The organism is Ectopseudomonas alcaliphila (assembly GCF_900101755.1).
In the GTDB taxonomy this organism is placed as follows: domain Bacteria; phylum Pseudomonadota; class Gammaproteobacteria; order Pseudomonadales; family Pseudomonadaceae; genus Aquipseudomonas; species Aquipseudomonas alcaliphila.
On sequence record NZ_FNAE01000007.1, the window covers coordinates 166921 to 223497 of the forward strand.

General features: G+C 62.0%; 48 protein-coding genes and 2 pseudogenes (1 of these 50 only partly in view). 25 read left to right on the forward strand and 25 right to left on the reverse strand.

The window, feature by feature from the left end:
• Nucleotides 1-170, reverse strand: a pseudogene (locus BLR77_RS25550) (phage infection protein); the annotation flags it as partial.
• A gap of 210 nt (nucleotides 171-380) precedes the next feature.
• Entirely contained in the window at nucleotides 381-1472 is a 1092-nt protein-coding gene (locus tag BLR77_RS19915) for an SMP-30/gluconolactonase/LRE family protein (protein ID WP_074681059.1), read from the reverse strand.
• Nucleotides 1473-1787: 315 nt separating this feature from the next.
• On the opposite strand from BLR77_RS19915, the gene BLR77_RS19920 reads away from it, so the two are divergent.
• Nucleotides 1788-2531 carry a class I SAM-dependent DNA methyltransferase gene (locus tag BLR77_RS19920; RefSeq protein ID WP_074681179.1) on the forward strand — a complete coding sequence of 248 codons (744 nt, stop codon included), beginning with the start codon at nucleotides 1788-1790 and terminating at the stop codon, nucleotides 2529-2531.
• Between the two features lie 35 nt (nucleotides 2532-2566).
• Here BLR77_RS19920 and BLR77_RS19925 read toward each other — a convergent pair whose 3' ends face one another.
• Nucleotides 2567-3268, reverse strand: a complete 702-nt coding sequence (locus tag BLR77_RS19925) for an FMN-dependent NADH-azoreductase (protein WP_074681061.1) — start codon at nucleotides 3266-3268, stop codon at nucleotides 2567-2569.
• 119 nt (nucleotides 3269-3387) lie between these two features.
• Here BLR77_RS19925 and BLR77_RS19930 point away from each other — a divergent pair, with 119 nt between their 5' ends.
• A complete protein-coding gene (locus BLR77_RS19930) occupies nucleotides 3388-4287 on the forward strand; it encodes a LysR substrate-binding domain-containing protein (RefSeq protein ID WP_074681063.1) in 900 nt (299 codons plus the stop codon).
• Nucleotides 4288-4369: 82 nt separating this feature from the next.
• On the forward strand, nucleotides 4370-4594 hold the full coding sequence (locus BLR77_RS19935; RefSeq protein WP_074681065.1) for an addiction module protein: 225 nt from the start codon (nucleotides 4370-4372) through the stop codon (nucleotides 4592-4594).
• 392 nt (nucleotides 4595-4986) lie between these two features.
• On the opposite strand, the gene BLR77_RS19945 is transcribed toward BLR77_RS19935, so the two are convergent.
• Nucleotides 4987-6378, reverse strand: a complete 1392-nt coding sequence (locus BLR77_RS19945) for an FAD-binding oxidoreductase (RefSeq protein WP_074681069.1) — start codon at nucleotides 6376-6378, stop codon at nucleotides 4987-4989.
• A 187-nt stretch (nucleotides 6379-6565) separates the two neighbouring features.
• On the opposite strand from BLR77_RS19945, the pseudogene BLR77_RS19950 reads away from it, so the two are divergent.
• The 3 genes and pseudogenes from BLR77_RS19950 to BLR77_RS25850 all read left to right on the forward strand — a co-directional run.
• A pseudogene (locus tag BLR77_RS19950) lies at nucleotides 6566-6706 on the forward strand (DUF1289 domain-containing protein); the annotation flags it as partial.
• A 67-nt stretch (nucleotides 6707-6773) separates the two neighbouring features.
• On the forward strand, nucleotides 6774-8873 hold the full coding sequence (locus BLR77_RS19955) for a TonB-dependent receptor (protein ID WP_074681071.1): 2100 nt from the start codon (nucleotides 6774-6776) through the stop codon (nucleotides 8871-8873).
• Between the two features lie 22 nt (nucleotides 8874-8895).
• Complete coding sequence (locus BLR77_RS25850) at nucleotides 8896-9030, forward strand: VOC family protein (RefSeq protein WP_274379666.1); 135 nt, start codon at nucleotides 8896-8898, stop codon at nucleotides 9028-9030.
• 62 nt (nucleotides 9031-9092) lie between these two features.
• Here BLR77_RS25850 and BLR77_RS19960 read toward each other — a convergent pair whose 3' ends face one another.
• A complete protein-coding gene (locus BLR77_RS19960) occupies nucleotides 9093-9788 on the reverse strand; it encodes a GNAT family N-acetyltransferase (RefSeq protein ID WP_074681073.1) in 696 nt (231 codons plus the stop codon).
• 104 nt (nucleotides 9789-9892) lie between these two features.
• Between BLR77_RS19960 and BLR77_RS19965 the strand changes: the two genes are divergently transcribed.
• Complete coding sequence (locus BLR77_RS19965) at nucleotides 9893-10339, forward strand: hypothetical protein (RefSeq protein WP_238380601.1); 447 nt, start codon at nucleotides 9893-9895, stop codon at nucleotides 10337-10339.
• On the forward strand, nucleotides 10323-10511 hold the full coding sequence (locus BLR77_RS19970; RefSeq protein WP_074681075.1) for a DUF1289 domain-containing protein: 189 nt from the start codon (nucleotides 10323-10325) through the stop codon (nucleotides 10509-10511). Before BLR77_RS19965 ends, BLR77_RS19970 begins: the two co-directional genes overlap by 17 nt.
• A gap of 50 nt (nucleotides 10512-10561) precedes the next feature.
• On the opposite strand, the gene BLR77_RS19975 is transcribed toward BLR77_RS19970, so the two are convergent.
• The 7 genes from BLR77_RS19975 to BLR77_RS20005 form a co-directional block, all read right to left on the reverse strand.
• Nucleotides 10562-10957, reverse strand: coding sequence for a hypothetical protein (locus BLR77_RS19975; RefSeq protein WP_074681077.1), 396 nt, complete (start codon nucleotides 10955-10957; stop codon nucleotides 10562-10564).
• 27 nt (nucleotides 10958-10984) lie between these two features.
• Nucleotides 10985-11920, reverse strand: a complete 936-nt coding sequence (locus BLR77_RS19980; protein WP_074681079.1) for a hypothetical protein — start codon at nucleotides 11918-11920, stop codon at nucleotides 10985-10987.
• 168 nt (nucleotides 11921-12088) lie between these two features.
• Nucleotides 12089-12619, reverse strand: a complete 531-nt coding sequence (locus BLR77_RS19985; protein ID WP_074681081.1) for an REP-associated tyrosine transposase — start codon at nucleotides 12617-12619, stop codon at nucleotides 12089-12091.
• Nucleotides 12620-12750: 131 nt separating this feature from the next.
• Nucleotides 12751-13317, reverse strand: coding sequence for an isochorismatase family protein (locus BLR77_RS19990; RefSeq protein ID WP_074681083.1), 567 nt, complete (start codon nucleotides 13315-13317; stop codon nucleotides 12751-12753).
• Nucleotides 13318-13936: 619 nt separating this feature from the next.
• Complete coding sequence (locus tag BLR77_RS19995) at nucleotides 13937-15262, reverse strand: hypothetical protein (protein WP_074681084.1); 1326 nt, start codon at nucleotides 15260-15262, stop codon at nucleotides 13937-13939.
• Nucleotides 15263-15373: 111 nt separating this feature from the next.
• Nucleotides 15374-16624 (reverse strand): ribonucleotide-diphosphate reductase subunit beta, encoded by a 1251-nt coding sequence (locus tag BLR77_RS20000; RefSeq protein ID WP_074681086.1) that lies wholly within the window; start codon nucleotides 16622-16624, stop codon nucleotides 15374-15376.
• Between the two features lie 420 nt (nucleotides 16625-17044).
• Nucleotides 17045-19954, reverse strand: a complete 2910-nt coding sequence (locus BLR77_RS20005) for a ribonucleoside-diphosphate reductase subunit alpha (RefSeq protein ID WP_074681088.1) — start codon at nucleotides 19952-19954, stop codon at nucleotides 17045-17047.
• Nucleotides 19955-20717: 763 nt separating this feature from the next.
• Between BLR77_RS20005 and BLR77_RS20010 the strand changes: the two genes are divergently transcribed.
• Both BLR77_RS20010 and BLR77_RS20015 read left to right on the forward strand, forming a co-directional pair.
• The gene (locus BLR77_RS20010) at nucleotides 20718-21473 is read left to right on the forward strand and encodes a winged helix-turn-helix domain-containing protein (RefSeq protein WP_074681090.1); all 756 of its coding nucleotides are present in this window, start codon (nucleotides 20718-20720) and stop codon (nucleotides 21471-21473) included.
• Nucleotides 21474-21483: 10 nt separating this feature from the next.
• Nucleotides 21484-23091: an ATP-binding protein gene (locus tag BLR77_RS20015; RefSeq protein WP_074681092.1), complete on the forward strand. Its 1608-nt coding sequence runs from the start codon at nucleotides 21484-21486 to the stop codon at nucleotides 23089-23091.
• A 120-nt stretch (nucleotides 23092-23211) separates the two neighbouring features.
• On the opposite strand, the gene BLR77_RS20020 is transcribed toward BLR77_RS20015, so the two are convergent.
• Nucleotides 23212-23916: a 4'-phosphopantetheinyl transferase family protein gene (locus tag BLR77_RS20020; RefSeq protein WP_074681094.1), complete on the reverse strand. Its 705-nt coding sequence runs from the start codon at nucleotides 23914-23916 to the stop codon at nucleotides 23212-23214.
• A 615-nt stretch (nucleotides 23917-24531) separates the two neighbouring features.
• On the opposite strand from BLR77_RS20020, the gene BLR77_RS20025 reads away from it, so the two are divergent.
• Entirely contained in the window at nucleotides 24532-26406 is a 1875-nt protein-coding gene (locus BLR77_RS20025; protein ID WP_074681096.1) for an MFS transporter, read from the forward strand.
• Nucleotides 26407-26529: 123 nt separating this feature from the next.
• Here the strand turns inward: BLR77_RS20025 and sugE are convergent, their stop codons facing one another.
• Both sugE and BLR77_RS20035 read right to left on the reverse strand, forming a co-directional pair.
• Entirely contained in the window at nucleotides 26530-26844 is a 315-nt protein-coding gene (gene sugE / locus BLR77_RS20030; RefSeq protein WP_021490124.1) for a quaternary ammonium compound efflux SMR transporter SugE, read from the reverse strand.
• A gap of 146 nt (nucleotides 26845-26990) precedes the next feature.
• A complete protein-coding gene (locus BLR77_RS20035) occupies nucleotides 26991-27938 on the reverse strand; it encodes a bile acid:sodium symporter family protein (protein WP_074681098.1) in 948 nt (315 codons plus the stop codon).
• A 233-nt stretch (nucleotides 27939-28171) separates the two neighbouring features.
• On the opposite strand from BLR77_RS20035, the gene BLR77_RS20040 reads away from it, so the two are divergent.
• Nucleotides 28172-30094: a methyl-accepting chemotaxis protein gene (locus BLR77_RS20040; RefSeq protein ID WP_074681100.1), complete on the forward strand. Its 1923-nt coding sequence runs from the start codon at nucleotides 28172-28174 to the stop codon at nucleotides 30092-30094.
• Nucleotides 30095-30302: 208 nt separating this feature from the next.
• Here the strand turns inward: BLR77_RS20040 and BLR77_RS20045 are convergent, their stop codons facing one another.
• Nucleotides 30303-31172 (reverse strand): MurR/RpiR family transcriptional regulator, encoded by an 870-nt coding sequence (locus tag BLR77_RS20045; RefSeq protein ID WP_074681102.1) that lies wholly within the window; start codon nucleotides 31170-31172, stop codon nucleotides 30303-30305.
• A 202-nt stretch (nucleotides 31173-31374) separates the two neighbouring features.
• Between BLR77_RS20045 and zwf the strand changes: the two genes are divergently transcribed.
• The 7 genes from zwf to BLR77_RS20080 all read left to right on the forward strand — a co-directional run bounded on the left by zwf (nucleotide 31375) and on the right by BLR77_RS20080 (nucleotide 38000).
• Nucleotides 31375-32844 carry a glucose-6-phosphate dehydrogenase gene (zwf, locus tag BLR77_RS20050; protein ID WP_074681104.1) on the forward strand — a complete coding sequence of 490 codons (1470 nt, stop codon included), beginning with the start codon at nucleotides 31375-31377 and terminating at the stop codon, nucleotides 32842-32844.
• A complete protein-coding gene (pgl, locus tag BLR77_RS20055) occupies nucleotides 32831-33544 on the forward strand; it encodes a 6-phosphogluconolactonase (RefSeq protein WP_074681106.1) in 714 nt (237 codons plus the stop codon). The genes zwf and pgl overlap by 14 nt, the downstream gene beginning before the upstream one ends.
• 1 nt (nucleotide 33545) lies before the next feature.
• Nucleotides 33546-34217: a bifunctional 4-hydroxy-2-oxoglutarate aldolase/2-dehydro-3-deoxy-phosphogluconate aldolase gene (locus tag BLR77_RS20060; RefSeq protein ID WP_074681108.1), complete on the forward strand. Its 672-nt coding sequence runs from the start codon at nucleotides 33546-33548 to the stop codon at nucleotides 34215-34217.
• A 152-nt stretch (nucleotides 34218-34369) separates the two neighbouring features.
• On the forward strand, nucleotides 34370-36292 hold the full coding sequence (locus tag BLR77_RS20065) for a methyl-accepting chemotaxis protein (RefSeq protein WP_074681110.1): 1923 nt from the start codon (nucleotides 34370-34372) through the stop codon (nucleotides 36290-36292).
• A 121-nt stretch (nucleotides 36293-36413) separates the two neighbouring features.
• The gene (locus tag BLR77_RS20070) at nucleotides 36414-36995 is read left to right on the forward strand and encodes an REP-associated tyrosine transposase (protein ID WP_074681112.1); all 582 of its coding nucleotides are present in this window, start codon (nucleotides 36414-36416) and stop codon (nucleotides 36993-36995) included.
• Between the two features lie 148 nt (nucleotides 36996-37143).
• The gene (locus BLR77_RS20075; RefSeq protein WP_074681114.1) at nucleotides 37144-37578 is read left to right on the forward strand and encodes a YciI family protein; all 435 of its coding nucleotides are present in this window, start codon (nucleotides 37144-37146) and stop codon (nucleotides 37576-37578) included.
• 2 nt (nucleotides 37579-37580) lie between these two features.
• The gene (locus BLR77_RS20080; RefSeq protein ID WP_074681116.1) at nucleotides 37581-38000 is read left to right on the forward strand and encodes a VOC family protein; all 420 of its coding nucleotides are present in this window, start codon (nucleotides 37581-37583) and stop codon (nucleotides 37998-38000) included.
• Nucleotides 38001-38140: 140 nt separating this feature from the next.
• Here the strand turns inward: BLR77_RS20080 and ggpS are convergent, their stop codons facing one another.
• From ggpS to phhA, 5 genes are all read right to left on the reverse strand, one after another.
• The gene (gene ggpS, locus BLR77_RS20085) at nucleotides 38141-40399 is read right to left on the reverse strand and encodes a glucosylglycerol-phosphate synthase (protein WP_074681118.1); all 2259 of its coding nucleotides are present in this window, start codon (nucleotides 40397-40399) and stop codon (nucleotides 38141-38143) included.
• Between the two features lie 145 nt (nucleotides 40400-40544).
• Nucleotides 40545-41807 carry an MFS transporter gene (locus tag BLR77_RS20090; RefSeq protein WP_074681120.1) on the reverse strand — a complete coding sequence of 421 codons (1263 nt, stop codon included), beginning with the start codon at nucleotides 41805-41807 and terminating at the stop codon, nucleotides 40545-40547.
• A gap of 204 nt (nucleotides 41808-42011) precedes the next feature.
• Entirely contained in the window at nucleotides 42012-43208 is a 1197-nt protein-coding gene (locus tag BLR77_RS20095) for an amino acid aminotransferase (protein ID WP_074681122.1), read from the reverse strand.
• Nucleotides 43205-43558, reverse strand: a complete 354-nt coding sequence (locus BLR77_RS20100; RefSeq protein ID WP_024308976.1) for a 4a-hydroxytetrahydrobiopterin dehydratase — start codon at nucleotides 43556-43558, stop codon at nucleotides 43205-43207. Before BLR77_RS20100 ends, BLR77_RS20095 begins: the two co-directional genes overlap by 4 nt.
• Nucleotides 43559-43709: 151 nt before the next feature.
• Nucleotides 43710-44495: a phenylalanine 4-monooxygenase gene (phhA, locus tag BLR77_RS20105; protein WP_074681124.1), complete on the reverse strand. Its 786-nt coding sequence runs from the start codon at nucleotides 44493-44495 to the stop codon at nucleotides 43710-43712.
• Between the two features lie 1148 nt (nucleotides 44496-45643).
• Between phhA and BLR77_RS20110 the strand changes: the two genes are divergently transcribed.
• From BLR77_RS20110 to BLR77_RS20130, 5 genes are all read left to right on the forward strand, one after another.
• Nucleotides 45644-46483, forward strand: a complete 840-nt coding sequence (locus tag BLR77_RS20110) for an alpha/beta fold hydrolase (RefSeq protein ID WP_238380602.1) — start codon at nucleotides 45644-45646, stop codon at nucleotides 46481-46483.
• Between the two features lie 52 nt (nucleotides 46484-46535).
• Nucleotides 46536-47627 (forward strand): efflux RND transporter periplasmic adaptor subunit, encoded by a 1092-nt coding sequence (locus tag BLR77_RS20115; protein ID WP_162275020.1) that lies wholly within the window; start codon nucleotides 46536-46538, stop codon nucleotides 47625-47627.
• Nucleotides 47624-48709, forward strand: a complete 1086-nt coding sequence (locus BLR77_RS20120; protein ID WP_074681131.1) for an efflux RND transporter periplasmic adaptor subunit — start codon at nucleotides 47624-47626, stop codon at nucleotides 48707-48709. Before BLR77_RS20115 ends, BLR77_RS20120 begins: the two co-directional genes overlap by 4 nt.
• On the forward strand, nucleotides 48706-51774 hold the full coding sequence (locus BLR77_RS20125) for an efflux RND transporter permease subunit (RefSeq protein WP_074681133.1): 3069 nt from the start codon (nucleotides 48706-48708) through the stop codon (nucleotides 51772-51774). Before BLR77_RS20120 ends, BLR77_RS20125 begins: the two co-directional genes overlap by 4 nt.
• Nucleotides 51775-51926: 152 nt before the next feature.
• Complete coding sequence (locus tag BLR77_RS20130) at nucleotides 51927-53480, forward strand: sigma-54-dependent transcriptional regulator (RefSeq protein ID WP_074681135.1); 1554 nt, start codon at nucleotides 51927-51929, stop codon at nucleotides 53478-53480.
• 1 nt (nucleotide 53481) lies between these two features.
• Here the strand turns inward: BLR77_RS20130 and ykgO are convergent, their stop codons facing one another.
• The 4 genes from ykgO to BLR77_RS20150 form a co-directional block, all read right to left on the reverse strand.
• Nucleotides 53482-53637: a type B 50S ribosomal protein L36 gene (ykgO, locus tag BLR77_RS20135; RefSeq protein WP_074681137.1), complete on the reverse strand. Its 156-nt coding sequence runs from the start codon at nucleotides 53635-53637 to the stop codon at nucleotides 53482-53484.
• Nucleotides 53634-53891 (reverse strand): type B 50S ribosomal protein L31, encoded by a 258-nt coding sequence (locus BLR77_RS20140; RefSeq protein ID WP_074681139.1) that lies wholly within the window; start codon nucleotides 53889-53891, stop codon nucleotides 53634-53636. The genes ykgO and BLR77_RS20140 overlap by 4 nt, the downstream gene beginning before the upstream one ends.
• A 131-nt stretch (nucleotides 53892-54022) precedes the next feature.
• On the reverse strand, nucleotides 54023-54583 hold the full coding sequence (locus BLR77_RS20145; RefSeq protein ID WP_074681141.1) for a nucleoside deaminase: 561 nt from the start codon (nucleotides 54581-54583) through the stop codon (nucleotides 54023-54025).
• Nucleotides 54584-55001: 418 nt separating this feature from the next.
• Entirely contained in the window at nucleotides 55002-55889 is an 888-nt protein-coding gene (locus BLR77_RS20150) for a LysR family transcriptional regulator (RefSeq protein ID WP_074681183.1), read from the reverse strand.
• A 200-nt stretch (nucleotides 55890-56089) separates the two neighbouring features.
• On the opposite strand from BLR77_RS20150, the gene BLR77_RS20155 reads away from it, so the two are divergent.
• Nucleotides 56090-56577, forward strand: partial view of an HTD2 family dehydratase gene (locus tag BLR77_RS20155; protein WP_074681143.1) — the 5' portion only. The gene runs 340 nt beyond the window's last position; only the first 488 of its 828 coding nucleotides appear in the window; the start codon lies at nucleotides 56090-56092; its stop codon lies off the right edge, out of view.

Consider the following 56577-nt stretch of genomic DNA (forward strand, 5'->3'; position numbering starts at 1 on the left):
CCTTCGGCAACGCGATTCTGGATCAGACGATCGGAGCCACCTTCAGCGATGCGGCTTTCGATCAGGCGGTCAGAGCCACCTTCGGCGACTACAGGTTGGGCGGAAGATGCGGCGAATACGTTGGCTGCCAGTACGGAGAAAGCGAAGCTGAGGATGAGTTGGGTTTTCATGGTGTTTTGCTCCAGCGGTGTTGTGGTTGGGTATGGAGCAGATGGTACGCACTGGATTTTTTCAGAGAACTTCATTGGCATGATGGTGAAAATCGATGCCACTGATGCTTGCTGGAATGGTCGAGATAGAGGGGTTAAAGCGTATGCGGGAGGGTTTTGTCCGACCCCGAGGCAGGGCAGGCCACGGCCGGATCGGCCGTGGCGCATGGGTTACTTGATGAAAGTGGCGCCGCGCGTGTTGACGTACAAGGAGTAGATGGAGTGGCTGCTCGCCATGAACAGGCGGTTGCCTTTGCTACCACCGAAACACAGGTTGGCACAGCGCTCCGGCAGGTAAACGTGGCCGATGGCCTTGCCCTCGGTATTGAACACGCGCACACCGTCCAGCTCTTCCGGTTTGCCCTTGGGCGAGCCGTTGCTGCCCCAGCCGCACCAGAGGTTGCCGGCCTCGTCGCATTTGATGCCGTCCAGTGCGCCGGTGGCGCCGCCGTCGATATGTTTGCGGCGCGCGCCCAGCGTGCCGTCGGCGTTCACTGCATAGGCCCAGACCAGGCGATTGGGTTTGGCACGGCCTTCGACCACGTAGAGCGTCTGCTCGTCCGGGGAGAAGCACAGGCCATTCGGGCCAGCGAGGTCGTCGATCACCTGGGTGACTTTCAACGTCTGCCCGTCGATCCGGTAAACACCGTGCGGTAGCTCGATCTGCACCTTGTGGCCTTCATATTCATTGCCGGCCTGGAAGGGCGGGTCGGTGAACCACACCGAGCCGTCGCGCTTGACCACGATATCGTTGGGCGAGTTGAAGCGTTTGCCCTCGAAGTTGTCGGCCAGCACGGTGATGCTGCCGTCAGGTTCGGTGCGGGTGATGCGCCGGCCCAAGCCCTGGTTGGTGGAGCCTTCGCAAGCGATCAGGCGACCTTCGTTGTCGCGGGTCAGGCCGTTGGAATAATTCGAGGACTCGCGGTAAACGCCCAGCGACTGGCTGATCTCGTCCCAACGCATGATGCGGTTGTTGGGAATGTCACTGACCAACAGGTAGCGACCATCGCCAACCCACACCGGGCCCTCGGCCCACCGCAGGCCGGTGGCGACCTTCTCGACGCTGGCATTGAACAGGCGCAGATCAAGAAAACTGTCGTCGAGCACTTCAACCGAGGGGTCTGGATAGCGCAGGTTCAGCGGCTCGCCTGCGTGCGCCAGATGAGGCAGCAGTGAGCCTGCCCCGGCAGCGGCCACCGAGTACGCGAGGGACTGCTTGAGAAAATGACGGCGTGAGCCGTCGAGGCGTTGTTCGTCATTCATCGTGAGGTTCCTTGTTGTTCTTGTTGATCGCGGATGCGACCTGACGAACTTATGCGATGTGTGATGACTGTGAAAGTGCCTCACTTCTCACCTGACAGCTTAACATCGCATGATCAGCTGCTAGCCCGGCTGTAGATAGGGTGCGCATCTGGTGGCGTGCGGCCGTGCTTCGGCATCGTCGTATGATGACTGGCGCGAGGCGCCTGCTTGCCCGAATTGAGTGCGGCTGATTCAGGGCATGCCACGTCAAGTCAATGCTCAGCGGCATCGGCCTGAGCTATGATGCGCGCCCTTCGAATGCGCGCCCCTGTCATCATGTCCGGCAATGCCCTCTATACCGACCTGTCGGGTTACTACGATCTGATGTGCGCGGATATCGACTACGCCGCCCAGAGCCACTGTGTGCATCGTCTGCAGCAGTTGTTCGGCAACAGCGGCAAGCGCCATCTCGATCTGGCCTGTGGCACCGGCCCGCATGTGCGCCATTTTCTCGATGCTGGTTATGCCAGCGGTGGTCTGGACATCAACCAGCCAATGCTCGACCGCGCTGCCCAGCGCTGCCCCGAGGCACGCTTTGCCCGGCAGGACATGTGTGGCTTCGAGGTCGACGAGCCGCTGGACCTGATCACCTGCTTTCTCTACTCCATCCACTACAGCGCCAGCATTGAACGGCTCAAGGCCTGTATCGCCAGCGTGCACGGCGCCCTGGCTGCTGGCGGGGTGTTCTGCTTCAACGCGGTGGACAAGCAGCACATCGACAATGCCTCGTTCGTTTCCCACCGCGCCCAGCATGCCGAAGGGCAGTTCCGCTTCAGCTCCGGCTGGTACTACCGCGGTGAAGGCGAGCAGCAGGCGCTGCGCCTGCGCATCGAACGCAGCGTCGGCGAGCAGACCGAGGTCTGGCACGACGAACATCCGATGGTCGCGGTGAACTTCGCCGAATTGCAGAGCCTGCTGGCGCCGTACTTCGACGTGCAGGTGCTGGAACACGACTATCAGCGCCTGGCGCCGTGGGATGGCCGCTCCGGCAACGCGCTGTTTGCCTGCACCAAGCGCTGACGCAACGCGGCGTCATCCACAGCCTGGTCATTGCCTCACGCCGGCTCCGCGATGCGTTCGGCTTGCAATGCACGCTGCAGCTCGGCCACCAGCGCATCGACCTTGCCCAGGGCCTGTTTGACTGACTCGGCGAGCAGTTCGCCGCCGACTTCCTGACCCTCGATGGCGATCTGGTGCACGCGGGTGATACCGATGAAGCCGAGCGCGGTGATCAGGTTCGGCTCCAGATGGTTCATATGCGCCATCTCGCCGCCCGCATCGAAACCGACACCGCCGCGCGCCGTGAGGATCACCGCATGGCGCGGCCGGTCGGCCAACTTGGGCACATAGGGATCGAGCGGGTTGCTTTCATCCACGTCCACGGTGCGACCGGGGCGCACCACCTGATCGATCCACGCCTTGAGCGCGGCGGGCATGCCGAAGTTGTACAGCGGCGTGCCGATCACCAGCACGTCGGCGGCGATCAGTTCATCCACCAGGCGATCGCTCTCGGCCAGCGTGTCGTGCATCCAGGCCTCGCGTTTCGGCTCGGGCGTGAAGGATGAGGCGATCCAGTCATGGCTGATGATCGATGGCGGGTTCTGGCCTATGTCGCGGTAGGTGACGACGTCCTGCGGGCGGTGTGCCCGCCACTGGCTGATGAAACGGTGACTGAGGTTGCGGCTGTGTGAACCGTGCGGGGCCGTGCCGGCCAGGCCGGGGCGGGCGCTGGCGTCGAGATGCAGAATATGGGTCATGATGAGTCTCCTGCGTGAATTTGAATTCATCTGTGATTAGCAGCAGACTCAGGCTAAGTTCGCCCCAGGCAGGCGACAAACGATCAATATTTTTCGCAATGGATGAGGAAAACTCAGGTATGAGCCGGCGCAGACTCCCTCCGCTTTCCGCCTTGCGCGCCTTCGAGGCGGCCGCACGCCACGAAAGCGCCAAGCAGGCCGCGGAGGAACTCTCCGTCACCGCCACGGCGATCAGCCATCAGATCCGTGCGCTGGAAGACGCCCTCGGCGTCGCGCTGTTCGTGCGCAAACCGCGTCAGCTGGAACTGACCATGGCCGGACGCGAACTGCAGCAGGTGCTGGAAAGCGCCTTCGACAGCATCGGCGCCACGGTCGAACGCCTCAGCGCGGCGCCCAGCCGGCAGGCCATCACCCTCAGCACCACGCCGGCCGTTGCCGTGCGCTGGTTGCTGTCCTGGGTGTGCATGCTGCGCGACGCCCACCCCACTATCGACCTGCGTATCCACGCCTCGCACGAGCCGGTGGCGCTCGATGGCGTTACTGCCGATATCGCTATTCGCTACGGCGATGGCCGCTGGCCTGGCCTGGTGGCCGAAAAACTCTTCGACAGCACCTTCATCCCCGCCTGCAGCCCACTGCTGGGGCTGCACGATGCCGCCGACCTGCCCAGGCATTCGCTGATTCACTTTCGTAACCAGGCAGCGATCTCCTCGCCCTTGGACTGGGCCGTCTGGCAGAAAAAGGCCCAGGTGCCGGGGCTGGATGTCGGTGCCGGGCTGGTATTCTCCGACGAGACCCACGCCGTCTCCGCTGCCGTCGGCGCACAGGGGGTGGCACTGATGAGCCGGCAACTGATCGAGGACGAGTTGAAGGAGGGGAGGCTGGTGCAGCCCTTCGGCCCGGAGCTGGAAGGCAAGCCGTTCTTTCTGGTGTACCCGGAGAGCCGCCGGAACGATCCGACCATTCTCGCGGTGCGGGAGTGGATCATGGCGGTGCCGGGTGGGTTGTGTTCGCTGTGATGACTGTCGAAGGGGGCACAGCCGTGGCACCGGCTAAGCATCCGTGCCAAGATTTACCGGCACACAAGCGAGAGCTGAAGCCATGGATCTGCAGAAGATCGAGGATGAAGCCCTGCATCTTTCCAAGAAGGAGCGGGCACAGCTGATCCAGCGCCTGGTCTTGAGTCTGGATGCCCCTTCGGAAGACGAGCTGCGATCAGACTGGTTGCTTGAAGCACGACGGCGTGCGGAAGAGCTCGATAGCGGCTCGATTCAGGCAGTGCCGGGTGACGAGGTGATGAAGAAGGCCAGAGCCCTGATTCGATGAAGTATTTTTCCACCCGGCAGCGGAAGCCGAATTTCTGGAGTCAGTGGGGTATTACGAATCGAAGGTTCCTGGATTGGGTGGGACATTGATCAACGAGTTTCAGGCCTTGGCCGTATTGATTGACGAGTCACCCTGTGCCTGGCGCGTTGAACCTGAGCCAGATATTCACAGCGTCCCCCTTCACCGTTTTTCGCTATCGATCATCTACCGGCCAAAACCTGATGGTTTCCAGGTTCTGGCCGTTGCCCATCACCGCCGCCGTCCGCAGTACTGGCTTGGCAGGCTTTGATTCCGGGCTTTCCAGATATCCCCCATGCGACTGCATGGGAGTCGCCTTGTGACATGGGTAATGCCGGGCATCGGAACTCCTGAGCGTTGAACCGCGATTTCAATCAGTGGCCAGTGGGCTCAAGGTAATAGGCATCCCACAGTTTGTTGCGGAATTTGTTGGTTGGATCGACGCGCTTTTTCAGCGCGAAGAACGCCTCGGCGCGAGGGTAGGCGGCGAGGAACTGCTCACGGCTGGCGTGGATTTGATACGGCAGGTAGTAGCTGCCCTGGTGGGCGATGGCCAGGTCGATCAGTTGCCGCGTCCAGTCGGCTACGGCGTCGCGCTCGCTGGGCGAGACGCCCTGGCGGTAGTAGATCACCAGCGCGAAGGTGTCTTCGCGGGCCCAGGCCAGCAGCGTGCCCGGGTCGGCCTTGGCATGGCGGATGGAGATATTGGCGACCTTGACCCTGTGCGCTTTGAGTACATCTTTCATCCCTGCGACAAAGCGCTCCAGCTGGGCTTCGGGGACGAAATACTCCTGCAGCACATAGCTGTAGTCGGGGCCGGAAATGGGCTGTAGCTCGCGCACATCCAGGCTGGCTTCGTGGTTGCGCCACTGCACTTGCGGGCGCTTGAGCAGCAGCGGGTCGACGAGGCTTTCGCGCATTTTCGCGCCGCCATTGCTGCTGGCAACTGCCAGCGCGGCGCGCATGGCTTTGTAGTCGCGGTCCAGCGGTACCAGGCGCTGCGTGACTGTCAGCGGTGCATCTGTGCGAAGGTAGGACACGGCACGAACGCTGTCGTAATCGTCGGTATAGAGAATGCCGTTGTGCATCACCATGTCCGGGTTGTCGACGACCTGGCTGGCGAAGAATTGCGCATATTCGCTGAGCGGCATGAGCTGCGTCTGACGCACCAGCTTGCTGTTCTCCGCCAGCGGCAAGGTCGCTTCGACGATGACGCCGAGCCCGCCATAACCGCCGATGGCGCCATAGAACAGTTCACTGTTGTGCGTGGGGCTTGCCTCCACCACCTGACCGTCGGCCAACACCAGACGCAACGAGCGAACGCCAAGCACCAGCGGCCCCTGGCCGACATAACGGCCATGGGCGTTGACGCTGAGTGCACCGCCGACGGTGAAGTTGGCGTAGGACTGCATGATCTGCGGCGACAGACCATGTGGGTCGATGTACTCCAGTATTTCGCGCCAGGTGATGCCGGCTTGCACGCGGATTTCCCTGCGCTCTGCGGAAAACGCCAACACCTTGTTGAACTGGCGCATGTCCAGTTGCAGGGCCTGCTCGGTGGCGGTCTGCCCGCCTATGCTGTAGCGCCCGCCGCCAATAGCGATGGGGCCGGAATGGTCGCGAACGGCCTCGACGATCTGCTCCAGTTCGGTAGGCGCCAGCACCTGCGCCACTTCGATGGGGTTCATGCCGGTGACGTCGTTGACGGTCTCGACGGCCTGCGCGGCCTGGCACAGAAGCAGGGTAAGGAGGAGGGCGATGCGCATGGAGCTTCCTTGTTCGCAGCGGAGAACGAATTGCTTGGGTGATAGTGCGTCGTCGCGTGTTCAGGTGGCAATCGGCAGTGGCCACTTCTGTGCTTCAGTACGGGTGACTGATGCTCTTTTTATTCGTGTGTTTCCTTGCTTCATCGTCGTTGCGCAGTGCCGACCGGCTGCTGCCCGCTGATCCGGCCAACTCAACAGCGAGCTATGCGTCAGTTGCGGGTGTTCGCGCGAGGAAGTTCGTAACTGGCGGGGCATGAAACGGCCCGAGAAGATGGACAGCGTGCAGAAAGCGGCGGCACGGGTGAAGGTGATAAAGAAATACTTCTAGGTATCAAATGAAAAGAATTATCATGCGCGCCCGTTAATCAATCGCCACTGTCTGGATGCGTGCTGAGATGTTTTCCCTTTCGCGACTAACCCCCGTTTCGCTGGGCTTTTCCCTTCTACTGACAGCCGGCTTCGCCTGCGCCGCCCCGGCTACCCTGCCTGAGACTGTGGTCTATGGCGATGTCGACGAGGAGGCCGATAACCCGCGCGTCAAGGAAGTCAGTACCGCCACCCGCACTGCCACGCCGGTGCGCTACGTGCCCCAGGCCATCGACGCACTGAAGACGAGCAATGTGCTGAACTATGGCACCAATGATCTGGGCAAGGCGCTCAGCGGCCTGCCCAACGTCAGCAGCGGGGCGGATACCCGTTTCGACAGCCTGCGCATCCGCGGCTTCGATGCCAGCAACGACTTCTACCTGGACGGCGTACGTGACGACAGCCAGTACGTGCGCGACCTGCACAACATCGAGCGCATCGAGGTGCTCAAGGGGCCGGCAGCCGTGCTCTACGGGCGTGGCAGCCAGGGCGGTATCGTCAACCGCATCAGCAAGGCGCCCGAAGCCGGGCGCCGCTCCACGCTCGAGGCACAAGGCGGTAGCGAAGACCTGCGCAGCCTGTATGCCGACCTCAGCGCCGACCCCACGGACACCATCAGCCTGCGCCTGAACATGGGCAATGAGGACAGCAACAGCTTCCGTGACGGCGTCTCCAGCCATCGCCAACTGTTCGCGCCGTCCATGAGCTGGCAACTGACGCCTGAGCTGAACTGGCTGGTGCAATACGAATACAGCCGCTTCGACCGCACCCCGGATCGCGGTATTCCCGGCGTCGGCGGGCGCCCGGCGGACGTCAAGCGCGGCACCACCTATGGCGATGATCGCGATTACATCGATGACACCACGCAATCACTGCGCTCCAGGCTCACCTACGAACTGAATGACAACTGGCAGCTGCGTCATACCGCCAGCCTGTTCAAGCTCGACAGCGACTTCGACAACACCTACCTGACCGGCTTCAACGCCGCTACCCAGCGCGTGACCCGGCAGCGTTGGCAGCAGGATCTGCGCACCCGCAACCTGTTCAACAACCTCGAGGCCGAAGGCACCGTCGACACCTTTGGCTTCGAGCATCGCCTGCTGACCGGTGTGGAAATCGGCAGCCAGCGTCGTGACCCGAAGCTCTACAGCGCGCTCGCCGTCAACCAGGGCGGCCAAGCCGTACCCGCGCTCGATCTGTACAACCCGGATCGCAGCCAGAGTCACCGGGGCGCCATGACCCTTTCCAGCAACAACCACACCGAAGTCGAAAGCCGTGGCATCTACGTGCAGGATCAACTGCGCATCAATGACCAATGGCAACTGCTGGCCGGTCTGCGTTACGACGAGTTCGAGGTGGCCACCACCAACAAGCTGCGCAACCTCAAGGAAGATCGCAACAGCTACGGCCTCAGCCCGCGCGCCGGTATCGTCTGGACGCCCCTGCAGCATCACTCCTTCTACGCCTCCTGGAGCAAGACCTTCTCCCCGGTCGGCGGTGGTTTGATCGGCATTACCCCTGGCGCCTCGGGCAATGGCAACGAACTCGAGCCCGAGCAGACCCGGCAGAAGGAAGTCGGCATCAAGAGCGACTGGCTGGACGAGCGCCTGAGCACCACCCTGGCGGTATACGAGCTGGAACTCTACAACCGCCGCACCAGCGACCCGAACGACCCGACCCTGACCATCCTCACCGGCCTGCAGCGCTCGCGCGGTATCGAACTGACTGCTACCGGCCGACTGGTCGGCAACTGGTACCTGCGCGGCGGCATCGGCCTGCAGGACGCCAGCATCGTCAAGGACAACAACGGCCTGGAAGGCAACCGCGTCAGCAACGTTGCCAAGCGCAATGGCAGCTTGTTCATCACCTGGAAGCCCGAGCTGGGCTGGTACGCCGAAACCGGCGTGACCCTGGTCGGCCAGCGCTTTGCCGACAACCAGAACACCACCGTACTGCCTGGCTATAGCGCCTGGGACGCCCTGGCCGGCTACCGCCACAAGGACTGGGACATCCGCGCGGCGCTGAACAACATCACCGACCGCACCTACTACAGCTCCGCCACCAGCGCCGGGCAGATCCAGCTTGGCGAGCCGCGTAACCTGGTGGTCAGCGCCAGCTACTCGTTCTGAGCGGGCGAGAGCCCCTGTCGGAATGCTCTATCAGCGCTGGCGGACGTTCAACGTCGATATCGAGCAACCCCTGGCCCGTGCAGTGCGCGGGCCGACCCTCGTCGCGTTCGACCCAGACGGCCGCGAACTGTGCGTGTGCATGCGCGATGTCGGCTGACCGCCGCAGGTGATGGCGCTCGGCGTTTCGTGAAGCCCCCGCGCCTGGCGTGGGGCATCGCCTCAATGCAGCGCGCGTGAAGGCAGGCGCTCGTCGACCAACTGCTGAGCCTGAAGGGCGAGCGTGTCGAGGTGCGCGTCACGCTGTTTTTCCGCCTGTTGCATGGCGCGCTGGCCGTGCTGCTTGAGCAGGTAGGCGTGAATCTGCCTGACCTCCGTGGAGGCAAACACCGGCGCCAGGTCGGCGACCGCGACCATGCCGCTGGAGCGGTAGTCGCGGCTGCTCATCACCACCAACGCACCTTGAGCGGCCAGCACCTGCAAGCCCAGGGCCTCGAACAGAGGCACCTTGTCTGCCACGCAGGCCAGCTCCAGGTGCGGGCGTCGCTCCAGCACGCGTTGCAGCAGCGCCCGACCGATACCCTTAGTGCGCTGCTCGCTGTGCACCGCCAGATAGGCGAGGGTGCAGGCGGCAGCATCGTCCGGGCTTGGTAGGTACAGGGCAAACCCCAGCACACGGGCTGGGTCTTCATCGTCCAGCGCCAGTAGCAACTGCACGGGGCCTTCGGCCTCGCCGTTCATGGTCTGCAGGTGCAGATGCAGCTCATAGCCGATCACGTACTGGTACAGCTGATACAGCGGATTGCTCGGCAGCAACGGTACCGCGCTGACATCGGCGAAGTAGTCCACCACCATCTGCTGCACCTGGCTTTTCAGGGACTCTGGCGGCGGGCTGCTGAGGTGGGAAAGGGTGAACATCGGTATATGGTGTCCGCTGGAGAATGCGTGGGCCGTGGATTGTAACCCGCGGGCGGCCTTGCTCGGGCGCCACGATCGCTCCCACGCATGGCGTGGGGGCGGTGATGCCCTGCGTCGCGGATGCCATTGTTCAACCTCGAGCCATCTGTTTCCTCTGGCCGTTGAGCGCCTCGGGTAACATGGCGGCGCAGCGAACTCAGACCCAGAAGAACCTTATGCCATCGCCGAAACGAAAATACTCAGGTATCGAGCGCGAGCTGATCCGTAGCCTGACCCTTGCCTGCGAAACGGCAAAAAGCGAAATCGTCGGCTTCCAGTGGCTGACCCATGAGGTGGACTATGAGCACTTTCCGCAGAGCCTCGTGGTGACCTGGATGTTCGACAGCGAAGCGAACAGGGCGCGCGCACTCGCCAGCCCGGACAAAGCGAGAATGTTGGAGTTGACGCAGGCCGCTTTCGATGAAGTGGGCATCAGCGTTTCCAGCATCGCTGAACACGTGGCGTTTTCGGTCGAGCAGCCGGCGAGGGGCAAGCGTGGCCAAGGACATTGAGAACCCCTGCGTATCGCTGTGTCAGCTCAACAGTGAGTTGTGCGTCAGTTGCGGGCGCACGCGTGAGGAAATCCGCAAGTGGCGGGGCATGAAGCGGCCCGAGAAGATGGCCACCGTGCAGAAGGCCGCGGCGCGGATGAAGGCGATTGCCAAGAGGAAAGGCAAAGGCTAGCGAGTAATCGGCGACTACAACGCAGGCTGGAAGACGATCTTTTCGACGCGCTACTCAACGATACGCAGGTGGTAAGTGCGCTCGGCGCGCAGCCCCACGCACTGCGTTCCATAGGTTCCCACCGACATGTGAACCTGATGAAGGCCCGCCTGGCTCGGGATTCCCGCTATCAGTGCCTGCGCCTCACGATCCTGATGCTCGATCCGCAGGCCTGCCGGCAGCGGCGTCTTGTCGCTGATATAGAAACCATGCACGGGCGTTGAAGCCTTGCTGATCTCGATGCGCTGTCTGTAAGGCATACCCACCTGGCCGTCCGGCAGGTGCTCGGGCAGGAGTAGAGGCTCCATCCTGGCGGCGCAGCCGACGAGGGTACTTCCGAGCAGCAAGGTCTCGCAGCCGGTGAGCAGAACGCAAAGCAAGACGCTCGATAGTGTTCTAAGCAGCATGGATATCCATCACACCACCCGCATCTATCAGTGGGCCTGTTCGCTGAAGAGGTAGTCCACAGCCACAAGGCGATCCAGCGAGTTGCCGTAATGAAAGGTGAATGGTCGTCCGGCAGCGATGACTCGCTCCAGGCAGACCGACTCGAACTGGCCAAGGTCGGTGGTGGTCGCACCGCCGCTATGTACGACATCACCCAGCTCACCGAAGAAGAACACCAGCTCATCGGCTTGCTTGTTACGGGCATTGGGGCTGGTGATCAGCTTGTATGTGTAGTGGCCATCAGCGACTGCCTGATCGAGATCGCTCTTTCCGATAGTCATGGACGAAGGCAGGCGGAAGCTCTGCAGCCCCAGAAGCTGATTGAGCATGCTGGTGCTGCTGCTCTCGCCGGGGAGATTTAGCTGGTAATCGATGTGCGGCAGGGGGCTTTCCAGCCCCAGCGTGACCTGGCAGCGCACCTGGCTGGACTCGTACAGGCGAATGCCTGGCTTTTCCTGCTCCTGGTAGGTCAGGCGTGGCGTATCGAAGGAGCTGATGCGGCTGGTGAATATCGGGCGCATCTTGTTGGCCTTCTCCTGCAGCATTCGCGCGGCGTCGGAGAGTGGATCACCCTCGGCCTGCTCTGGCTCCTGCTGCTTGATGTGCAGCCGCACTTGCTGCGCCTCGGTGCGGGCTTTGAGTAGATCGTTGAAATAGGTGGTCAGGCTGGCTTGCTGTTGCTGGCCCAGGGCATCCTCCGGGAAGGAGACGGCTACCACCTTGCCGCTGTCGCGCGTGCTGAGCGTCGCCTGGCTGCTGTCGATGCCTGCGTTTTTCAGGCCACCGAGGATCGCGTGCTCGTATGCGGCGTCAATTCCCCAGCCACTGGTAACGGGCTGCTCGAAATGCAGGACCAGGCGTTCTTCCTTGCAGGCGCCAAGTAATGCCAGTGAGCCGAGCAGCATGATGCGACGAACGTTCATCGGACCTCTCCTTAGGTCTGAAAATGGGCTGCGCATGATACCGCTCGTCTCACGCAGGGAAAGGGAACCGCTCCACGACTGTGGCATGGCCGCGCGAAGCGTGGAGAGGATCGAAAGCACTAGAGGAGGGTGATCAAGAAAATGGACCTTTCTCCTTTGCCGGGTAACTCACTCACCATAATCCCCCTCGGCCTGCTCCGGCACTCCACACCAATCTGCTGCATAAATGTCGGCTGCCACAGCCCGATGGAAGCTCGAATAGGGCCAATCCACCAGCCGTTCCACATGGCCGTGTTTGAGCGGGTTGTAGTGGATGTAATCGAAGTGGCGCTGGTAATCGCATTCGTCCCGAATCAGGTGCTCCCAATAGCGCCTTTGCCAGATACCACGCTCACGCCTGTTCTGCTGGTTGGCGCTCAGCACTTCGGTAGCGGGCAGGCGTTTGCTGAAAGCGAACTTGATGACCTTCCAGCGCAGGGCAAAATCTGCGTCGTCAGGCGGTAGAGTCCACAGGCAATGCATGTGCTCGGGCAGCACCACCCAGGCATCGATATGGAAGGGATGACGGGCTTTGGTTGCGCGTACCGTCTCGCGCAGCAAGTCGATTTCGCGGATCAGCAGATCGCTTGTGCGATCGCGTAGGTTGACGGTGAAGAAGTAGGTGGCGCCAGGAGCGCGGGCACGTCGGTAATTGGGCATGGCGGCTCGTCCTTGAGCGATGGCTGTATCTGAACCATGGTGGACAAGCTTCGCGTTGTCCACCCTACGCGGTGGGTAAGTCTGCGTAGGGTGGATGACGCTCTTTCATCCACCATCAGCGGTTGTCCGGGTTACTCGCTGAGTCGTGCGATCACATCGTCTGATGACATGACCTCAGCATATTCGGCGCCCAGTATGGCCAGGGTTAGCTCGTATACGGTCGAGGCTTCCCAGCGGGTTCCACCTGGCCCTGTTACTGGTACGGCGGTTGTGGCATCTGACGGGAGGATGATGCTGTAGCCGAGCGCTTTGCCTGCGCGGATGGTGGCATCCATGCTGTTATGGATCACAACGCCCGTCAGCACGATGCGATTTGCGTTCATTTCCTTCAGCGCGGCATCCAGTTGGGTGCCTATGAACGCGCAGTTTTCATTCTTGATGATGACGGCTTCTCCCTCTATCGGCGCGACTTCCTGTTTGATGCCATTCCAGGGGCCGTGAATGTAATAGCTGGAGGTGGGCGTCTTTTCATCGTGCTTTACGTGGAGTACAGGCCAGCCGTTTGATCGCCAGAATTGCAGAAGACGTTGGATGACGGCCAGGTAATCGGGATGACTTTTGTCATTCCAGACGGGCTGATCGATGGCGTCCTGAACGTCGAGGATGATCAAGGGGATTGGGCTGGGCATGTCCGGCATTTGGTGTCGTCTCCTTACGATAATGGCGCAGTGTGCTGCAGTGTTTTTCTATCAACAACCATGTCAGCTCGATAGCTTCAGCGTTGCCGGCAGGCGTAGGGTGGATGACGCTTTTTTCATCCACCATTGCGGTGGTAGCCGGGTTACTTCCCTTCGGCGTGAACTCGCCGCTTCCATGTTGTTGCCGATACCGGTTCCGCCCTTACGGCGGGTCACTTCTGGCAAACGCCCCAGAAGTAACCAAGAGGGCTTGCCCCTACCATCCGGCCCGACTTCGTCGGGTTCCCTCGCTCCATCATTGTTCCAGGGGCCCGCCGCGAAGGGCCATCCCTGGCCCATCGCGGCTCTCGCGGCATCCATGCCGCTCAACCCCTTACACAACGATTCCACTCGGCCTCCTGACGGGGCGTTTGGCGTCGCCTGCGAGATTGATGCTCTTGCCTGCCTTTGCCTTTGCCTTTGCTTTTGCTCCGCCGCCCACAAAACGTTCAAACGCCGCGATCCCCGAATCCCGGGCGCGCTTTCTCTTTGGTTACTTTCTCTTTCGCGCGAGCAAAGAGAAAGTGACTCGCCGTAAGGGCGAAACCAGTAGAGGAGGGTGACGGAGAAAATTAATCTCTCACCTTTTTGTCTCGGTGGTTGGCATGTGCTGCTCTTGTAGTTCTACTTTAGATATTTCAGATAGTTCGGATGCTTTAGATATATATGGGTAGCCGTATATCTCAAGATAGGCATCCATGAATTCTTTGCTGGTTCGGAAGTCTTTGAATAAAGGCCAAGTATGGTAAGCCTCTTCATTTATGAGCTCACCTCGTTTACCAAGGCGTATCATAAAATTTTTTGCTGCGTTTTTGTCGTTGTTTATTACTGCGTGAGCTATTCTGAAGTCGTATATGGATGAGGGCCAGTCTATTTTATTGACTACATTCTTTGCTGCGTCGGTTTGGTTGATTTGATTTAGGGCTATCGCGTAATTAATAGAGTTGATTTTACTTATTTGATCGCTGGAGTGTTTGGGAAGGCCTATTGCGAATTTGCTGAGTTTTATAGCTTCATCCCATTTTTCCATTTCTAGAAAGTCGTATATTAACCTATGTAGGTGATTGTCGGCGTCCTCTATTTCATCCGGCAAGAGCCTCCTCCAGAGGGTTTGTCCGAGCATTGTTATGACTTCAATTATCGTCCATGTTGTTGGTATAAATATGTTGGGGCCGAGCTCTACCTTTTCTCCAAGGACGGGTGTTTTTTTATGTTTGTATTCTATTGCTTGGCAGGCTTTTATATATTGCTCGCTTATGATGCCATCGCAGTGTACCAAAAGGTTCCTTTTTTGTGCGGCCTCAACAAAATTTGGCCAGCTCTTAAATTTGGTGAGGCTGACTCCAAATCTATTCTCTAAATCTTTAAATTGCTCTGAGTAGCTTTTTCTTTTTAGTGTTTCAATCTCTTTTTCGAGGGCAAGTTTTTTTACTTCGTCTATTGAGTTTGCGTCAATTAGCTCGGAGAGCTTGAATTCTCTCTGTATATTCTTGTAGAGATCATTTTTTCTGTTGAATAGCTCTGTTATTAAGTCTCCGGTGAACTTGTCGAAGATGCTGAATAGATTTATGTAAAGGCTTTTTTCAAGCGTCTCTGCTAGGTCGGAGGTGCTTAATCTATTGGCCTCCATAACGGCTTTGGATATTAGACTGGCTGCTTGTACTTCTTCTTGCTGGGTCTTGGCTAACTCAATTATGTTGTCGATTTCGTTGAAAAGCTTGTCGAGTTCGTCCGCTTTTCTATTATGATACTCCCAAGCTGCTGGTATAAACTGTTCTGCGCATTGTTGTATATCTAACACTTTGTGTACGCCATGATTAATGGCGACTGCTATCGGATGCTCTTCAGTATTGCTATTAATATCTTCAGGAGTTTCATCTGTGATGTTAATGGTTGCATCTGTCATGATGAGCCTTAAATATAAAAAAGCCCCGCACTAGGCGGGGCTTTTTATTTAGCTTCAACCCCAACATCCTTGGCAGGTGTAGGGTGAATCTACCGTGATTTCAATGAGCCATCAATCCCAGCTCAACGCCCCACCAGTCTGATACTCGATCACACGAGTCTCGAAGAAGTTCTTCTCCTTCTTCAGGTCCATGATCTCGCTCATCCACGGGAAGGGGTTGGTGGTGCCCGGGTACTCTTCCTTCAGGCCGATCTGGGTCAGGCGGCGGTTGGCGATGAATTTGAGGTAGTCCTCCATCATCGCGGCGTTCATGCCCAGTACGCCGCGCGGCATGGTGTCACGTGCGTATTCGATCTCCAGCTGGGTGCCCTGCAGGATCATCTGGGTCGCTTCGTCCTTCATCTGGGCATCCCACAGGTGCGGGTTCTCGATCTTGATCTGGTTGATCACGTCGATGCCGAAGTTCAGGTGCATGGACTCGTCACGCAGGATGTACTGGAACTGCTCGGCAGTGCCGGTCATCTTGTTGCGGCGGCCCATGGAGAGGATCTGGGTGAAGCCGCAGTAGAAGAAGATGCCTTCCAGTACGCAGTAGTAGGCGATCAGGTTGCGCAGGAACTGGCGGTCGGTTTCCGGGGTGCCGGTTTCGAACTTGGGATCGGAGATCGAGCGGGTGTACTTCAGGCCCCAGGAGGCTTTCTTCGCGACGCTCGGGATCTCGTGGTACATGTTGAAGATCTCGCCTTCATCCATGCCCAGCGATTCGATGCAGTACTGGTAAGCGTGGGTGTGGATCGCTTCCTCGAAGGCCTGGCGCAGGATGTACTGGCGGCACTCGGGGTTGGTGATCAGGCGGTACACGGCCAGGACCAGGTTGTTGGCAACCAGGCTGTCGGCGGTGGAGAAGAAGCCGAGGTTGCGCATGACGATGCGGCGCTCGTCTTCGGAGAGACCGTCGGTGCTCTTCCACAGCGCGATGTCGGCGTTCATGTTCACTTCCTGCGGCATCCAGTGGTTGGCGCAACCATCCAGATACTTCTGCCAGGCCCAGTCGTACTTGAAGGGTACGAGCTGGTTGAGGTCGGCGCGGGCGTTGATCATCTGCTTGTCGCCGACCTGTACGCGTGCGGAGGCGCCTTCGAGGTCGTCCAGGCCTTCCTGGATGTCGAGGTCGTTCAGGGCTTTCTTGGCGCGGGCCACGGCCTCGGAGTCGTTGGCGGCGACGGCGCGGGCCTGCTCGACCGAGCCGGCAGCTTCGCTGTCGAGCTTGTCGAAGTTGTTGCCGGCGCTCTGTGCGTTGGCGTTGCTTGCGGCGGCTGCTTCTGCGCCGTCTTCCTTGTCGAATTCATCCCAGCTCAGCATGGCTTGGCTCCTGCGTGAGGGCCGGCGAATAAACCGGCCTGTATGGATATACAGATAATTTGAATTATGTTCCGTTGCGTGATGCGCGCAAGGGTAAAACGGGTACCACTGGTCAGCAGGCGCTGGATTGCTGGCTGACCGTTGCCCCTCGACCCGGAGGAGGAGGGGCGGGAATTTGGTGAGGAGGGGTGGCTCGTGTTTGTCCGTGAGGTTCGCGGCTGAAGCCGCTCCTACGGAAGAGCTTTGCCCTCTCCCTAGTTCGATCAGTGTGTTGCTCTAGCTTTTTATCCAACCTTCAAGCGTGTAGCTGAGCGAGTGAGCGCTAGGCGCCTGGTAGGTCGGAGCCCCTGAGCGTACGCATGTACGTGATGGGGGCCGGCCTACCAGGCAACGACGCGGGCGCCGCTCAGATGCGCGCGCTTATTGGCACGCCTCGCAGTCGGGTTCGTCGATGGCGCACGCTTTCGGTACTGGTGCCGGGGCCGGAGCAGCCTGCTGGGCAGGCGCCTGGGCCTTGGCCGAGAAACCATCGTCACCACCAGCGGACACTGCGTTGAGCTTGCCGGTGTTGATGGTGGACTTCTCGGTGCTGGTGGCGGCCAGGGCACGGAGGTAGTAGGTGGTTTTCAGACCACGGAACCAGGCCATGCGGTAGGTCACGTCCAGCTTCTTGCCCGAGGCGCCGGCGATGTACAGGTTCAGCGACTGAGCCTGGTCGATCCACTTCTGGCGACGGCTGGCAGCGTCGACGATCCACTTGGTTTCCACTTCGAAGGCGGTGGCGTACAGGTCTTTCAGGTCCTGCGGGATGCGCTCGATCTGCTGCACGGAGCCGTCGTAGTACTTCAGGTCGTTGACCATGACCGAGTCCCACAGGCCGCGGTTTTTCAGGTCGCGCACCAGGTAGGGGTTGATCACGGTGAATTCGCCGGAGAGGTTCGATTTCACGTACAGGTTCTGGTAGGTCGGCTCGATGGACTGCGACACGCCAATGATGTTGGAGATGGTCGCGGTCGGCGCGATGGCCATGATGTTCGAGTTACGAATACCTTTCTTCACGCGCTCGCGGATCGGCGCCCAGTCCAGCGACTCGGAGAGGTCGACGTCGATGTACTTCTGGCCACGGGACTCGATCAGAATCTGCTGCGAGTCCAGCGGCAGGATGCCCTTGCTCCACAGCGAACCTTCGAAGGTGCTGTAGGCGCCGCGCTCTTCGGCCAGGTCACAGGAGGCCTGGATGGCGTAGTAGCTGATGGCTTCCATCGACTTGTCGGCGAACTCGACGGCAGCGTCGGAGCCGTAGGCGATGTGCTGCAGGTACAGGGCGTCCTGGAAGCCCATCAGGCCGAGGCCGACCGGACGGTGCTTGAAGTTGGAGTTACGTGCCTGGTCGACGCTGTAGTAGTTGATGTCGATGACGTTATCGAGCATGCGCACAGCGGTCTTCACGGTGCGGCCGAGTTTCTCGATGTCCAGCTTGCCGTCGACGATGTGGTTGACCAGGTTGACCGAGCCCAGGTTGCAGACGGCGATCTCGTCCTTGTTGGTGTTCAGGGTGATCTCGGTGCACAGGTTGGAGCTGTGCACGACGCCCACGTGCTGCTGCGGGCTGCGCAGGTTGCACGGGTCCTTGAAGGTCAGCCACGGGTGGCCGGTCTCGAACAGCATCGAGAGCATCTTGCGCCACAGGTCCTTGGCCTGGATGGTCTTGTACAGCTTGATCTTGCCGTACTCGATCAGGGCTTCGTAGTACTCGTAGCGCTCTTCGAAGGCCTTGCCGGTCAGGTCGTGCAGGTCCGGCACTTCGGACGGGCTGAACAGGGTCCACTTGCCGTCTTCGAAGACGCGCTTCATGAACAGGTCCGGAATCCAGTTGGCGGTGTTCATGTCGTGGGTACGACGACGGTCGTCACCGGTGTTCTTGCGCAGCTCGAGGAATTCCTCGATGTCCATGTGCCAGGTTTCCAGGTAGGCGCAGACCGCGCCCTTGCGCTTGCCGCCCTGGTTGACCGCGACGGCGGTGTCGTTGACCACTTTGAGGAACGGCACGACGCCCTGGGATTTGCCGTTGGTGCCCTTGATGTAGGAGCCCAGCGCGCGCACCGGGGTCCAGTCGTTGCCCAGGCCGCCGGCGAATTTGGACAGCATGGCGTTGTCGTGGATGGCGCCGTAGATGCCCGACAGGTCGTCCGGCACGGTGGTCAGGTAGCAGGAGGACAGCTGCGGACGCAGGGTACCGGCGTTGAACAGGGTCGGGGTCGACGCCATGTAGTCGAACGAGGACAGCAGGTTGTAGAACTCGATGGCGCGGTCTTCGCGGTTCTTCGGCTCTTCGATGGCCAGGCCCATGGCCACGCGCATGAAGAACACCTGCGGCAGTTCGAAGCGGATGCCGTCCTTGTGGATGAAGTAGCGGTCGTACAGGGTCTGCAGGCCCAGGTAGGTGAACTGCTGGTCACGCTCGTGGTTCAGCGCCTTGCCCAGCTTCTCCAGGTCGTACTCTTTGAGTTTCGGGTCGAGCAGCTCGAATTGCGAGCCGGCTTCGACGTAGGCCGGCAGGGCCTTGGCGTACAGCTCGGCCATCTCGTGGTGAGTGGCGCTGGCGGTGATGTTGAGGAAGCTCAGAGCCTCGGCGCGGATGTTGTCCATCAGCAGGCGGGCGGTGACGTAGCTGTAGTTCGGCTCACGCTCGACCAGGGTACGGGCGGTCATCACCAGGGCGGTATTGACGTCCTTCTCGGCTACGCCGTCGTACAGGTTCTTCAGGGTTTCGCGCTCGATCAGCGAACCATCGACCTCGGCCAGGCCTTCGCAGGCCTCCGTGATGATGGTTTGCAGGCGGCCCATGTCCAGCGGCTGCAGTTCGCCGCCAGCGGTGGTGATGCGGATGCTCGGGTGCGGCTGGGCGATGTCGCTGCCGGCATTGGCGCTCTTGCGCTTGTTGGCCTGGGCTTCGCGGTAGATCACGTAGTCGCGGGCAACTTTCTGCTCGCCGGCACGCATCAGGGCCAGTTCGACCTGGTCCTGGATTTCTTCGATGTGGATGGTGCCGCCGGACGGCATGCGGCGCTTGAAGGTGGCGGTGACCTGCTCGGTCAGGCGCGCGACGGTATCGTGGATACGCGACGAAGCGGCGGCGGTGCCGCCTTCTACTGCGAGGAAGGCCTTGGTGATGGCGACGGTGATCTTGTCATCGGTGTAGGGGACGACAGTGCCGTTGCGCTTGATCACTCGCAGTTGGCCGGGGGCGGTGGCTGCCAGATCCTGGGAGGATTCAGCGGCCTGCGGCGCCACGGCCTGCGGGTTCTCGCGAGTAGTGTCGGTATGCATGGAGATCTCCGTGTTCTGTAATTTTTGGTTGGACGTCACGATTAGAAACCGTGCCTTGTCCGCCGTTCATTCCATTAACAACTGAGCCGCACGCGGCAGCGGGGCCGGGTACGGGGTGTTGCAAGAGCGGGCAGGGTGGGCACGACTTCAATTGCCGTCCTGGCGCATAAGTCACAGCGGGGCATTACCACACCCCGCCTACTACATATAGTGGTCGACTGGCGGATAAGACCGCTGTCTGACCGGCTCACGCGCAGCGTCAAGCGTTGCGGCGTGGCTGTAACCCAGGCCAGGCCTGGGTTAGGGCAAAACGGTTGGCCGGAACATCTGGAAAACCCTGTGAAAAGGGCTTGCGCGATTCGTTCTTTTTGTGTCCGGTTTTCTGCGGTAACCCAATATCTGGTGGGTACTGCGCGATGGGGATACAAGATAGTGCGCTGTTGGAGGCATTGCAAGGCGCTAGGAAAAGAACAACCTGTGGATAAGGTGTGAGTGCCTTGTGGGTGTCAGCGGCGTAGCCCGCGTGTTCTCTGGCTCTGGCTGCTGATGACCGTTCGTCGCCCTTGAAGGAAGGATTTCAACGCATTGGCGAAGCTGTTCGGCGACGCACAGACTACCACTATATATAGTGCTTTTGGCATGTGCTGTGCTTAACGCCGTGGCCGGGGCGAGGTGCTGGTTTGCCGCTCGCGCCGAGATGCGCACAGCCCCTAGAATGCCCGCTGTGTTTGCGGCGCTTGTCGGTATGCAAAGGGGATAGGGTGTGGAACAAGAAGGGTGGCAGATTCTGATCGTCGAGGATGACCAGCGCCTGGCGCAGTTGACCCGCGAGTATCTGGAGGGCAATGGCCTGCGTGTGTCCATCGAGGCGGACGGTGCCCTTGCCGCCGCGCGGATTCTCACCGAGCAGCCGGACCTGGTGATTCTCGACCTGATGCTGCCGGGTGAGGATGGCCTGAGCATCTGCCGCAAGGTGCGCAGCGGCTACAAGGGGCCGATCCTCATGCTCACCGCGCGCACTGACGATATGGATCAGGTGCTGGGCCTGGAGATGGGCGCCGATGACTACGTGTGCAAACCCGTGCGCCCGCGTGTGCTGCTGGCGCGCATTCGCGCGCTGCTGCGCCGTCGCGAGGGTAGCGAGAGCGAGCGCGACGAGGGCCAGCCGCGGCGTCTGCAGTTCGGCGCGCTGGCCATCGACAACGCCATGCGCGAGGCCTGGCTGGGCGAGCAGGGCATCGAGCTGACCAGTGCCGAGTTCGATCTGCTCTGGCTGCTGGCGGCCAACGCCGGGCGCATCCTGTCGCGCGAGGAGATCTTCAATTCCCTGCGCGGTATCGAGTACGACGGTCAGGACCGTTCCATCGACGTGCGCATTTCGCGCATCCGTCCGAAGATCGGCGATGACCCGATGCATCCACGGATGATCAAGACGGTGCGCAGCAAGGGCTATCTGTTCGTCGCCGAGGCCGCCGAAGCGCTGCCGTTCGGTGATGCGCCGCCGCCCCTGCGCGATTGATCGTGCGGCCATGAACTCGATCTTCCTGCGCATCTACGGCGGCATGCTCGCCGCGCTGGTGCTGGTGGCGCTGCTGGGCGTCGGCACCCTGCACCTGGCCAACGAGGTGCGCGGCGATCAGTATCGCGAAGGGCTGGCGCGCGGCACCTTTCGCCTGATGGCGGACAACCTGTTGCCGATGAACGAGGTGGAGCGCAAGCGCGCCCTGGTGGTGTGGTCGCGCCTGCTCGGTATTCCGCTGGAGCTGCAGGCCTTGAGCGAGGTGGCGCTGGAAAGCAGCGAGCGCAACCGTCTGCAGCGCGGCCATGTGCTGGTGCAGCAGACCGGCCCGCATTCGGCCAAGGTCTACGGTCTGCTCGACGGCAAGCAGCCGCTGCTGCTGACCGGCGAGATCCAGCAGATCAGCGAGCAGTTGGCGCGGGCCACCAACTACCTGCTGATCGACGAACTGATCCGCTACCCGGTGGTGGAGCAGCCGCAGCGCCTGGCCGAATTGAAGGCGGCCAAGCAGTTCGGCTTCGACCTGCAGTTGGTGCGGCTGGAAGACGCCACCATCGACCTCGATCAGCGTCGCCGCATCGACGAGGGCGATACGGTGATGGCGCTGGGCAAGGGCGGCGACTCCATCTATGTGTTCTCCGGCATCGTCGATACGCCCTGGGTGCTGGAGATCGGCCCGCTGTACCAGATGAACCCCTATCCGCCGCAGTTGCTGGTGCTGATCGGTGCGCTGGGGCTGAGCCTGATCGGTTTGATCGTCTATCTGCTGGTACGCTCGCTGGAGCAGCGCCTGCGTGTACTCGAAGGGGCTGCCACGCATATCGCCAGTGGTCGCCTGGATGCGCGCGTGCCGGCTCGCGGCGCGGATTCGGTGGGGCGCCTGGCCAGCAGCTTCAACGCCATGGCCGAGCACCTGCAGACGTCCCTGAGCACCCAGCGCGAGCTGGTACGAGCGGTGTCCCACGAGCTGCGCACGCCGGTGGCGCGGTTGCGTTTCGGCCTGGAGATGATCGCCGACGCGCCGAGTGAGACTGCCCGGCGCAAGTACATGGAGGGCATGGACAGCGATATCCAGGACCTCGACAAGCTGGTCGACGAGATGCTGACCTACGCGCGTCTGGAGCAGGGTTCGCCGGCGTTGAATTTTCAGCAGGTGGAACTCAAGGCGCTGATCGATCAGGTGATCGACGAACTGGCGCCGCTGAGCAACAAGGTGCGTGTGGAGTGTGGGGCGGTACTCAGCGTGCAGGCCGACGGCGCCTGCTGGGTCGAGGCCGAGCCGCGCTACCTGCACCGGGCGCTGCAGAATCTGGTGAGCAATGCCATGCGTTACGCCGAAGGCAAAGTGCTGATCAGCTGCCAGGTCGGCTACAAGCGTTGCCGCATCGATGTCGAGGACGATGGGCCGGGCGTGCCGGAAGAAGCCTGGGAGCGCCTGTTCAGCCCCTTCCTGCGTCTGGATGACAGCCGTACACGGGCCTCCGGCGGGCATGGCCTGGGTTTGTCCATCGTGCGCCGGATCATCTACTGGCACGGCGGCCGCGCGCAGATCGGCCGCAGCGAGAGCCTCGGCGGGGCGCGTTTCAGTCTGGTGTGGCCACGGCGTCAGGGGGAGTAGGGCACGTTTGCGTGTTGGGCCCGGTGCGCATGGCGCACCCTGCCCGCGAAGCGTGGGATATCGCGGCTTTGTAGGGTGCGCCGCGCGCACCGGCTTATCCATGTACGGCGGGGCGCATGGTTACGCCGCCACGGCCACCAGGCTCAGCACCTTGTTATCGAACAGCACGAACTGGCCATCCAGCTCGGCGCCCGTGCGCCAATCGGGGTGCAGGTCGATCAGCAGGCGCAGGCGCGCGCTGTCCTGGTCGATGTCCAGCAGTTCGGCGTCATGGAAATAGAAGCGCGTCAGGGTCAGCGGGTAGAGCGCCTTGAACAGGCTTTCCTTGAGCGAGAAAGTCAGGCTGATGCGCGTGGCGCGGGTCTCTTCATCCAGAGCCTGCAGGTGTTGCAGTTCGGCGGGCGTGAGAATTTCACCCTGCAGGCGTTGGGCGCGCTCGTGGGGTAGCAGGCGTTCAACGTCCATGCCGACGGTGCGCCATCGATCTCGGGCGGCTACCAGCGCGGCAGCCCAGTTGTCGCCGTGGGTGATGGAGCCGACCACGCCACGCGGCCATTGCGGCGCGCGGTCTTCACCTACAGCCGGTACGCTGGCCTGACCGGTCACGCGGCGCAGGGCTTCGCGGGCGCACAGGCGTCCGGCCAGGTATTCGGCCTGACGCTTGGCCACGCCGCGCACCGGGGGGATATCGCAGCGAGCGAAGTCATCCTCTGCGAGCAGGGCCGGGTCGAAGCGCGTGCTGATCAGCTGCGCGCCGGCGAGCGCGTTTGGCAGCGGGTTGTGCGTGTCGAGAGGGCTGCAGCAGGCGGGGTGATGAGCGTTCATGGGCGCGATTGTGCCGCGCGGCGGACCGTGCAGTCATCCGCCGTTTACATTTCTTTGCAGGCAGTTAACAAAGCTAAACGGACGCTGGCCTCGGCTTTTGTCAGACTGCGCTGGCATTCCCCAGGGAATGCAGGTGAGGTTGTAGTCAGTGCGAGGGCACTGACGTTTTCTCCGAGTTCGAGAACGGTAGCCCGATTGGGCTGCCGTTTTTTTTCGTCTCTGATTTGCTGCTGTGGCAAGAGGCCTGGTGAGCAGTCGGTGTCTGAGGTGTCACCAGTTCGTAGGAGCCGGCTTGCCGGCGATAGCTGCGCTGATGTACGGGATCGCCGGCAAGCCGGCTCCTACAGCATCCTTTGTTTGGCGGCGCGGTACACCGAGGATTCGGCGGCATCGTGGTGCACGGCGCACCCTACGCAATGCCGAAATGCGTAGGGTGGATCACGCTTCACCGATCCACCGCTTTGGTGGATGTAAAAAGCGACATCCACCCTACACGACCCTCCCGGCCCTTCGTGTGATCGCCAAGACGTTCGCATTTGCCCTGTGGCTTTCGTGGGGGGATTTGCAGTCAAATGCCTGTGCGGGCAAATCAATCCCCCGCGAGGACCATGGACGATGACCCAACAATCGCAATTCGCCCTGCTCGGCAAGAAGCGCTTTCTGCCGTTTTTCGTGACGCAATTGCTCGGCGCCTTCAATGACAACATCTTCAAGCAGTCGCTGATTCTCGCCATCCTCTTCAAGCTCAACACCGGCGTTGACCGCGATCTGCTGGTCAATCTCTGTGCCTTGCTGTTCATCCTGCCGTTCTTTCTGTTCTCCGCCCTCGGCGGGCAGTTTGGCGAGAAGTTCGCCAAGGACGCGCTGATCCGCAGGATCAAGCTGGCCGAGGTGTTCATCATGCTCACCGGCGCCGCCGGGGTGCTGCTCGACAGTCTGCCGCTGATGCTCGCCGTGCTGTTCGCCATGGGCACCCAGTCGGCGCTGTTCGGCCCGGTGAAGTATTCGATCCTGCCGCAGCACCTCAAGGAGCAGGAGCTGGTGGGCGGTAACGCCCTGGTGGAAATGGGCACGTTTCTGGCGATTCTGGCCGGCACCATCGGCGCCGGCATCATGATGGCCAGCAGCAGTTACGCGCCCATCGTCGCCGGTTCGGTGGTGGGGGTGGCGCTGCTTGGCTATCTGGCCAGCCAGGGTATTCCGCGCGCGGCGGCGGCCATGCCGACGCTGCCGCTGGACTGGAACATCTTCCGTCAGTCCTGGGTGATCATGAAGCTCGGTCTGGGCCAGCGTAAGGCGGTGTCGCGCTCGCTGGTGGGCAACTCCTGGTTCTGGTTTCTCGGCGCGATCTACCTGACGCAGATTCCGGCTTACTCGAAGGAGTGGCTGTACGGCGACGAGAGCGTGGTGACGTTGATTCTCACCGTGTTCTCGCTGGGCATCGGCCTGGGCTCGATGCTCTGTGAACGCATGAGCGGGCACAAGGTGGAGATCGGCCTGGTGCCGTTCGGCTCCATCGGCCTGACCCTGTTCGGCATGCTGCTGTGGTGGTTCTCCGGTGGTTTCCCGCAGGGCGCCACGCCGCATGACTGGCTGGCGCTGCTGGGCTACGGCCAGGCCTGGTGGATTCTCGGCTGCATTCTCGGCATCGGTCTGTTCGGCGGCTTCTACATCGTGCCGCTGTATGCGCTGATCCAGTCGCGTACCGCCGAGCACGAGCGGGCGCGGGTGATTGCGGCCAACAACATCCTCAATGCGTTGTTCATGGTAGCCTCGGCCATCGTCGCGATCCTCTTTCTCAGCGTCGCCGGGCTGTCGATTCCGCAGCTGTTCCTGGCCATCTCGCTGATGAACATCGCGGTCAACAGCTACATCTTCAAGATCGTCCCCGAGTTCAGCATGCGCTTTCTCATCTGGCTGCTGGGGCATTCGATGTACCGGGTCGAGCACAAGGGGCTCGACGCCATCCCCGACGAGGGCGCGGCGGTATTGGTGTGCAACCACGTGTCCTTCGTCGATGCGCTGCTGATCGGTGGCGCAGTGCGCCGGCCGGTGCGCTTCGTCATGTACTACAAGATCTACGACCTGCCGGTGCTCAACTTCATCTTTCGCACCGCCGGCACCGTGCCGATTGCCGGGCGCAGTGAGGATCTGCTGATCTACGACGCCGCGTTCAAGAAGATCGCCGAGTACCTGCGCAATGGCGAGCTGGTGTGCATCTTCCCCGAAGGCAAGCTGACCGCTGATGGTGAGATCGACGAGTTCAGGTCAGGGGTCGAGCGTATTCTCGAGGAGAACCCGGTGCCGGTGATTCCCATGGCGCTGCAAGGCCTGTGGGGCAGCTTCTTCAGTCGCGATCCGCACAAGGGCATCTTCAAGCGCCTGTGGTCGCGGGTGGGCCTGGTGGCCGGTGCGCCGATTGCGCCGGAGCAGGCCAGGCGTGAGGCGTTGCAGGCGCAGGTGGCCGAGTTGCGTGGGGATTGGCGTTGACTTGAATCATGTGGGAGGGGCTTTCGGCTCGGGCATCCTGCTTCGCTCTACCTCCTGCATCCCTGCAGTTGCAGCCGCGATTCGCCGCTAAAGCGCCTCCCACGAAGCTGGATTCCGGCTTTCTCAGTGGCTCAACTTGAGTCCGATCAGCCCGCAGACGATCAGTGCCACGCTGGCCAGGCGCAGCAGCGCCATGGATTCGCCAAACAGGATGATGCCGGCGATCACCGTGCCCACGGCGCCGACGCCGGTCCAGATGGCGTAGGCGGTGCCCAGCGGCAGCTCCTTCATGGCCAGGCCGAGCAGGGCCAGGCTGACCAGCATCGCGCAGACGGTCAGCAGCGTTGGCAGGGGGCGGGTGAAGCCTTCGGTGTACTTCAGGCCGATGGCCCAGCCGACCTCGAACAGGCCGGCGAGCAGCAGAATGATCCAGGACATAGCTAACCTCCAGGGAGCCCTGAAAGGGGCCGTCCCCGGGTGGGTCACCCTGCGCTCAGGGTGCGGAGGTCGTCCTCGCGTGCGCCATTATTGTGCACATCGGCGCGTCCGGGGCAAGGCGCCCCGGATCAATGGAACCTGTTGATTCAGTTGGAGCTTTTCTCTGAATCCTGACTCATCCGACGATAAAGGGTCGCCAGCAACGGGCCGGACAGGTTGTGCCAGACGCTGAACAGTGCGCTGGGCACGGCGGCGAGTGGGCTGAAGTGCGCACTGGCCAGGGCGGCGCCGAGGCCGGAGTTCTGCATGCCGACTTCGATCGACAGCGTCTTGCGTTGCGCCAGCGACATGCCGAACAGGCGCCCGGCCAGGTAACCCAGGCTCAGGCCGATGCCGTTGTGCAGGATCACCACGGCCATGATCAGCAGGCCGGATTCGGCGATCTTGCCCTGGCTGGCCGCGACCACCGCGGCCACGATGGCGACGATGCTCACCACGGAAATCAGCGGCAGCACCTCGACCGCGGTCTTCACGCGCTCGCCGAGCAGGCGCTGGGCGATCAGGCCGAGGGCGATGGGCAGCAGCACCATCTTGAGAATGGAGATGAACATGGCGCTGAAGGACACCGGCAGCCATTCCGAGGCCAGCAGCCAGATCAGCGCCGGGGTGACGAGCGGGGCGAGCAGGGTGGTAACGGCGGTGATCGAGACCGACAGCGCCAGGTCGCCACGGGCGAACCAGGTGATCACGTTGGAGGCGGTCCCGCCCGGGCAGCAGCCCACCAGAATCACGCCCACGGCGATCTCCGCTGGCAGGCCGAACGCCTGGCACAACAGCCAGGCGGTGCAGGGCATGATGATGAACTGCGCGAGCACGCCAAGCAGCACCGCCAGTGGGCGACGGGCGACTTCCTGAAAGTCCGCGCCCTTGAGGGTCAGGCCCATGCCGAACATGATCAGGCCGAGCAGCGGGACGATCCAGGCGGTCAGCGGCAGGAACCAGCTGGGCTGAAAGAAGGCCGTGACGGCGAACAGCAACACCCAGATGGCGAAGGTGTTGCCGATGAAACGGCTGAGGGCGATCAAGGCATGCATAGTGTCGATCCAGACATTTGTTGTTTGGGGGGGCGGCAAGATAGCAGATGTATGCGGAGCGCTGATGTGGAGGGTTGTTCAGTAAGTGATATAGATGAATGGATGAATGAGTGATATCAATATGCTACTATCGTCACATGTTCACTTTCTGAACTGCGCCGCAGTCACTGTGCTGGCCATAAAAACAATTCTCCAGCGTCTGCATGCCCACGACCCCCATGCTGGAGAATTCCATGAACAAGTGGTTTGGCAACCTCAGCGTCACCCTGAAACTGGCCATAGGCTTCGGCCTGGTGCTGGCCCTTACCCTGGTCCTGGCAGGCGTGGCCTGGCAAGGCATGGACCAACTGATCCGACGTGGTGAACGTTCAGCCGATATCACCCAGCTCGATGATCGGCTCGATGACCTGCGTGTAAAACGCTTGAACTACGAGATCAGCAACGGCAACGAGGCGCTGGGCGATACCTTCCAGAAGGCACTGGATGATTACCGGCTGTCTCACCATGAGGTGAGTGGGCGCTTCAACAGGCCCGATAATTTGCGCCTGTTCGACGCGCAGAAATCCCAGCTCGATCTCTATCAGGCCAGCCTGAACGAGATGCGTGAAGCCTATCGGCAATCGCTTGCTGTGCGTGGTGAGATGGGGCGTCTGGCCAAGGAGGTCTTCACTCAGCTCGACGAAGTGGAGGCAGCCGTTGAGCGTATGTCAGGGGTCGATCCGTACTATCTGTCGCGTTATCGCGCCATGCGCAATGCCCGCGAAGGGTGGCAGTTGATGCGCTACGAGGTGCGTGGTTATACCGCTAGTCCCAATGCCGACAGCGAGGCGGCAATGGCTCGTCAGGTGGAGCGTACGCAAAAGAGCCTGGCCGATCTGCAGCAGGCGATGGGCAGTGACATGGCTACGCAGACCCAGGCCATCGTGACAGGTTTCAGCGCTTACCAAGGTGCTGTGAAGACCTTCCAACAACTCAACGATACGATCATCCAGGCGCGCGAGGCTATCGGTCGGCAGGGCCAAGAAATTAGCGCGATTAGCCAGCAGATGATCGACAATCAACTCAAGTTGCGTGATGGCGACATCGCCTCGGTCAGGTTGGCCGAGCTGATCACCACGGCGTTGGCGTTGTTGCTGGGGGCCTTTTCGGCCTGGTTCATCACTCGCCAGATCACCTTGCCCTTGGCTAACACCCTGGGCGTGGTCGAGCGTATCGCAGCCGGTAACCTCACGGCTCTGCCTTCCACCTCGCGCCGCGACGAGATTGGCGCGTTGCAGCAAGGCGTACAGCGTATGGGCAATACCCTGCGTGAGCTGATCGGCGGTATCCGCGATGGCGTCAGTCAGATCGCCAGTGCTGCCGAGCAATTGTCGGCGGTCACCGAGCAGACCAGTGCTGGGGTCAATAGCCAGAAGCTCGAGACGGATCAAGTGGCTACGGCCATGCAGGAAATGTCCGCCACCGTGCAGGAGGTGGCACGCAATGCCGAGCAGGCATCGCAGGCCGCCGTCGATGCCGATGGTGAAGCGCGACAGGGCGATCGCATCGTCAGTGATGTGGTTGGGCGTATCGAGGCGCTGGCCCAGGAAATGACCCGCTCCACCGAGGCCATGAGTAGTCTGCAGCAGGAAAGCGACAAGATCGGCAGTGTGATGGACGTGATCAAGGCCGTCGCCGACCAGACCAACCTGCTGGCACTCAACGCAGCCATCGAAGCGGCGCGGGCCGGTGATGCCGGGCGTGGCTTTGCCGTGGTGGCCGACGAAGTGCGTAACCTGGCTCGGCGCACCCAGCAGTCCACCGAGGAAATCGAGAGTCTGATCGCGGGGTTGCAGCGTGGCACCGAGCAGGTTGCCAGTGTCCTGCAGGAGAGCCGCACCCTGACCGAGGGTAGCGTCATCCTGGCGCGTCAGGCGGGTGATGCACTCGGTGTGATCAACCACAAAGTGGCCAATATCCAGTCGATGAACCAGCAGATCGCCGCCGCTGCCGAGCAGCAGGGCGCGGTCGCCGAGGAAATCGGTCGCAGTGTGCTCAGCGTGCGCGATGTTGCTGAGCAGACCGCCAGCGCCAGCGAGGAAACCGCTGCCAGCTCGGTGGAGCTGGCGCGCCTGGGTAACCATCTGCAAACCCTGGTCAGTCGCTTCCACGTCTGACCCTGCCCGTGGGCGTGGCGCCGTCTTGTCGCCATGCCCGTTCCTCTACTGGGTCGCCTGTGCCTGCCAGCGGCTGTTACTCCCGCGGGGCGTTGCGGTCGTTTTTTGCGGGGTCGCCATCGGTATTGTCTTGCCTGTCTCGGCTCGAGCTTCCTGCTTCGCTCTACCTCCTGCATCCATGCAGTCGTCGCCTGCGTTTTTCGGCCTGCTACAGTGGCTCTTCATCCGCCGGATAGCGGCTGGCGCCGAGACTTTCCTTGATCTTGCGTAGGTGTGGCTGGAAATCCACGCCGCGGCGCAGGGTGACGCCCGTGGCGAGGACGTCGAGCACGGTGAGCTGGATGATGCGCGAAGTCATCGGCATGTAGATGTCGGTGTCTTCCGGTAGCGGAATGTCCAGGCTCAGGGTGCTGGCCTTGGCCAGGGGCGAGCCGGCAGCAGTCAGGCCGAGCACCGAGGCGCCGTTCTCGCGCGCCAGACGCGCCACCTCTACCAGCTCGCGGGTGCGTCCGGTGTAGGAAATGATCACGAACAGATCGCCGGTGTGCGCCACCGAGGCGATCATGCGCTGCATCAGCACGTCGGAATGCGCCGAGACTGCGAGGTTGAAGCGAAAGAACTTGTGCTGCGCATCCAGCGCCACCGAGGCCGAGGCGCCGAGGCCGAAGAAGTGGATCTGCCGCGCCTGGATCAGCAGGTCGACGGCGCGGCTGACGTGCTGCGGGTCGAGGCTCTGGCAGGCGCTGTCCAGCGAGGCGATGGTGCTGCCGAAGATCTTCCGGGTGTAGGCCTCGGGGCCGTCGTCAGCGGACACCGCGCGGCTGACGTAGGCGGCGCCGCTGGCCAGGCTCTGCGCCAGTTGCATCTTCAGTTCCGGGTAGCCGTTGGCGCCGAACGAGCGGCAGAAGCGGTTGACCGTCGGCTCGCTGACACCGGCTGCCTGGGCCAGCGCGGCGATGCTGAAGCGCGTGGCCTGCTGCGGGTCGTGCAGGATCACTTCGGCGACCTTGCGTTCGGCCTTGTTCAGATCGTCCAGGCGGCTCTGGATCTGTTCCAGCAGGTTACGCACTCGGTCCATAGGGGCTCCTAACAGGCGGTTGAACGGGCTTGGCGACAGGCGATGGGCGGCAAAACAGCCGGCCTATCCTACTGATGCCGCCCCAAGGTCACCACTGACTTATCGGATGTAGTGAATAATGTTGTTGCTATCACAACATTTTTCCTTGATAAAAGCAGTATCACCCGGTATTTCTAGTTCATCTTGATAAAAGAACAAACTCATGCCCGCGATGAAGCTTGAATCCTGCACCTTTGCCTTGTTCGGCGCGCTGGGCGATCTGGCCTTGCGCAAACTCTTTCCTGCGCTTTACCAGCTCGATCGCGCCGGTTTGCTGCACGATGCCACGCGCATCCTCGCGCTGGCCCGTGAAGCGGGTGAGCCGAGTGGCCACCTGCGCGCCATCGAGCAGGCGTTGCGCCTGCACGTGCCAGCCAAGGAGCTGACTGAAACCGATCTGACGCGATTCCTGGCGCGTCTGAGCTACCTGAGCATGGACTTCCTCAAGGCCGAAGACTACTCGGCGCTGCTCGAGCAGGTCAGCCAACAGGATCAGTTGATCGCCTACTTCGCCACGCCAGCCTCGGTGTATGGCGGCATCTGCGCTAACCTCGCCGCCGTTGGGCTGGCCGAGGGCACGCGGGTGGTGCTGGAGAAGCCGATCGGTCATGACCTGACGTCCTCGCGTGCGGTCAACGATGCCGTGGCCCAGGTGTTCCCGGAGAATCGCGTCTATCGTATTGACCATTACCTGGGCAAGGAGACGGTGCAGAACCTCATTGCCCTGCGCTTCGCCAACAGCCTGTTCGAAACCCAGTGGAACCAGAACCACATCTCCCACGTGGAAATCACCGTGGCCGAGAAGGTCGGTATCGAAGGGCGCTGGGGTTACTTCGATCAGGCCGGGCAGCTGCGCGACATGATCCAGAACCACCTGCTGCAGTTGCTCTGCCTGATCGCCATGGACCCGCCCAGCGACCTGTCCGCTGACAGCATCCGTGACGAGAAGGTCAAGGTTCTCAAGGCGCTGGAGCCGATCAGCGTCGAGCAACTCGGCCAGCGCGTGGTGCGCGGCCAGTACGTGGCCGGCAGCAGCGATGGGCGGCCGGTGCCGGGCTATCTGGAGGAAGAGAATTCCAATACCCAGAGCGATACCGAAACCTTCGTCGCCCTGCGCGCCGACATCCGCAACTGGCGCTGGGCCGGTGTGCCGTTCTACCTGCGTACCGGCAAGCGCATGCCGCAGAAGCTGTCGCAGATCGTCATCCACTTCAAGGCGCCGCCGCACTACATCTTCGCCCCGGAGCAGCGCCAGCTGATCGGCAACAAGCTGATCATCCGCCTGCAGCCGGACGAGGGTATCGCCCTGCAGGTGCTGACCAAGGATCAGGGCCTGGACAAGGGCATGCAGTTGCGCAGCGGTCCGCTGCAGCTGAGTTTCTCCGACACCTACCGCAGTGCGCGCATCCCCGATGCCTACGAGCGTCTGCTGCTGGAAGTGATGCGCGGCAACCAGAACCTGTTCGTGCGCAAGGACGAGATCGAATACGCCTGGCAGTGGTGCGATCAGCTGATCGACGGCTGGCATCGCCTCGGCGAGGCGCCGAAGCCCTATACGGCAGGCAGTTGGGGCCCCATGGCCTCGGTCGCGCTGATCACCCGCGATGGCAGGAGCTGGTATGGCGATCTCTGAACTTAAATTGCCGCAAGGCGTACGGGCCTGCACGCACGACGGCGCCGAGCAACTGGCCCAGGCGTTGGCCGTGCGCGTGGCCGATGCGCTGCGTCAGGCCATCGCCACTCGTGGTCGGGCCACATTGGTGGTGTCCGGCGGTCGCAGCCCGGTGCCGTTCTTCGAGGCGCTGGCGCAGCAGGAGTTGCCCTGGGCGCAGGTGCTGGTCAGCCTGGCCGACGAGCGCTGGGTGCCGGTGAATCACGCGGGCAGTAACGAGGCGCTGGTGCGTCGTCATCTGCTGCGTGGCCTGGCGGCCGAAGCCCGTTTTCTCAGCCTCTACCAGGTCGCTGGCAATCTCGTACAGGCGGCGGAGCTGGCCGATGCCGCGGTCGCGGAGCTGGCGCCGATCGACGTGCTGGTGCTGGGCATGGGCGACGACGGTCATACCGCCTCGCTGTTCCCGCACAGCGCCAATCTGCACCAGGCGTTGCAGCCGGACTGCGCGCGCCGCGTGCTGCCGATGCTTGCCCCGAGCGAGCCGGCGCAACGCCTGACCCTGACCCTGCCGGTGCTGGCCAGCGCACGCCTGCCGCTGCTGGCGATCCAGGGCCAGGCGAAACTGAACATCCTCAACGCGGCCCTGCTGCCCGGCGAGAGCGCCCAGCTGCCGATTCGCGCCTTCCTCAATTCCCCTCTTGAAATCCATTGGTGCCCCTGACATGACCAGCCTCGACCAAGACCAGCCTGTGCGCATGGCCGACAAAATCGCCGAGATCGACCGCATCTGCGCGCAGGCGCGGATCATGCCGGTGATCACCATCGCCCGTGAGGCGGATATCCTGCCGCTGGCCGATGCGCTCGCCGCTGGTGGTCTGCGCGTGCTGGAAGTGACCCTGCGCTCGGAGCATGGCCTGGAGGCGATTCGTCGCCTGCGCGCCGAGCGTCCCGAGCTTTGCGTCGGCGCCGGTACCGTATTGGATGAGGACATGCTCGCCGCAGCGACCGCTGCCGGTGCGCAGTTCATCGTCACGCCGGGCAGCACGCGCGAGCTGTTGCTGGCCGCGCTGGACAACCCGCTGCCGCTGCTGCCAGGCGTGAGCAGCGCGTCGGAGCTGATGGTCGGCTACGCCCTCGGTTATCGCCGCTTCAAGCTGTTCCCGGCTGAGGTCTGTGGTGGTGTCGCGGCGCTCAAGGCGCTGGCCGGGCCTTTCGGCGGGGTGCGTTTCTGCCCGACCGGCGGTATCACCCCGGACAACCTGCAGCGCTACATGGCGCAGCCCAATGTCATGTGCGTGGGCGGCACCTGGATGTTCCAGCGTGAGTGGGTGGAAAACAGCGATTGGGCGCGTATCCAGCAATGCAGCGTCGAGGCCCTGCAACTGTTGAGCTGAGGCATGCCAGTGGCGGCGCTGCTACCGCATATCGGATTACTCTAAAATCTGTGCCGCATTGGCCGCTACATACGTCAGCTAATGTCATTGTGCTGGCTTCAACAAAAACAATTCTCCAGCGAAATCTGAAACACCCGCAGTTGGAGAATTTCATGAATACCTGGTTCGCTAATCTTAGTGTGACCCGCAAACTGGCACTCGGCTTCGGCCTGGTGCTGGTTCTTACTCTCGCTCTCGCCTGGACCGCCTGGACTGGTCTGGGCAGCGTGATCCAGCGCAGTGGCTGGATGAGCGAGATCACCCAGCTCAATAACACGCTGACCAACCTGCGTATCGCTCGCCTGCAGTTCATGCTGGCCAAGGGCGATGCAGCCAGTACCGAGCGCCTGCTGAACAATCTGAACATTTACCTCGAGCAGCAGAAGAAGCTGCTGGGAACCTTCAAGAACCCGGTCAACGTCAAGTTGCTGCAGGAGCAGGACCGCTATAACCAGGACTATCAGCGTTCTCTGGCGGGGATGCGCGCCGCTTATGCAGCCGCCGAACAGGCGCGTGGCCAGGTCAATAGCGAAGACCAGCAGCTAAGCGAACTGCTGGGCGCGATGCGGCGTAGCGTGGAGCTGCTGCCGGAATACGACGGTGGTCGCTTCGAGCAGCTGCAGGCCCTGACGGCCACTCACGGCGAGCTGCTGCGTCTGCGCATGTTGCTGGAGCGTTATGAAAGTGCACCGGATGCACAGACCGAGCAGGCCCTTGCCGAACGCATCGCCACTGCCCGCGCCAGCCTCGGTGCGCTGGAGCAGGCTTTCGGCAGCGCCCAGCAGGATGCGGTACGGCGTATCTCCGCTGCGCTAGGCCAGTTCGAGCAGGCCGTGCAAGCCTTCAAGAATGCCACTGCTGACATCGGCCGGACCCGTCAGGAAATGACCGACCAGCAGGGCGAGATCGTCCGTATCAGCGAGACGCTGTACAAGTTTCAGATGGAGCGCATGGCCATCGAAAGTGCCCAGGCGCGTAGTCTGCAGATCGGTGCCACGCTGCTGGCCCTGCTGTTTGGCGTGCTGGCTGCCTGGATCATCACCCGTCAGATCACTCGACCCTTGCAGGACACCCTGGGCGCGGTGCAACGCATTGCCGATGGCGACCTGACCGCCAGCGTGCGGGTCGACCGCCGCGACGAGATGGGCCAACTGCAGCAGGGCATCCAGCACATGGCCACGACCCTGCGCGAGCTGATCGGCGGCATCCGCGACAGCGTCACGCAAATTGCCAGCGCCGCCGAAGAGTTGTCGGCGGTCACCGAGCAGACCAGCGCCGGCGCCAACAGCCAGAAGAGCGAGACCGATCAGGTGGCCACCGCCATGCATGAAATGTCCGCGACCGTGCAGGAAGTGGCGCGCAACGCCGAGCAGGCCTCGCAGGCGGCCAACGACGCGGACGGCCAGGCGCGCCTGGGCGACCAGGTGGTGGCTGAGGTGATTTCGCAGATCGAACGTCTGGCTGCCGAAGTGGGGCGTTCTTCCGAGGCGATGACCGGCCTGCAGCAGGAAAGCGACAAGATCGGCAGCGTGATGGACGTGATCAAGTCGGTGGCCGAGCAGACCAACCTGCTGGCGCTCAACGCCGCCATCGAGGCGGCGCGTGCTGGCGAAGCAGGGCGCGGTTTTGCCGTGGTCGCCGACGAAGTTCGCGGCCTGGCACAGCGTACGCAGAAATCCACCGAAGAGATCGAAGCGCTGATCGCCGGGCTGCAGAGCGGTACCCAGCAGGTGGCGGCGGTGATGCGCAACAGCCGCAACCTCACCGACAGCAGCGTCGAGCTGACGCGCAAGGCCGGCGACTCGCTGGGCAGCATCACCCAGGCGGTATCCAACATCCAGTCGATGAACCAGCAGATCGCCGCCGCCGCCGAAGAGCAGAGCGCCGTGGCCGAGGAGATCAGCCGCAGCATCCTCAGCGTGCGCGATGTCTCCGAGCAGACCGCCACCGCCAGCGACGAAACGGCCAAATCCTCGGCCGAGCTGGCGCGCCTGGGTGGCCAGCTGCAAGCGATGGTCAGCCGCTTCCGCGTTTGATTTGAGTTGGAGTCGGTGCGCGCGGCGCACCCTACGGGAATTGCGCCGTTCTACCTGTAGGGTGCGCCGTGCGCACCGCCGACTATCCTGAATCTGCCGGCAAGGATTCAGGAGACAAGGAATGTCCAACTACCGCCGCGCTCGCGATGCGGGCGCACGCTATTTCTTCACGCTGGTAAGCCACCAGCGTCACCCGGTGCTGACCGAAGCGCCATTGCGCGCTGCCTTGCGCCGCGCCATCGAACGCGTCCGTTTACACCGTCCCTTCGTCATCGAGGGCTGGGTGCTGTTGCCTGACCATCTGCATTGTGTCTGGCGCATGCCAGAGGGGGATGCAGACTTTGGTTCGCGCTGGTCGATGATCAAGCGCCTGACGTCTCAGGCCTTGCCGGGATTCGGTTCGATCAGTTTGAGCCGTAGTTTGCGTCGTGAGTCTGGGCTCTGGCAGCGGCGCTTCTGGGAGCACCGCATTCGTGATGAAGACGATTACCAGAGGCATATGGATTACCTGCATTTCAATCCGGTGAAGCATGGCCTGGTCGATCGTGTGGTGGATTGGCCGTGGTCGAGCTTTCATCGGTTGGTGAAGGAGGGGGTATATCCGGCGGATTGGGGTGGCGATACCAAGGCGGATAACGGTGAATACGGTGAATGGCCTGGTGCGCACGGCGCACCCTACGGGTTGAGCGGCGAGTTTTCGTAGGGGGCGCCGCGTGCACCAACTTTTTTCAATGTGCCTGTCTATTCTTCCGTCGCCCATTCGACTACTGCATAGAACCCCGCCCAGGGTTCACTGTCAGCCGTAGGGAGACACCCTGCGCGCGACTTCGACTCGAACAAGGAGAAAGGCGATGCGTTTCATGGTGATGGTCAAGGCGACTGCAGATTCCGAAGCCGGCGTGATGCCCAGCGAGGAGCTGCTGGCGGCGATGGGCCGCTACAACGAGGAATTGGTGGAGGCCGGTGTGATGCTCGCCGGCGAGGGCCTGCAGCCCAGCAGCAAGGGCGCGCGGGTGCGTTTTTCCGGGGCGCAGCGCACGGTGATCGACGGCCCGTTCATGGAGACCAAGGAGCTGGTAGCCGGCTTCTGGATCTTTCAGTGCGAGTCGCTGCAGGCCTGCATCGACTGGGTCAAGCGTTGCCCCAACCCCATGCCTGGCGAATCCGATATCGAGATTCGGCAGATCTTCGAGGCCGAGGATTTTGGCGCCGAGTTCACCCCCGAGTTGCGTGAGCAGGAAGACCGTATTCGCGCGCGCATGAGCAGTGAAAATCAAGGAGAGTAACGATGAAGATTCATGCCTATCTGATGTTCGATGGCCAGTGCGAGGCCGCCTTCAACCACTACGCCGAGGTCCTCGGCGGTAAACTGGAGCTGATGCGTTACGCCGACAGCCCTGAGGATATGGAGGTTCCGGCCGAGTACCAGCAGCGTGTCATGCACGTCTGCCTGACCGTCGGCGAGCAGTTGCTGATGGCCTCCGACAATCTGCCGCAATACCCCTATGAGGGGATCAAGGGTTGTTCCGTCTCTCTGCAGGTGGATAACGTGCCGGAGGCCGAGCGCCTGTACGAGGCATTGTCGGCCGGCGGTTCGGTGCAGATGGAGCTGCAGGCAACCTTCTGGGCCACGCGTTTCGCCATGCTTACCGACCGTTTCGGCGTGTCCTGGATGATCAACTGCGTGGTCGATAGCCAGGAGGGTTGACGGCGAGGTTCTCGGCAAACGTAGCCCGGATGAAATCCGGGGAAACGAGACTTGCGCCTTCTCGACTGAAACGCAATGCCGCCCAGCCGCTCCTACGGACCAATTAGGCCGTAGGAGCGGCTTCAGCCGCGATGAGCTATCTAGCTCACCAGCGTCAGCGGCTCGGGCACTTCCTGCACCTGCACACCCGCCAGGAACTCCTCGCCCCAGCGGCGAATATCGTTGTAGCAGACGATATCGAACAGCTCGCGCAGGCGCGCCTCGGCTTCGCTTTTCGGCAGGTTCAGCGCCAGGTAACAGGTCTGCGCCAGGTCGGCCGGATCATGCGGGTTGGTCAGCAGGGCGCCCTTGAGTTCGGCCGCTGCACCAGCGAATTCCGACAGCACCAGCACGCCTCGCCCACCGAGCAGGCCTTGCGCGGCGACGAATTCCTTGGCCACCAGGTTGAGGCCATCGCGCAGCGGGGTGATCCACATGACGTCAGCCATGGCGTACCAGGCGCTGACTTCCTCGAATGGCAGGCTGCGGAAGAAGAACTGCAAAGGCGTCCAGCCGATGCGGGCGAAGCGGCCGTTGATACGGCCGACCGCCTGCTCGATCTGGCTTTGCAGTTCGTCGTAGACGGTCATCTCCTTGGCTGCCGGCACGCACACCGTGACCAGAGTGACCTTGCCGAGCAGCTCGGGGTTGTCGGCCAGCAGGCGCTCGTAAGCGTTGAGCTTTTCCAGAATGCCTTTGGTGTAGTCGAGGCGCTCTACCGAGAGGATCAGTTTCACGCCTTTCATTTCCTCGCGCAGCTGGCCCATCAGTTCCTTGATTTTTGGTGCTTCCAGCGCATTGCGTACGCGGTCGATGTCCAGTCCGACCGGGTGGGCACCGAGCTTGACCTGGCGGGTGCCGGTGTCCAGTGCGGTAGTCATGCGCTCCAGGCCCACGGCGCAACCGTAAGTGATGAAGCGCGGCGCGCAGTTCTGCCGTTCCAGGGTCTTGAGCGGGAACACGCCACGGGCGACGTCGACGAAGTTTTCCACCTGACGCGGAATATGAAAGCCGATGTAGTCGCACTGCAGCAGGCTGCCGACGATCTGCCGGCGCCAGGGCAGCACGTTGAACACATCCGCCGAGGGGAAGTAGGTGTGATGGAAAAAGGCGATACGCAGGTCCGGGCGCAGCTCGCGCAGATAGGCCGGCACCATCCACAGGTTGTAGTCATGCAGCCAGACGATGGCACCTTCCGCGGCTTCCAGCGCCGTGCGTTCGGCGAAAGCGCGGTTGACCTTGAGGAACACCAGCCAGTCGTCTTCGTTGAATATCGCGCGTTCCCAGAAGGTGTGCAGGGTCGGCCAGAAGGCCTCCTTGGAGAAGCGCTTGTAGAAGATGTCCACTTCTTCCTTGCTCAGCTTGACCCGCGCCGCAGTCAGCTTGGGATAGCGCTCGGCGTCCACTGTGGTGTGGCTGTCGAATGGATCGTCGCCGTCCTCGTGCACCGCCCAGGCCACCCAGGAGCCGGGACGGCCATCACCGAAGAAACTCAACAAAGTCGGAATGATGCCGTTGGGCGAGGTTGGGCGGCGACGCTGCAGCTTGCCGGCGGCATTGCGGTATTCCTCGTAGGGCAGGCGGTGATAGACCATCACCAGCTCGGCCTTGCCCGGCTGCGCAGCCTGGCGGCGTTCGGCAGCGATGCCGTGCTCGCCGAGAAAGCCGAAATGGGCGAAGGCTTCGAGGATGCCGCCGCAGCCAGGGCGGTTGGCGTGCAGGGTGCGTGAGTGGTTGGCGGTGGCTTCCAGCAGCGCGATTTCCGACTGGCCGACGCACACGCCGTGGAAGCTGGCGCTGAGCATCGAAAGGTCATTGAGCGTATCGCCAGCGGCCAGTACCTGATCGTGACTCAGCTCCAGCCAGTCGGCCAGGGCCTGCAGGCTGCTGCCCTTGTTCACGCCCTTGGGCAGAAAGTCCAGGTACAGCTCGGCGGAGTAGAGCAGGTCGCAACCCAGCTCATCGGCGATTTCGCGCAGCGCCGGGTTGGCCGCCTGCTCGGGCGTGCAGAAGTAGGAGCAGCGCCGCGCCTGCGGTACGTCCTGACGCTCCAGGCCGAACGGCTCGATGACGCTGGCCACCTGGGTTTCCCCGGGCCAGCGGGCATCGACCACGCTCTGCAGCTGCTGGATCGGTTGCAGGCTGTCGCCATGCACCAGGGTCGCGCCGACGTCGGCGATGATGTAGTCCGGCTGTGGCAGCGTCGGGTCGGCCAGCAGCGGCAGCACCGCCTCCAGGCTGCGCCCGGTGACGTAGGCGAGCTTGATCTCGGGGTGGGCGGCGATGGTCTGATAGAGGCTCAGGCGATCTTCGGGGTCGCCAGCGAGAAAGGTTCCATCCAGGTCGGTAGCAAGTAGCATCGTTGTTTCTCCAGAAGTGGCCGGTGCGGCTCGGCGCGAATGCGAGCGGCCGACGGGCCGGGTTTCTGGCTGCTTGGGGTAGGCTCGGGGCCTTGCCGAAACAGCCGTCCTTTAGCAGGTCGTTTTTCAACAGCCTGCTAGGTGTTCAGGAGGCGTTGGGGGAAGGTTCCTCCGCGGCTTCGTGGTCTTGCGGCGGCGCGTCGGGCATCAGCTCCAATACCGTGGGGCTGGTGCGCAGCATGGGCGTGAAGTGGGCGGCGTCGCCGCTGACCAGATCGCTGACATGACGCAGCCGGTAAAAGGTGTAGGCGGCCAGCAGGCCAAGGGTGCAAGCGAAGTACAGCGGCAACGCGCTGGCGCCCAGTTGCTCCATCAGCACGCCGGCCAGCAGCGGTCCGCACACCGAGCCGATGCCGTTGACCATCAGCAGGCTGGCGGAGCCGGAAAGAATCTCGTCGCTGTGCAACTGGTCGATCAGCTGCGCCACGGCGATGGGGTAGATGGCGAAGGCCAGGCCGCCCCAGATGAAGATGGCGCCAAGCAGCAGCGGGCCTGCCGGCAGAAGGCTCATGATCAGTGCCAGGGCGACCGCCAGTATCACCACCCAGAGCAGCACCTGGCGGCGGTCATGGCGATCCGAGTAGAGGCCGATGGGCCACTGCAGCAGGGCGCCGCCGAGAATGGTGGCGGTCATCAGCAGACCGACGCCGGACGTATCGAAGCCGGCCAGGCTGGCGTAGACCGGCGCCATGCCCCAGAAGCCGCCCATGGCCAGGCCGGAAAGCCCGGCGGCGACCATGGCCAGCGGCGCGATACTCCACAGTTGGCGCAGGTTGCTCGGTGGGGTCTCGGGCAGGCTCGGCTGTGCCTGGCGGGTCAGGGTGATGGGCATCAAGGCCGCGCTGATGAGGATGGCGGCGAGGGCGAACAGGGTGAACTGCACCGGGTCGGCCAGGTGCAGCAGCTGTTGGGCCAGGGCCAGAGCGCCGAGGTTGACCGCCATGTACACGGCGAACACCTGGCCGCGCTTTTCGTTTGGCGCCTCGGCGTTGAGCCAGCTCTCGATGACCATGTACAGCGTCACCAGGGCCAGGCCATAGAGCACGCGCAGCCCCAGCCAGACCCACGGATCGATCAACAGCAGGTGGAGCAGGGCGGCGATGGCGGCCAGGGCGGCACAACAGGCGAACGCGCGAATGTGCCCGATGCGTCTGACCAGCGGAGTCGCCAGCCAGGTGCCGAGGAGGAACCCGACGAAGTACCCGGACATGATCAGTCCGAGCATCGTAGTGGAGTAGCCTTCGGCGACGCCACGCAGGGTCAGTAGGGTGTTGAGCAGGCCATTGCCGAGCAGGAGTAACGCGACCCCGCTTAGCAGTGAGCTGATGGGGGCAATGAGGGACCACATGCAAACTACCCTATGGGACTATGCCGCTAAGGGCAAGCATGAAGCAGGCCAGTGCTTCGCTGGGTGGTTGGTTAAATTATTGATTTTTAATGGGTATTTTTATCGATAAACGGTCTTTGAATATTTTTTGACCGTCTTGGCGCGCTGCCTTGGTGCGCCGAGATCTGTGCCTGCACCGATCTCGGCGCCCTCGTTCGGGCTTTGTCAGAGGCAGACCCGAGCGATGGCTTCGGCCAACTGATCCAGTCGGCTGGCATCCAGCCCCGCGACGTTGGCGCGGCCACTGCCGACCATGTACACGCTGAATTCCTCGCGCAGACGTAGCACCTGCAGCGGCGACAGCCCGGTGTAGGAGAACATGCCGCGCTGCTCGGCCACATGCGCGAAACGCTCGCTCAGACCGTGTGGTGCCAGCGCTTCGACCAGACCGCGACGCAGGCTGGCGACGCGCAAGCGCATGCCTTCCAACTCGTCCAGCCACAGGCCCTTGAGCGCCTCGTCGCCGAGGATCTGCGCCACCACTGCGGCGCCATGAGCAGGCGGGGTCGACCACAGGTTGCGGGCGATCGAGGCCAGCTGGCTGCGGACATCGATGAGTTTTTCGGCGTCGCTGGCGCAGACGATCAGGGCGCCGGTGCGCTCGCGATACAGACCGAAGTTCTTCGAGCAGGAACTGGTGATCAGCAGCTCCGGCAGTTCGTCGGCGAACAGGCGTACGGCCCAGGCATCTTCCTCCAGGCCGTCACCGAAGCCCTGATAGGCGAAGTCGATCAGCGGCAGCAGTTCACGCGCCTTGACCACCTCCAGCACACGCTTCCAATCGCGCGGGGCGAGGTCGAAGCCGGTGGGGTTGTGGCAGCAGGCATGCAGCAGCACGACGTCGCCCTTGGGCAGGTGGGTGAGGGCGGCAATCATGGCCTCCACGTCGAGACGATTGTCGGCGCCGACGTAGGGGTAGTGGCCGACCTTGAGCCCGGCTTCGGCGAACAGGGTTTCGTGGATCGGCCAGGTCGGGTCGCTCAGCCAGATACCGCGCCCCGGCAGGCAGTGGCGGATGAAGTCACCGGCCAGGCGCAGCGCGCCGGTGCCGCCCGGCGTTTGCGTTGCGTCGGCGCGCTGCTCGGTCAGCAACGGAGAGTTGGCCCCCAGCACCAGCTGGCTCAGGCGCTCGCCGAAGGCCGCATCGCCGTGGCCGCCGACGTAGGTCTTGGTCAATTCGCTGTCGTGCAGGCGCTGCTCGGCCAGCTTCACCGCCCGTGGGATCGGCGTCAGGCCCTGGGCGTCCTTGTAGACGCCGACCCCAAGGTCCAGGCGCGCCGGATTGGTATCGAGGCGATAGGCTTCCATCAGACTGAGGATGGGATCGCCCGGCACGCGGGCGACCTGGGCGAAGTGGCTCACTTGCGGCCCTCGGCGCTGGCGGCGAGCACGTCGGTACGCGCAGCCATGATGAAGTCGTTGCGGTGCAGGCCGCGCATTTCGTGGCTCCACCAGGTGACGGTGACCTTGCCCCATTCGGTGAGCAGGGCGGGGTGGTGGCCGACTTCCTCGGCGATGGCGCCCACGGCGTTGGTGAAGGCCAGGGCATGGCGGAAGTTCTTGAACAGGTACACGCGCTCCAGCTCCATATGGTCGCCGCGCACTTCGATGTTCCAGTCGGGAATCTCGCGGATCAGCTCGGCCAGTTCTTCATCGGACACTTTCGGCGCATCGGCGCGGCAGGCTTCGCATTGGGCTTGGGCAAGGCTCATGGGGTTCTCCTGGTTTTTTAGCCCGAATGAACCGGGCCATGTCTGCGGACGATCCCGGATTTCATCCGGGCTACTCGCTAGTGTGTAGCAGCCACGCCCAAGCGGCGAATCCAGAGGGCAGCGGCAGCCGTGCGGAACAGGGTGTCAGGGTCTACGCGGCTTTCGGCGGAAACTTCGGCGCGTGCAGGCCCAACTGCATGGCGTGTTGCACCAGCGCCATGATGTCTTCCTGAGCCAGCTCGAACAGGCGCTTGAGCTCGGGCAGGACGAAGTACACCGGTTGCAGGATATCGATGCGATACGGCGTGCGCATCGCTTCCAGCGGGTCGAAGGGCTGGTGTTCGGGATCGTTGGACAGCGCGTAGAGGGTTTCCTTCGGCGAGGAGAGAATGCCGCCGCCATAGATGCGTCGACCTGCCGGGGTGTCGAGCAAGCCGAACTCGATGGTCAGCCAATACAGCCGCGCCAGATAGACGCGCTGCTCTTTCGTGGCCTGGAGGCCGAGCTTGCCGTAGGTGTGGGTGAATTCGGCGAACCATGGGTTGGTCAGCATTGGGCAATGGCCGAAGATCTCGTGGAAGATGTCCGGTTCCTGCAGGTAGTCCAATTCTTCGGGCGTACGGATGAAGGTGGCGACGGGAAACTGCTTGCTGGCCAGCAGTTCGAAGAAGGTCTGGAAGGGGATCAGCGCCGGTACCCGCGCCACGCGCCAGCCGGTGGTGGCTTCGAGCACGCGGTTGATCTCGCCGAGTTGCGGGATACGCTCCAGCGGCAGGCCGAGCTGCTCGATGCCGTCCAGGTATTCCTGGCAGGCGCGGTTCTGGATCACGTCCAACTGGCGGGTGATCAGGGTATTCCACACCTGATGCTCGCTTTCCGGGTAATGGATAAAGCCACTGTCGTCCGGTTCCCGGGCCAGGTACTGCGTATTCTTCATCGCTGCCTCCTTCAGGGGGCTGTTGTTCTTGTCTAGGCCAAGCATGCCTTTGCGCGGGAGATGGGGTAGAGGAGCGAGACCTGTCTGGAAACGGAGAGAAGGCGAATTCTGGAATTTTTTCATTACGCTATGGCGCAAAAGCCCTGGCTGATGGTCCTGTAGGACCGTTCTTTGTAACGTATTTTTTACACAAAAATCATGGCCTGTGCCAACCGGGGCTCTGGGGCTCAGGCGAGCCTATGCATCGATATATTGTGCGCCTGCTAGCAGCGCATGTTGATGCGGTAATGCCGGGTCTTGGATGGCGTGGTTTTCAATAAGTGTTCAGTGCGCTGAGTTTCAGCCGAGCGTGGTTGTTGTTATTGCGCGGTATGACTGGATTTAATACTGGGTTAGCGTTGTCGCGTCGTCTTTTTAAACTTGGCTGTTACAGTTTGGGTTTACTGCACTCGTTCGGGTAATCAAGTAGAAAGGTAAGTGCCCTGGAATATATGTGAGGTTTTGAGGGCGTTTAATGCGAGGGCTGTTGCGAAGGTTATAGCGTGAGGCGAGTGGGAGTTATTTCGGTGCTATATGTATTGGCATGATATTGCTTGCTATAAGAAGGTGTATTTCAGCTTGTGGCATATAATTTCGGTGTACACCCGTATGCTCTACGTAAGCCTTTTTATAGGCATTCTGTAAGTTTATCTTTACGTCATGAAAACCTTACACTCCTGAGGTCGTCCGAATTTATCTCGGTCGATGCTGTCGATATCGCTATTTCATCTTTTGCATTCGTAACAATTTATTTCGAAATTACATTCGCGTCATTCACTGGGCGAAATCGGTTCTGCTGCTTAATCATCAGGCAGCGCCTGATGATGCGGCGATTGATGTTTGTTTTTGGGAGGGCGTTGGGCTTGTGCTCTGTCAGAAAGCTGTGACAAAAGCCCGCCTGCAATATGGCGTCATTGACTTGTCGGTCACGAGCGCATTGCGCTATAAAAAAATCGTTTCACGGGGCAGGCCTCGTAATTCCTAACCTTTCACGAAGCTTTCATTTCTTTCTTCGACGGATTTTTGACGTTTTACGCGTCATAGATGCGAATGAATATTTCTAGCATTTAAATTGCGGGGCCAGGGACATGGAGACAAAGATATTCGAGATGGCGGGTTTCAATGTTTATACGGAAATGTATTGGCGTGGTGAGCACGCTAAAACAGTGCTGTTGATCAATGGGGCTTTATCCACGACAGGGGCGTTTGGGCAAACGGTCAAATACCTGGAGCCGTACTTCAATCTGATTCTTTTCGATCTTCCATTTGCGGGTAAATCGCGTGAACACAATGTGCCAGGGCGCGTGGTGACCAAGGAGGATGAAGTTCGAATCATTTTGGGGCTTATTGAGCACTTTCAGGTCAATAGTTTGTTGTCCGTGTCCTGGGGTGGGGTTTCGGCCATGTTGGCGCTGTCCGAGTCGCCGGCTTCAGTCGAGAGAGCAATCATCAGTTCGTTCTCGCCAGTGATCAACGAGGCGATGCGCGATTATCTCGACAATGGGCAGGCTTATCTGGCAGCGCGTGACAAGCGCAAGATTGGCAGTCTGCTCAATGACACGGTGGGCAAATATTTGCCCAGGTTGTTCAAGCTTTATAACTTCAAGCACCTGATCAGTCTGGCTGAGCACGAATATAAGCAGATTGAGTTTCATATCGCGCAAGTTCGTGAACTCAGTGCCAAAAATTATGTGGAGCGCTTTGCCCAGATAAAAATCCCGGTATTGTTCGTCAATGGTGAGCGGGATGAATACACGACGGCAGAGGATGCACGGCAGTTTGCTCGGTATGTGGTCAATAGCCACTTCGTGGTGGTGCCAGGTGCCGGACATTTTCTTGATCTGGAGAGCAAGTCGGCATGGCTGGCCTCACGAGAGGCGGCCTTGTCTTTCCTGGGGGGTGAGGTCGCTGTGTCGGAGTACACGAGACTGTCGCCTTCGCTGGTGTGATTCGTAGAGGGCGTGGCAGGGAATGAGCGTTGGATTGGATGCTGTAACGCGCATGGGGCTGCTTCGAATCACTGTGTTCGGGCTGTTAGCGCTGGTGGTGGGGTGTTCTGCCGAACCGCCGCCGGAGAAAACGGCGGTGCGGGTGGTTGCACAACAAGTCGCTCAGGTAGCTGGGCTGGCACAAACCGTACTGACGGGCGACGTTCAGGCGCGCTTCGTCAGTGAACTCGCCTTCCCCAGCGCTGGGAAGGTCGCTCAGCTATCGGTCGATGTCGGTGACAAGGTGGTGACCGGGCAGGTGCTGGGGCGGCTTGACCCCCTCGAATTAAGGGCGACGCTGGATATCAGCGAGGCCGAGTTGCAGGCCTTGCAGGCGCGCGTCGATCTGGCGCGCGCTGATTATTCCAGGCAGGCGCGTCTGTTGCCTCAGGGCTACACCAATCGTAATGAATATGAGCGGGCGCAGGCCGCGCTGAAAGGTGCCGAGGCCGAATTGATGACAGCCACGGCGCGGCACCAGTTGGCCAGGGATGCGGTGGCCGACGCTGATCTGCTGGCGCTGGCAGATGGTGTAGTGGTGGCACGCCCAGTGGCGCCCGGTGAGGTGGTGCAGGCCGGGCAGGTGGTGCTATCGCTGGCGCATGATGAGGCGCCCGAGGCGGTTTTCGACTGGTACGAGGCGCTGCCGACAGGGTTGGTGATCGGTGCTCCCATTCATCTGCATACGCTGAGCGAACCTGCGCGCGAGATCAGCGGGCAGGTGCGGGAAATCGCCCCGAGCGTTTCCGCCAGCTCTGGCACCTTGCGTATCCGTGTCAGTTTGCCGGCTGAGGCATGGCACTGGCCGCTCGGGACTGTGGTAGCGGCGCGCCTGGCCGAGTCACTGGGGCCGGTCGTCGTATTGCCCTGGGCTGCCTTGAGTCGGGATCAGGGTCAGCCGGCGGTGTGGCGTATTGATGCGCAGCAGCGTGTGAGCCTGTCTCGGGTCGAGGTCTCGCGTTATGAAACTGGGCGGGTGCTGGTGGCGGCGGGCTTGCGGGACGGTGATCTGGTGGTGGCGCAGGGGGGGCAGTTGCTCTATCCCGGCCAGCAGGTCGAGGTGGCCAATGTACTTGCCGTCAGCGGGCCAGGGGCACAGCCATGAGGTGGGCTGCGTTGTGTCTGCCGCTGCTGAGTCTGCTCCTGGTTGCCTGCCGCGATGAGAAACCCCAGGCGCAGGTTGAACGCCCGGTCCTGTTCGATGAGATCGCAGGCCAACAGCTTCTGGCGCAAGCGCGTTTTACCGGCACTGTGCAACCTCGCCATCAGCTCGTTGCGGCGTTTCGCCAGAGCGGTCGTCTGCTCAGCCGGCAGGTCGAGGTCGGCCAGCTTGTGCGTACCGGGCAGCTGCTGGCGAGCCTGGAAAGCAGTGATCAGCGAAGTGAGTTGCGCAGTCGTCAGGGCGAGTTCGAGCGTGCCGAGGTGTTGTGGCGCAATGCCCGTGACGAACTCGCCCGCTATCAGGGTTTGTATCGACAGGGGGTCGGCAGTCAGGCGCGGCTCGAGCAACTGAGCGGTGAGATGCAGGTGCGCGCGGCAACCTTGCGTCAGGCGCGCATTGCCTTGCAGCGCGCCGAAGATCATGTGCAGCAGACCCAGGTATTGGCCGATCTCGATGGTGTGATCACGGCATGGCATGCCGAGGTCGGCCAGGTATTGGCCAGCGGTACGCCGGTGGTCAGCCTGGCGAGCCTCGACAGCCTGGAAGTATGGGTCGATGTGCCGGCTCAGTGGTTGGGCCCGCTCACCGATCCGGACGAGCCCTTGCGTATCTGGGTGGCACCAATGAGTGCGCGTGCCGAGGGTAGCTGGGCGCGCGTGCGGCAGGTTGATCCGGTGTTGGATCCGGGCACTCGCGTACAGCGGCTCAGGTTGGCGCTGGAGCAACTGCCGGCGGATTTTCATCTGGGCTCGTTGGTCAGCGTGGAGTTGTCCCCGCAGCTTGCGGCAACTGAGCCGGAGCTGCCGGCATCGGCCTTGTGGGGGCCGGCCGGGCAGCACTTCGTCTGGCGCATCGACCGCGACAGTTCGCAGGTACGCGCCGTCGCGGTCGAGGTCTTGAGCCAGACCGGCTCACGGGTACGGGTGCGGGGAGCGGTGCAGCCGGGGGATCGAGTGGTCAGTGCCGGCGTTGCGCGTTTGCGTGAAGGGCAACAGGTCAGGCTCGTGGAGCGCAGCGGTTCATGAAGGAAGGATTCAATCTGTCCGGCTGGGCGCTGCGCCACCGTACGCTGGTCTGGTACGCCATGCTGGTCACCTTGCTGATGGGCGCCTTCTCCTATGTACAGCTGGGCCGTGAGGAAGATCCCGCGTTCGCCATCAAGACCATGGTCATCCAGGCGCGCTGGCCCGGCGCAACGCTCGACGAAACCTTGCAGCAAGTCACCGACCGGCTGGAGAAGAAGCTCGAGGAAATCGACGCACTGGATTACGTGCGCAGTTACACCTTGGCCGGCGAAGCCACGCTGTTCGTATTTCTCAAGAGCGAGACACCTGCGCGCGCCATTCCAGATGCCTGGTACGCGGTGCGCAAGAAGATGCAGGACATTCGTGGCGAGTTGCCCAGTGGTGTGCAGGGGCCGGCCTTCAACGACGAGTTCGGCGATGTCTTCGGCAACATCTATGCCCTGACCGGCGAAGGTTTCTCGCCGCGTCAGTTGCGTGACTATGCCGAGCAACTGCGCCTGGGCCTCCAGGGCGTGCCCAGGCTGGGCAAGGTGGAAGTGCTCGGCAGTCAGCCGGAAGTCATCTACCTGGATTTTTCCATTCGCCGCCTGGCGGCCCTGGGCATCGATCTGCGCCAGGTCATCCAGAGCTTGCAGGCGCAAAATGCCGTCACGCCTGCGGGCCATATCGACGGTGAGCAGGAACGTATCGCGCTGCAGGCCAGTGGCGCCTTCGCCAGCGAGGCGGATTTGCAAGCCGTCAGCCTGCGCTTCGGTGAACGCCTGCTGCGCCTGAGCGATCTGGCGCGTATCGAGCGTGGCTACGCGCAGCCGCCGGCCTCGCTGTTTCGCTACAACGGCGAGGCGGCGATCGGCCTGGCCGTGGCCATGCAGGCCGGCGGCAACATTCAGGATTTCGGCGCAGCCTTGCAGCAGCGCATCGACGAGCTGACTGCCAACCTGCCGCTGGGTTTGGACGTGCATCAGGTATCCAGCCAGGCCGAGGTGGTGGACAAGGCCATTGGCACCTTCACCAAGGCGTTGTTCGAGGCCGTGCTGATCGTGCTGGTGGTCAGTTTCATCAGCCTCGGCATGCGCGCCGGCCTAGTGGTGGCCTGCTCCATTCCGTTGGTGCTGGCAATGGTCTTTCTTTTCATGTCCTACAGCGGCATCACCTTGCAGCGTATCTCCCTGGGCGCCTTGATCATCGCCCTGGGCTTGCTGGTGGACGACGCCATGATCACCGTCGAGATGATGATCAAGCGTATCGAGGCCGGCGACTCGCTGACCAAGGCGGCGACTCATGCCTATACCTCGACGGCTTTTCCCATGCTTACCGGCACCCTGGTGACGGTCGCTGGCTTCGTGCCCATCGGCCTCAACGCCAGCTCGGCCGGCGAGTACGTGTTCACCATGTTCGCGGTGATCGCCGTGGCGCTACTGCTGTCCTGGCTGGTGGCGGTGGTGTTCGCACCGCTGCTGGGCGTCTACCTGCTGCGTCGGCCGGCGCAGGCCGAGGTGCATGGCAGTAGCCGCTGGGAGCGTCTGTTCTCTGCCTGGCTGGCACTGGCGCTGGGCCATCGCAACTGGACGGTGGGCCTGACCCTGCTGGCCTTCGCCATCTCGCTGGTGGGCACTGGCCTGTTGCAGCGGCAGTTCTTTCCCGATTCCGATCGCCCCGAGATTCTGGTGGACTTCCATCTGCCGCAGCATGGCTCGATCAACGCCACGCGCGAGACGATGGACCGCTTCGAGCAGGCCCTGGCCGATGACCCGGATGTGCTGCGCTGGAGTTCCTACGTCGGCAAGGGCGCGGTGCGCTTCTATCTGCCGCTCGATCAGCAACTGAGCAACCCCTTCTATGGCCAGGTGCTGATCGTCAGCCAGGGGGGCGAGGCGCGTGATCGCTTGCTCGCGCGCCTCAGGGCGCGACTGCGTGAGGAGTTCGTTGGCATCGGCGCCAACGTGCAGCCGCTGAATATGGGACCGCCGGTGGGCTGGCCGATCCAGTACCGTATCAGCGGCCCGGATATCCAGCAGGTGCGGCGCCAGGCCATGAGCCTGGCGGCGCTCATCGATGGCAACCCGAACATCGGTCAGGTGGTGTACGACTGGAACGAGCCGGGCAAGGTGCTGCGTATCGACATCGAGCAGGACAAGGCCAGGCAGTTTGGCCTGTCCTCGCAGGACACCGCACAGATCCTCAACAGCGTGGTATCCGGCTCGAGCATCACGCAGATTCGCGATGGTATTCATCTGGTCGATGTGGTGGCGCGAGCGCAGGCCGATGAACGACAGTCGCCGGAGCTGCTCGGTAGCTTGCAGATACCATCTGGTCGTACTGGTGAATCGATTCCGCTCCTGGCATTCGCTAGTATCCGCTATGAACAGGAGCAACCTCTGGTGTGGCGGCGTGACCGGCTACCGACCATCACCCTGAAAGCGAACATCGTCGGGAACTTGCAGCCCGATGCGCTGGTAGAACAGTTACGCTCGGCTGTCGATGATTTCACTGCGCAGTTACCGGCGCGCTATCAGGTCAAGGTAGGGGGCGCGGTCGAAGCCAGTGCGCGGTCCCAAGAGCCGATCCTGCGTGTGGTGCCGTGGATGCTGTTTCTGATGGTGACCTTGCTGATGATTCAGTTGCAGAGCGTTAAACAGGTATTGCTGGTGCTGAGCGTGGCGCCGCTGGGGCTGATCGGTGTGGTGGGGGCCTTGCTGGTGACCAACTCGCCGTTGGGCTTCGTCGCCATCCTGGGGGTACTGGCGTTGATCGGCATCATCGTGCGCAACTCGGTGATTCTGGTCAGCCAGATAGAGAGCTTCCGTCAGCAGGGGCTTGCCTTGCAGGCCGCCGTGGTCAGTGCGACCGAGCACCGCTGCCGGCCGATTCTGCTGACGGCGGCGGCATCCAGCCTGGCGATGATCCCCATCGCTCGCGAGGCGTTCTGGGGGCCGATGGCCTACGCGATGATCGGTGGTATTGCCGTGGCAACGGTGTTGACCCTGTTCTTCCTGCCAGCCCTGTATCTGCTCTGCCATGCCGATCAGGGTGAGGAGGTCGAAGCTGTAAACGAGATGCCCTGAGCCGAGCGGTGCATGAGTGTACGTAAGATGGTCACGTGTGTTGCGCCTTTGGGCGTGATGCTCTCTCACATAAGGACAAAGACCATTGATAGGTGTTGATTTTCGAGTTTCCTTCCCTACCTTGCCAGCGGGGCATCGACTGGAGGATTGCCATGCGCATTAAGGTTCACAGTCAGAACCGTGTCGGCATCCTGCGCGACATCCTCAACCTGCTGGTCGACTACGGCATCAACGTTGCTCGTGGTGAAGTGGGCGGCGAGCAGGGCAATGCCATTTACCTGCATTGCCCGAATCTGATCAATCTGCAGTTCCAGTCGCTACGCCCGAAGTTCGAGGCGATTCCCGGCGTATTCGGCGTCAAGCGCGTGGGGCTGATGCCCAGCGAGCGACGCCATCTGGAGCTCAATGCGTTGCTCGGTGCGCTGGACTTTCCGGTGCTGTCCATCGACATGGGCGGCAGCATCGTCGCCGCCAACCGCAGCGCCGCGCAGTTGCTCGGCGTGCGCGTGGACGAGGTGCCGGGTATGGCGCTGTCGCGCTATGCCGAGGATTTCGATTTGCCCGAACTGGTGCGCGCCAACAAGACGCGTATCAACGGCTTGCGAGTGAAGATCAAGGGCGACGTGTTCCTCGCCGATATCGCCCCGCTGCAGAACGAACACGACGACAGCGAGGCGCTGGCCGGCGCCGTGCTGACCCTGCACCGCGCCGATCGCGTCGGCGAGCGCATCTACCACGTACGCAAGCAGGAGCTGCGCGGCTTCGACTCGATCTTCCAGAGCTCCCGTGTGATGGCCGCGGTGGTCAAGGAAGCGCGGCGCATGGCGCCACTGGATGCGCCGCTGCTGATCGAGGGTGAGACCGGCACCGGCAAGGAATTGCTGGCGCGCGCCTGTCACCTGGCCAGCCCGCGTGGGCAATCGCCGTTCATGGCGCTCAACTGTGCCGGGCTGCCGGAATCCATGGCCGAAACCGAGCTGTTCGGTTATGGTCCCGGCGCCTTCGAGGGCGCGCGTCCGGAAGGCAAGCTCGGTCTGCTGGAGCTGACCGCAGGCGGCACCTTGTTCCTCGATGGCGTCGGCGAGATGAGCCCGCGCCTGCAGGCCAAGCTGCTGCGTTTTCTGCAGGACGGCTGCTTCCGCCGTGTGGGCAGCGACGAGGAGGTGTACCTGGACGTGCGGGTGATCTGTGCCACCCAGGTTGACCTGTCCGAGCTGTGCGCCCATGGCGAATTTCGCCAGGATCTCTACCACCGCCTCAATGTGCTCAGCCTGCATATCCCGCCGCTGCGCGAATGCCTCGACGGCCTGGCACCCTTGGTCGAGCACTTTCTCGATTCCGCCAGCCGGCAGATCGGCTGCGCGCTACCGAAGCTGGCGCCGCAGGCCTTCGAGCGCATGGCTCATTACCACTGGCCGGGCAACGTGCGGCAACTGGAGAACGTGCTGTTCCAGGCGGTGTCGCTGTGCGATGGGGGGACGGTGAAGGCCGAGCATATCCGCCTGCCGGATTACGGTGCGCCGCAGCCCTTGGGCGAGTTCTCGGTGGAAGGCGGCCTCGACGACATTCTCGGCCGTTTCGAGAAGGCGGTGCTGGAGCGGTTGTTCCGCGACCATCCCAGCAGCCGCCAGTTGGGCAAGCGCCTCGGTGTTTCCCACACCACCATTGCCAACAAGCTGCGCCAGCATGGTTTGGGCAAGGATTGATTCAACCCTTGTGCTTGCGCTTCGGCTTGGGCCTGCCCTGTACGCATTTGAAGCGCGGTTCGGTCTTGCAGATCACGTAGATGCGGCCGCGGCGCTTGACGATCTGGCAGTCGCGGTGACGCAGCTTGGCCTGCTTCAGTGAGGACAGGACCTTCATGCGCCACCTCCGACGAAACCAGCGAAGCGCTTGTTGAAGCCGGCGATACGCCCCTCGCTCTTGGCCTGACGTTGCTGGCCGGTGTAGACGGGGTGCGAGGCACTGGAAACATCCAGAGTGACGTAGGGGTAAACCACGCCCTGGTATTCGTGGGTCTTGTCGGTGTCCACCGTGGAGCCGATCAGGAAATAGGCGTTGGCGGCGACATCGTGGAACAGAACGGTGCGATAGCTGGGGTGAATACCGGGCTTCATCTGTGAACTCCTATTGTTACTGTATAACGTTTATCGAATGATAATGGTTCTTGTTTTTATTGCAAGCACGGTAATGCACCGCCATTGCCCTGGGCGGTTTGCTGAGGTTTGAGCAGGGGTGAACCTGTCGGTCAGGGTTGCCGCTGACCGTGCCAGGCCTGGATGACGCGCTGGCGTAGCGCCTGACGATCCTGCAGGCGGCCGATGGCCTGCTCGGCGAGATCGATCCAGTAGGGATCGGCCTTGGCCTGCACCACCGAAAGGCCGGAGGCCAGGTTGGCCCATGCAGGCGGCAGGCGTCCGTGCCGCAGGGCGAAGCCGCCGTCGCGGTCGCGCGCCAGGTAGCGCACGCGGGTGATGCCGGCCAGGAGAATACGGCCGTAGCACATCAGACAGGGCTCCAGGCTGACATGGAGGGTCAGGTGTCGGCGGTCGAACTGGGCATGCTCGGCTTCGAGCTGGTCGAGCACCTGCATCTCGGCATGCGCGCCGCTGGCGTAGGGCCCGGCGAACACCTGGTTGCGGCCGCTGCACAGCAATTCACCGGCGTCATCGACCAGCACCGCGCCGACCGCGTAACAGCCTTCTTCCATCGCCAGCAATGCCTGTTCGCAACACAGCCTGGCCCAGGTGTCATCGACGTGGGTGCTGGTTGGCGCCTGCTGCAACAGCGCGAGGTGTTCTGGCTTCATGTGTGTCTCCAAGGCCAAAAAGGCGTCGCGGGAGTATGGTCTGCCATCTGGCTGGCGCCCTAGGGTCTGTACGAAAAGTCGTCGAGCGAAGGTCAGGCAATACCGATGGCGGCCCTGCAAAAACAGGCGAAGAACGGACTGGGCTCGCACTCGAGTCTACAAGCTGTAAATGAGCATTTGACCGGGCTGGCGTTCCAGCCTGTTTTTAACGCAGCATCACCGAGCGCAGGCACTTTTCGTACAGAGTCTACGACCTTGGTGCAATAGGCAGTGCAAGGGGCTGCGGCGACACTGAGCACGTCCCGATCATCCTGCGTGATTTGGGTGCAAGCGTTTCCGCATTCCTTTCGAGGGATGCCTTGAATGGGCGGGCGACCAGATTGGTCGCCCTTTTTTTTACCCAGAATTTCGCCAGCGGCTATACACCCTGGTTCAGCCGGTCGATCAGCGCCCGCACGCTGCCCGGCAGGGCATCCAGCTCGCGTACCAGCATGCTGCGTTCGCGCACCGCCCAGGCTTCGTCCAGCTGCAGGATCGCCAACTGCATGGTGCAGCTGTGCCTCCGTGCGGCCGATTCGGGAATGATGCCGATGCCGACGCCGCCCTCGATCATCCGGCATATCGCCTCGAAGCTCGATACCTGGATACGCAGGGCCAGGTTGCCGCCGAGTTTTTCCACCTGTTCGCGCAGAAAGCTCAGCAGGGTGCTGCCCTCGTGCAGACCGATGTGCTGGTAGGCGAGGGTGTCGTTGAAACTCACCGCCTGCCGCTGCGCCAGCGCATGACCCAGCGGTACCGCCAGTACCAGACGGTCGGTGCTGAAGTGCAGCACCTGCAGGCCGGGCGCTTGTACCGGACCGGCGATGATGCCCAGATCCGCCGCGCCATCGAGTACGCCACGCACGATGTCGCGGCTGAGGCGTTCCTGCAGGTCGACGGTGACGCCGGGGCGTTCGGCGAGAAAGCCGGCCAGCACCTCGGGCAGGAATTCGGTCACCGCCGTGGTATTGGCGAAGATGCGGATATGCCCGGCGGCGTCGGTGCCGTATTCGGTGAATTCACTCTTCAGGTAATCCACCTGGCGCATGATCAGCCGCGCGTGCTGCAGCAGGCGTTGCCCTGCTGGCGTCAGCTCGACGCCACGGCTGTCGCGATACAGCAGGCGCGAGCCCAATTGCGCCTCCAGCGCCTTGATCCGTGCGCTGGCGGCGGCCGGCGAGAGGAATGCCTTGCGCGCGCCCTGAGTCAGGCTGGGCGACTCGGCGATATGGATGAACAGGCGCAGGTCTGGCAGATCGAAGTGCATGGTGGCCATTTCCTCAGGTCATTCGTAGGAGCCCGCTTGCGGGCGATCACTGGCGATCTGCAAAGCATCGCCAGCAAGCTGGCTCCTACACGATTGGCGTTCAGATTAACCGAACGCTGGTTTAAATAAATGCGGATTCTCTGAACGCAAGCGGCGTCGCATGCTCCAGCTCACACAAGAACCGAGCTGGAACCTGCCCCATGAGTGATTCTGCCTTTTCCGCCTGGATCGGTCGTCGCGAAGATGTCCACGACCAACTCAGTCGTAACCTGGTCAAGCGCATCGCCGCCACCTTCGGTGAAATCACACCGGCCCATGGCGAAGCGCTGCCGCCGCTGTGGCATTGGGCGTTCTTCCAGGAGCCGGTCGCCGAGAACGGTTTGGGCGAGGATGGCCATCCGGCGCGCGGTGGCTTCCTGCCGCCGGCGGACAACCGCAACCGCATGTGGGCCGGTGGCCGTATCGAGTTCATCCAGCCGCTGCGCGTCGGTGGCGAAGCCAGCCGGGTATCGACCATCAAGCACATCGAGGAGAAGCACGGCCGCACCGGCGCGCTGCTGTTCGTCACTGTGCAGCACGACTACCTGCAGGACGGCCAACTGGCCATCCGCGAGGAGCAGGACATCGTCTACCGCGAGCCCAGCCCGCCCAAGGCGAGCAGTGGCGAGCCGCTGGTGGCTGGCGATTG

Excerpts from the sequence above, each read along its gene's own strand:
- BLR77_RS19960 (WP_074681073.1), bottom strand. The coding sequence starts at position 9,788 with ATGTTCACCCTTTCCCACCTCAGCAGCCCGCCGCCAGAGTCCCTGAAA.
- BLR77_RS20070 (WP_074681112.1), top strand. The coding sequence starts at position 36,414 with ATGTCCAACTACCGCCGCGCTCGCGATGCGGGCGCACGCTATTTCTTC.
- BLR77_RS19975 (WP_074681077.1), bottom strand. The coding sequence starts at position 10,957 with ATGCTGCTTAGAACACTATCGAGCGTCTTGCTTTGCGTTCTGCTCACC.
- BLR77_RS20100 (WP_024308976.1), bottom strand. The coding sequence starts at position 43,558 with ATGAGCCTTGCCCAAGCCCAATGCGAAGCCTGCCGCGCCGATGCGCCG.
- zwf (WP_074681104.1), top strand. The coding sequence starts at position 31,375 with ATGCCCGCGATGAAGCTTGAATCCTGCACCTTTGCCTTGTTCGGCGCG.
- ggpS (WP_074681118.1), bottom strand. The coding sequence starts at position 40,399 with ATGCTACTTGCTACCGACCTGGATGGAACCTTTCTCGCTGGCGACCCC.
- BLR77_RS20075 (WP_074681114.1), top strand. The coding sequence starts at position 37,144 with ATGCGTTTCATGGTGATGGTCAAGGCGACTGCAGATTCCGAAGCCGGC.
- pgl (WP_074681106.1), top strand. The coding sequence starts at position 32,831 with ATGGCGATCTCTGAACTTAAATTGCCGCAAGGCGTACGGGCCTGCACG.
- BLR77_RS25850 (WP_274379666.1), top strand. The coding sequence starts at position 8,896 with ATGCTCTATCAGCGCTGGCGGACGTTCAACGTCGATATCGAGCAACCC.
- BLR77_RS20045 (WP_074681102.1), bottom strand. The coding sequence starts at position 31,172 with ATGGACCGAGTGCGTAACCTGCTGGAACAGATCCAGAGCCGCCTGGAC.
- BLR77_RS20125 (WP_074681133.1), top strand. The coding sequence starts at position 48,706 with ATGAAGGAAGGATTCAATCTGTCCGGCTGGGCGCTGCGCCACCGTACG.
- BLR77_RS19995 (WP_074681084.1), bottom strand. The coding sequence starts at position 15,262 with ATGACAGATGCAACCATTAACATCACAGATGAAACTCCTGAAGATATT.
- BLR77_RS19980 (WP_074681079.1), bottom strand. The coding sequence starts at position 11,920 with ATGAACGTTCGTCGCATCATGCTGCTCGGCTCACTGGCATTACTTGGC.
- BLR77_RS20020 (WP_074681094.1), bottom strand. The coding sequence starts at position 23,916 with ATGAACGCTCATCACCCCGCCTGCTGCAGCCCTCTCGACACGCACAAC.
- BLR77_RS19965 (WP_238380601.1), top strand. The coding sequence starts at position 9,893 with ATGCCCTGCGTCGCGGATGCCATTGTTCAACCTCGAGCCATCTGTTTC.
- BLR77_RS19930 (WP_074681063.1), top strand. The coding sequence starts at position 3,388 with ATGAGCCGGCGCAGACTCCCTCCGCTTTCCGCCTTGCGCGCCTTCGAG.
- ykgO (WP_074681137.1), bottom strand. The coding sequence starts at position 53,637 with ATGAAGGTCCTGTCCTCACTGAAGCAGGCCAAGCTGCGTCACCGCGAC.
- BLR77_RS20040 (WP_074681100.1), top strand. The coding sequence starts at position 28,172 with ATGAACAAGTGGTTTGGCAACCTCAGCGTCACCCTGAAACTGGCCATA.
- BLR77_RS20145 (WP_074681141.1), bottom strand. The coding sequence starts at position 54,583 with ATGAAGCCAGAACACCTCGCGCTGTTGCAGCAGGCGCCAACCAGCACC.
- BLR77_RS19945 (WP_074681069.1), bottom strand. The coding sequence starts at position 6,378 with ATGCGCATCGCCCTCCTCCTTACCCTGCTTCTGTGCCAGGCCGCGCAG.
- BLR77_RS19935 (WP_074681065.1), top strand. The coding sequence starts at position 4,370 with ATGGATCTGCAGAAGATCGAGGATGAAGCCCTGCATCTTTCCAAGAAG.
- BLR77_RS20115 (WP_162275020.1), top strand. The coding sequence starts at position 46,536 with ATGGGGCTGCTTCGAATCACTGTGTTCGGGCTGTTAGCGCTGGTGGTG.
- BLR77_RS19915 (WP_074681059.1), bottom strand. The coding sequence starts at position 1,472 with ATGAATGACGAACAACGCCTCGACGGCTCACGCCGTCATTTTCTCAAG.
- BLR77_RS20035 (WP_074681098.1), bottom strand. The coding sequence starts at position 27,938 with ATGCATGCCTTGATCGCCCTCAGCCGTTTCATCGGCAACACCTTCGCC.
- BLR77_RS19955 (WP_074681071.1), top strand. The coding sequence starts at position 6,774 with ATGTTTTCCCTTTCGCGACTAACCCCCGTTTCGCTGGGCTTTTCCCTT.
- BLR77_RS19920 (WP_074681179.1), top strand. The coding sequence starts at position 1,788 with ATGTCCGGCAATGCCCTCTATACCGACCTGTCGGGTTACTACGATCTG.
- BLR77_RS19985 (WP_074681081.1), bottom strand. The coding sequence starts at position 12,619 with ATGCCCAATTACCGACGTGCCCGCGCTCCTGGCGCCACCTACTTCTTC.
- BLR77_RS20150 (WP_074681183.1), bottom strand. The coding sequence starts at position 55,889 with ATGCACTTCGATCTGCCAGACCTGCGCCTGTTCATCCATATCGCCGAG.
- BLR77_RS20015 (WP_074681092.1), top strand. The coding sequence starts at position 21,484 with ATGAACTCGATCTTCCTGCGCATCTACGGCGGCATGCTCGCCGCGCTG.
- BLR77_RS19925 (WP_074681061.1), bottom strand. The coding sequence starts at position 3,268 with ATGACCCATATTCTGCATCTCGACGCCAGCGCCCGCCCCGGCCTGGCC.
- BLR77_RS20130 (WP_074681135.1), top strand. The coding sequence starts at position 51,927 with ATGCGCATTAAGGTTCACAGTCAGAACCGTGTCGGCATCCTGCGCGAC.
- BLR77_RS20060 (WP_074681108.1), top strand. The coding sequence starts at position 33,546 with ATGACCAGCCTCGACCAAGACCAGCCTGTGCGCATGGCCGACAAAATC.
- BLR77_RS20065 (WP_074681110.1), top strand. The coding sequence starts at position 34,370 with ATGAATACCTGGTTCGCTAATCTTAGTGTGACCCGCAAACTGGCACTC.
- BLR77_RS20080 (WP_074681116.1), top strand. The coding sequence starts at position 37,581 with ATGAAGATTCATGCCTATCTGATGTTCGATGGCCAGTGCGAGGCCGCC.
- BLR77_RS20005 (WP_074681088.1), bottom strand. The coding sequence starts at position 19,954 with ATGCATACCGACACTACTCGCGAGAACCCGCAGGCCGTGGCGCCGCAG.
- phhA (WP_074681124.1), bottom strand. The coding sequence starts at position 44,495 with ATGAAGAATACGCAGTACCTGGCCCGGGAACCGGACGACAGTGGCTTT.
- BLR77_RS20110 (WP_238380602.1), top strand. The coding sequence starts at position 45,644 with ATGGCGGGTTTCAATGTTTATACGGAAATGTATTGGCGTGGTGAGCAC.
- BLR77_RS20120 (WP_074681131.1), top strand. The coding sequence starts at position 47,624 with ATGAGGTGGGCTGCGTTGTGTCTGCCGCTGCTGAGTCTGCTCCTGGTT.
- BLR77_RS19990 (WP_074681083.1), bottom strand. The coding sequence starts at position 13,317 with ATGCCGGACATGCCCAGCCCAATCCCCTTGATCATCCTCGACGTTCAG.
- BLR77_RS20140 (WP_074681139.1), bottom strand. The coding sequence starts at position 53,891 with ATGAAGCCCGGTATTCACCCCAGCTATCGCACCGTTCTGTTCCACGAT.
- sugE (WP_021490124.1), bottom strand. The coding sequence starts at position 26,844 with ATGTCCTGGATCATTCTGCTGCTCGCCGGCCTGTTCGAGGTCGGCTGG.
- BLR77_RS20090 (WP_074681120.1), bottom strand. The coding sequence starts at position 41,807 with ATGTGGTCCCTCATTGCCCCCATCAGCTCACTGCTAAGCGGGGTCGCG.
- BLR77_RS20025 (WP_074681096.1), top strand. The coding sequence starts at position 24,532 with ATGACCCAACAATCGCAATTCGCCCTGCTCGGCAAGAAGCGCTTTCTG.
- BLR77_RS20000 (WP_074681086.1), bottom strand. The coding sequence starts at position 16,624 with ATGCTGAGCTGGGATGAATTCGACAAGGAAGACGGCGCAGAAGCAGCC.